This window comes from uncultured Microbacterium sp. (assembly GCF_945952435.1).
Taxonomy (GTDB): Bacteria; Actinomycetota; Actinomycetes; order Actinomycetales; family Microbacteriaceae; genus Microbacterium.
This window is the reverse complement of the sequence record NZ_CAMFHZ010000018.1, coordinates 1-56723: the sequence shown is the minus strand read 5'-3', so window position 1 is coordinate 56723 and position 56723 is coordinate 1. Positions and strand designations below refer to the sequence as shown.

The 56723-nt window shown below is 71.0% G+C and carries 51 protein-coding genes, 1 pseudogene and 1 riboswitch (1 of these 53 running past the window's edge); of the genes and pseudogenes, 14 read left to right on the top strand and 38 right to left on the bottom strand.

Annotated features, from left to right (window positions below; all coding sequences use genetic code 11):
• On the bottom strand, window positions 1–1872 hold the 5' portion of the coding sequence (locus Q0P88_RS10710; RefSeq protein WP_295013942.1) for a polyribonucleotide nucleotidyltransferase. 396 nt of this gene lie to the left of the window's left edge; 1872 of the gene's 2268 nt are visible here — the first part of the coding sequence; it begins with the start codon at window positions 1870–1872; its stop codon lies beyond the left edge, outside the window.
• Between the two features lie 119 nt (window positions 1873–1991).
• Window positions 1992–3932 (bottom strand): glycosyltransferase, encoded by a 1941-nt coding sequence (locus tag Q0P88_RS10705; RefSeq protein ID WP_295013940.1) that lies wholly within the window; start codon window positions 3930–3932, stop codon window positions 1992–1994.
• 152 nt (window positions 3933–4084) lie between these two features.
• Here Q0P88_RS10705 and Q0P88_RS10700 point away from each other — a divergent pair, with 152 nt between their 5' ends.
• Window positions 4085–4255, top strand: a complete 171-nt coding sequence (locus tag Q0P88_RS10700) for a DUF5302 domain-containing protein (RefSeq protein ID WP_295013938.1) — start codon at window positions 4085–4087, stop codon at window positions 4253–4255.
• Between the two features lie 141 nt (window positions 4256–4396).
• Entirely contained in the window at window positions 4397–5575 is a 1179-nt protein-coding gene (locus tag Q0P88_RS10695; protein ID WP_295013936.1) for a hypothetical protein, read from the top strand.
• A 16-nt stretch (window positions 5576–5591) separates the two neighbouring features.
• On the opposite strand, the gene Q0P88_RS10690 is transcribed toward Q0P88_RS10695, so the two are convergent.
• Complete coding sequence (locus Q0P88_RS10690) at window positions 5592–7031, bottom strand: cation:dicarboxylate symporter family transporter (protein WP_295013934.1); 1440 nt, start codon at window positions 7029–7031, stop codon at window positions 5592–5594.
• Between the two features lie 167 nt (window positions 7032–7198).
• On the opposite strand from Q0P88_RS10690, the gene Q0P88_RS10685 reads away from it, so the two are divergent.
• From Q0P88_RS10685 to Q0P88_RS10675, 3 genes are all read left to right on the top strand, one after another.
• Window positions 7199–8500 (top strand): ATP-binding protein, encoded by a 1302-nt coding sequence (locus Q0P88_RS10685; protein WP_295013932.1) that lies wholly within the window; start codon window positions 7199–7201, stop codon window positions 8498–8500.
• Window positions 8497–9186, top strand: a complete 690-nt coding sequence (locus Q0P88_RS10680; RefSeq protein WP_295013930.1) for a response regulator — start codon at window positions 8497–8499, stop codon at window positions 9184–9186. Before Q0P88_RS10685 ends, Q0P88_RS10680 begins: the two co-directional genes overlap by 4 nt.
• Before the next feature lie 8 nt (window positions 9187–9194).
• Window positions 9195–9339: riboswitch (FMN riboswitch) on the top strand.
• Between the two features lie 13 nt (window positions 9340–9352).
• Complete coding sequence (locus Q0P88_RS10675) at window positions 9353–9787, top strand: 6,7-dimethyl-8-ribityllumazine synthase (protein ID WP_295013928.1); 435 nt, start codon at window positions 9353–9355, stop codon at window positions 9785–9787.
• Window positions 9788–9863: 76 nt separating this feature from the next.
• Here Q0P88_RS10675 and Q0P88_RS10670 read toward each other — a convergent pair whose 3' ends face one another.
• The 5 genes from Q0P88_RS10670 to efeU form a co-directional block, all read right to left on the bottom strand.
• Window positions 9864–10508, bottom strand: coding sequence for an FMN reductase (locus Q0P88_RS10670; RefSeq protein WP_295013926.1), 645 nt, complete (start codon window positions 10506–10508; stop codon window positions 9864–9866).
• Between the two features lies 1 nt (window position 10509).
• Complete coding sequence (locus Q0P88_RS10665; RefSeq protein WP_295013982.1) at window positions 10510–11724, bottom strand: LLM class flavin-dependent oxidoreductase; 1215 nt, start codon at window positions 11722–11724, stop codon at window positions 10510–10512.
• A 99-nt stretch (window positions 11725–11823) separates the two neighbouring features.
• Window positions 11824–13125: an iron uptake transporter deferrochelatase/peroxidase subunit gene (efeB, locus tag Q0P88_RS10660; RefSeq protein ID WP_295013924.1), complete on the bottom strand. Its 1302-nt coding sequence runs from the start codon at window positions 13123–13125 to the stop codon at window positions 11824–11826.
• A 2-nt stretch (window positions 13126–13127) separates the two neighbouring features.
• Window positions 13128–14360 carry an iron uptake system protein EfeO gene (efeO, locus tag Q0P88_RS10655; protein ID WP_295013922.1) on the bottom strand — a complete coding sequence of 411 codons (1233 nt, stop codon included), beginning with the start codon at window positions 14358–14360 and terminating at the stop codon, window positions 13128–13130.
• Complete coding sequence (efeU, locus tag Q0P88_RS10650) at window positions 14357–15298, bottom strand: iron uptake transporter permease EfeU (protein WP_295013920.1); 942 nt, start codon at window positions 15296–15298, stop codon at window positions 14357–14359. Before efeU ends, efeO begins: the two co-directional genes overlap by 4 nt.
• 159 nt (window positions 15299–15457) lie before the next feature.
• On the opposite strand from efeU, the gene Q0P88_RS10645 reads away from it, so the two are divergent.
• On the top strand, window positions 15458–16462 hold the full coding sequence (locus Q0P88_RS10645; RefSeq protein WP_295013918.1) for an isopenicillin N synthase family oxygenase: 1005 nt from the start codon (window positions 15458–15460) through the stop codon (window positions 16460–16462).
• Between the two features lie 17 nt (window positions 16463–16479).
• Here Q0P88_RS10645 and Q0P88_RS10640 read toward each other — a convergent pair whose 3' ends face one another.
• The 3 genes from Q0P88_RS10640 to rpsO all read right to left on the bottom strand — a co-directional run bounded on the left by Q0P88_RS10640 (window position 16480) and on the right by rpsO (window position 18113).
• Complete coding sequence (locus Q0P88_RS10640; RefSeq protein ID WP_295013916.1) at window positions 16480–16794, bottom strand: transcriptional regulator; 315 nt, start codon at window positions 16792–16794, stop codon at window positions 16480–16482.
• Window positions 16787–17659, bottom strand: coding sequence for a hypothetical protein (locus tag Q0P88_RS10635; RefSeq protein WP_295013914.1), 873 nt, complete (start codon window positions 17657–17659; stop codon window positions 16787–16789). The genes Q0P88_RS10640 and Q0P88_RS10635 overlap by 8 nt, the downstream gene beginning before the upstream one ends.
• A gap of 184 nt (window positions 17660–17843) precedes the next feature.
• On the bottom strand, window positions 17844–18113 hold the full coding sequence (rpsO, locus tag Q0P88_RS10630; protein WP_045251768.1) for a 30S ribosomal protein S15: 270 nt from the start codon (window positions 18111–18113) through the stop codon (window positions 17844–17846).
• A 183-nt stretch (window positions 18114–18296) separates the two neighbouring features.
• Between rpsO and Q0P88_RS10625 the strand changes: the two genes are divergently transcribed.
• Both Q0P88_RS10625 and Q0P88_RS10620 read left to right on the top strand, forming a co-directional pair.
• A complete protein-coding gene (locus Q0P88_RS10625; protein WP_295013981.1) occupies window positions 18297–19565 on the top strand; it encodes an MFS transporter in 1269 nt (422 codons plus the stop codon).
• A gap of 50 nt (window positions 19566–19615) precedes the next feature.
• Window positions 19616–20506 carry a DNA-3-methyladenine glycosylase gene (locus Q0P88_RS10620; RefSeq protein ID WP_295013912.1) on the top strand — a complete coding sequence of 297 codons (891 nt, stop codon included), beginning with the start codon at window positions 19616–19618 and terminating at the stop codon, window positions 20504–20506.
• Between the two features lie 73 nt (window positions 20507–20579).
• Here the strand turns inward: Q0P88_RS10620 and Q0P88_RS10615 are convergent, their stop codons facing one another.
• The 7 genes from Q0P88_RS10615 to Q0P88_RS10585 form a co-directional block, all read right to left on the bottom strand.
• Window positions 20580–21137, bottom strand: coding sequence for a YceI family protein (locus Q0P88_RS10615; RefSeq protein ID WP_295013910.1), 558 nt, complete (start codon window positions 21135–21137; stop codon window positions 20580–20582).
• Window positions 21138–21376: 239 nt separating this feature from the next.
• Window positions 21377–21745 (bottom strand): FKBP-type peptidyl-prolyl cis-trans isomerase, encoded by a 369-nt coding sequence (locus Q0P88_RS10610; RefSeq protein WP_295013908.1) that lies wholly within the window; start codon window positions 21743–21745, stop codon window positions 21377–21379.
• Window positions 21746–21945: 200 nt separating this feature from the next.
• Window positions 21946–23214, bottom strand: a complete 1269-nt coding sequence (locus Q0P88_RS10605) for a PrsW family intramembrane metalloprotease (protein WP_295013906.1) — start codon at window positions 23212–23214, stop codon at window positions 21946–21948.
• Window positions 23215–23298: 84 nt separating this feature from the next.
• Window positions 23299–24762 carry an aspartate ammonia-lyase gene (locus Q0P88_RS10600; protein WP_295013904.1) on the bottom strand — a complete coding sequence of 488 codons (1464 nt, stop codon included), beginning with the start codon at window positions 24760–24762 and terminating at the stop codon, window positions 23299–23301.
• Window positions 24763–24826: 64 nt separating this feature from the next.
• Window positions 24827–25747 carry a metallophosphoesterase gene (locus tag Q0P88_RS10595; RefSeq protein ID WP_295013902.1) on the bottom strand — a complete coding sequence of 307 codons (921 nt, stop codon included), beginning with the start codon at window positions 25745–25747 and terminating at the stop codon, window positions 24827–24829.
• Window positions 25748–25819: 72 nt separating this feature from the next.
• Window positions 25820–26152 (bottom strand): peptidase, encoded by a 333-nt coding sequence (locus Q0P88_RS10590; protein WP_295013900.1) that lies wholly within the window; start codon window positions 26150–26152, stop codon window positions 25820–25822.
• On the bottom strand, window positions 26149–27465 hold the full coding sequence (locus tag Q0P88_RS10585) for an inorganic phosphate transporter (RefSeq protein ID WP_295013898.1): 1317 nt from the start codon (window positions 27463–27465) through the stop codon (window positions 26149–26151). Before Q0P88_RS10585 ends, Q0P88_RS10590 begins: the two co-directional genes overlap by 4 nt.
• A gap of 132 nt (window positions 27466–27597) precedes the next feature.
• Here Q0P88_RS10585 and Q0P88_RS10580 point away from each other — a divergent pair, with 132 nt between their 5' ends.
• Window positions 27598–29739: a S9 family peptidase gene (locus tag Q0P88_RS10580; RefSeq protein WP_295013896.1), complete on the top strand. Its 2142-nt coding sequence runs from the start codon at window positions 27598–27600 to the stop codon at window positions 29737–29739.
• A 53-nt stretch (window positions 29740–29792) separates the two neighbouring features.
• On the opposite strand, the gene Q0P88_RS10575 is transcribed toward Q0P88_RS10580, so the two are convergent.
• From Q0P88_RS10575 to Q0P88_RS10545, 7 genes are all read right to left on the bottom strand, one after another.
• A complete protein-coding gene (locus tag Q0P88_RS10575; RefSeq protein ID WP_295013895.1) occupies window positions 29793–30821 on the bottom strand; it encodes a 6-phosphofructokinase in 1029 nt (342 codons plus the stop codon).
• 214 nt (window positions 30822–31035) lie between these two features.
• Entirely contained in the window at window positions 31036–33180 is a 2145-nt protein-coding gene (locus Q0P88_RS10570; protein WP_295013892.1) for a DEAD/DEAH box helicase, read from the bottom strand.
• A 191-nt stretch (window positions 33181–33371) separates the two neighbouring features.
• Complete coding sequence (locus tag Q0P88_RS10565) at window positions 33372–34349, bottom strand: bifunctional riboflavin kinase/FAD synthetase (protein WP_295013890.1); 978 nt, start codon at window positions 34347–34349, stop codon at window positions 33372–33374.
• On the bottom strand, window positions 34346–34753 hold the full coding sequence (locus tag Q0P88_RS10560; protein ID WP_295013979.1) for a hypothetical protein: 408 nt from the start codon (window positions 34751–34753) through the stop codon (window positions 34346–34348). The genes Q0P88_RS10565 and Q0P88_RS10560 overlap by 4 nt, the downstream gene beginning before the upstream one ends.
• A 124-nt stretch (window positions 34754–34877) precedes the next feature.
• The gene (locus Q0P88_RS10555) at window positions 34878–35249 is read right to left on the bottom strand and encodes a hypothetical protein (protein ID WP_295013888.1); all 372 of its coding nucleotides are present in this window, start codon (window positions 35247–35249) and stop codon (window positions 34878–34880) included.
• Window positions 35246–36139 carry a tRNA pseudouridine(55) synthase TruB gene (gene truB / locus Q0P88_RS10550; RefSeq protein WP_295013886.1) on the bottom strand — a complete coding sequence of 298 codons (894 nt, stop codon included), beginning with the start codon at window positions 36137–36139 and terminating at the stop codon, window positions 35246–35248. Before truB ends, Q0P88_RS10555 begins: the two co-directional genes overlap by 4 nt.
• A 38-nt stretch (window positions 36140–36177) precedes the next feature.
• Window positions 36178–36477: a hypothetical protein gene (locus Q0P88_RS10545; RefSeq protein WP_295013884.1), complete on the bottom strand. Its 300-nt coding sequence runs from the start codon at window positions 36475–36477 to the stop codon at window positions 36178–36180.
• A gap of 409 nt (window positions 36478–36886) precedes the next feature.
• On the opposite strand from Q0P88_RS10545, the gene Q0P88_RS10540 reads away from it, so the two are divergent.
• On the top strand, window positions 36887–37777 hold the full coding sequence (locus Q0P88_RS10540; protein ID WP_295013882.1) for an A/G-specific adenine glycosylase: 891 nt from the start codon (window positions 36887–36889) through the stop codon (window positions 37775–37777).
• Between the two features lie 66 nt (window positions 37778–37843).
• Here Q0P88_RS10540 and Q0P88_RS10535 read toward each other — a convergent pair whose 3' ends face one another.
• The 8 genes from Q0P88_RS10535 to Q0P88_RS10500 all read right to left on the bottom strand — a co-directional run bounded on the left by Q0P88_RS10535 (window position 37844) and on the right by Q0P88_RS10500 (window position 47424).
• Entirely contained in the window at window positions 37844–39601 is a 1758-nt protein-coding gene (locus Q0P88_RS10535) for a LuxR family transcriptional regulator (protein ID WP_295013880.1), read from the bottom strand.
• 179 nt (window positions 39602–39780) lie between these two features.
• Window positions 39781–40212 carry a 30S ribosome-binding factor RbfA gene (gene rbfA, locus Q0P88_RS10530; protein ID WP_295013878.1) on the bottom strand — a complete coding sequence of 144 codons (432 nt, stop codon included), beginning with the start codon at window positions 40210–40212 and terminating at the stop codon, window positions 39781–39783.
• Between the two features lie 146 nt (window positions 40213–40358).
• Window positions 40359–43115 (bottom strand): translation initiation factor IF-2, encoded by a 2757-nt coding sequence (gene infB, locus Q0P88_RS10525; protein ID WP_295013876.1) that lies wholly within the window; start codon window positions 43113–43115, stop codon window positions 40359–40361.
• Window positions 43116–43176: 61 nt separating this feature from the next.
• Complete coding sequence (locus Q0P88_RS10520; protein WP_295013874.1) at window positions 43177–43467, bottom strand: YlxR family protein; 291 nt, start codon at window positions 43465–43467, stop codon at window positions 43177–43179.
• A 60-nt stretch (window positions 43468–43527) separates the two neighbouring features.
• Window positions 43528–44514, bottom strand: coding sequence for a transcription termination factor NusA (gene nusA / locus Q0P88_RS10515; RefSeq protein ID WP_295013872.1), 987 nt, complete (start codon window positions 44512–44514; stop codon window positions 43528–43530).
• 143 nt (window positions 44515–44657) lie between these two features.
• On the bottom strand, window positions 44658–45698 hold the full coding sequence (locus Q0P88_RS10510) for a TIGR00730 family Rossman fold protein (RefSeq protein ID WP_295013870.1): 1041 nt from the start codon (window positions 45696–45698) through the stop codon (window positions 44658–44660).
• A gap of 53 nt (window positions 45699–45751) precedes the next feature.
• Entirely contained in the window at window positions 45752–46183 is a 432-nt protein-coding gene (locus Q0P88_RS10505) for a cupin domain-containing protein (protein WP_295013868.1), read from the bottom strand.
• A gap of 77 nt (window positions 46184–46260) precedes the next feature.
• Window positions 46261–47424: a P1 family peptidase gene (locus Q0P88_RS10500; protein ID WP_295013866.1), complete on the bottom strand. Its 1164-nt coding sequence runs from the start codon at window positions 47422–47424 to the stop codon at window positions 46261–46263.
• A gap of 144 nt (window positions 47425–47568) precedes the next feature.
• Between Q0P88_RS10500 and Q0P88_RS10495 the strand changes: the two genes are divergently transcribed.
• Together Q0P88_RS10495 and Q0P88_RS10490 are read left to right on the top strand one after the other, a co-directional pair.
• The gene (locus tag Q0P88_RS10495; RefSeq protein ID WP_295013864.1) at window positions 47569–49053 is read left to right on the top strand and encodes an APC family permease; all 1485 of its coding nucleotides are present in this window, start codon (window positions 47569–47571) and stop codon (window positions 49051–49053) included.
• Window positions 49054–49093: 40 nt separating this feature from the next.
• Window positions 49094–49714 (top strand): TetR family transcriptional regulator, encoded by a 621-nt coding sequence (locus Q0P88_RS10490; protein WP_295013862.1) that lies wholly within the window; start codon window positions 49094–49096, stop codon window positions 49712–49714.
• Between the two features lie 48 nt (window positions 49715–49762).
• On the opposite strand, the gene Q0P88_RS10485 is transcribed toward Q0P88_RS10490, so the two are convergent.
• Window positions 49763–51520 carry a proline--tRNA ligase gene (locus tag Q0P88_RS10485; protein WP_295013860.1) on the bottom strand — a complete coding sequence of 586 codons (1758 nt, stop codon included), beginning with the start codon at window positions 51518–51520 and terminating at the stop codon, window positions 49763–49765.
• A gap of 64 nt (window positions 51521–51584) precedes the next feature.
• Window positions 51585–52355: an isocitrate lyase/phosphoenolpyruvate mutase family protein gene (locus tag Q0P88_RS10480; protein ID WP_295013859.1), complete on the bottom strand. Its 771-nt coding sequence runs from the start codon at window positions 52353–52355 to the stop codon at window positions 51585–51587.
• Between the two features lie 52 nt (window positions 52356–52407).
• Between Q0P88_RS10480 and Q0P88_RS10475 the strand changes: the two genes are divergently transcribed.
• Together Q0P88_RS10475 and Q0P88_RS10470 are read left to right on the top strand one after the other, a co-directional pair.
• Window positions 52408–53826 (top strand): RNB domain-containing ribonuclease, encoded by a 1419-nt coding sequence (locus Q0P88_RS10475; protein WP_295013857.1) that lies wholly within the window; start codon window positions 52408–52410, stop codon window positions 53824–53826.
• Window positions 53813–55165: an erythromycin esterase family protein gene (locus tag Q0P88_RS10470; RefSeq protein ID WP_295013855.1), complete on the top strand. Its 1353-nt coding sequence runs from the start codon at window positions 53813–53815 to the stop codon at window positions 55163–55165. Before Q0P88_RS10475 ends, Q0P88_RS10470 begins: the two co-directional genes overlap by 14 nt.
• A gap of 16 nt (window positions 55166–55181) precedes the next feature.
• Here Q0P88_RS10470 and Q0P88_RS10465 read toward each other — a convergent pair whose 3' ends face one another.
• The 3 genes and pseudogenes from Q0P88_RS10465 to Q0P88_RS10455 form a co-directional block, all read right to left on the bottom strand.
• On the bottom strand, window positions 55182–55658 hold the full coding sequence (locus tag Q0P88_RS10465) for a GNAT family N-acetyltransferase (protein ID WP_295013853.1): 477 nt from the start codon (window positions 55656–55658) through the stop codon (window positions 55182–55184).
• A gap of 22 nt (window positions 55659–55680) precedes the next feature.
• A complete protein-coding gene (locus Q0P88_RS10460) occupies window positions 55681–56550 on the bottom strand; it encodes a hypothetical protein (protein ID WP_295013850.1) in 870 nt (289 codons plus the stop codon).
• A pseudogene (locus tag Q0P88_RS10455) lies at window positions 56547–56723 on the bottom strand (4-hydroxy-3-methylbut-2-en-1-yl diphosphate synthase); the annotation flags it as partial. The pseudogene Q0P88_RS10455 and the gene Q0P88_RS10460, both read right to left, overlap by 4 nt.

Here is a 56723-nt window from a genome sequence, read left to right as displayed (position 1 = left end):
CTGGATCGCGTTGATCGTCTTGCCCTTGGGGCCGATCAGCTCGCCGATCTTGTCGACGGGGATCTGCACGCTGATCACGCGCGGAGCCGTCGGCGCCATCTCGTCCGGGCTGTCGATCGCGGCGTTCAGCACGTTCAGGATCGTCAGACGGGCGTCCTTCGCCTGGGTCAGCGCGCCCGCGAGCACCTCGGAGGGGATGCCGTCGAGCTTGGTGTCGAGCTGGATCGCCGTGACGAACTCGCTCGTACCGGCGACCTTGAAGTCCATGTCGCCGAGCGCGTCCTCCGCACCGAGGATGTCGGTGAGCGCCGCGTAGCGGGTCTCCCCGTCGACCTGGTCGGAGACGAGGCCCATCGCGATACCGGCGACCGGTGCGCGCAACGGCACACCTGCGTTCAGCAGGGACAGGGTCGACGCGCAGACGGACCCCATCGACGTGGAGCCGTTCGAGCTGAGCGCCTCGGAGACCTGGCGGATCGCGTACGGGAACTCCTCGCGCGACGGCAGCACCGGCACGAGGGCGCGCTCGGCCAGGAAGCCGTGCCCGATCTCGCGACGCTTCGGCGATCCCACCCGGCCGGTCTCACCGGTCGAGTAGGGCGGGAAGTTGTAGTGGTGCATGTAGCGCTTGCTCGTGGTGGGCGAGAGCGAGTCGATCTGCTGCTCCATCTTGAGCATGTTCAGCGTGGTGACACCCAGGATCTGGGTCTCGCCGCGCTGGAAGATCGCGGAGCCGTGCACGCGCGGGATGACCTGCACCTCCGCGTCCAGCGGACGGATGTCCGCAAGGCCGCGACCGTCGATGCGGACGCCGTCGGTGAGGATCCGGCCGCGCACGATCTTCTTCGTGACGGCCTTGTAGGCGGCCGAGAACTCGCCGAGCGCCGACTCCGGCATCTCGTCCGCCTCGATCGCCGCGACGAGCTCGCCGCGCACGCGGTCCTTGACCGCGTCGTCGGCGTTCTGCCGCTCCTGCTTGTCGGCGATCTGGTAGACGTCGCTGAGCTCGGCGAACGCACGGGAGGAGACGAAGTCGAGCGTCTCCTCGCTGTAGGGCAGGAACACCGGGTAGACGCCCGGCTCCTTCGACGCCTGCGCGGCGAGCTCGGCCTGAGCCTTGACGAGCTGGGAGATGAACGGCTTCGCGGCCTCGAGGCCCTGCGCGACGATGTCCTCGCTGGGCTTGGTGGCGCCGGCCTTGATGAGGTTCCAGCTGCCCTCGGTCGCCTCGGCCTCGACCATCATGATGGCGACGTCCTCGGTGCCGTCACCCTTGGTGACGACGCGCCCCGCGACGACGAGGTCGAAGACGGCCTGCTCGACCTGCTCCGCGTTCGGGAACGCGACCCACTGGTCGGCGTGCTCGCCGTGACCGGGGATGAACGCGAGGCGCACACCGGCGATCGGGCCGGAGAACGGCAGACCCGAGATCTGGGTCGAGGCCGACGCGGCGTTGATCGCGAGTGCGTCGTAGTACTCGCCCGGAGCGATGCTCAGGACGGTGATGACGATCTGCACCTCGTTGCGCAGGCCGTCGGCGAACGACGGGCGCAGCGGACGGTCGATCAGACGGCAGACGAGGATCGCCTCGGTGGAGGGGCGGCCCTCGCGGCGGAAGAACGAGCCGGGGATCTTGCCGGCGGCGTAGGAGCGCTCCTCGACGTCGACGGTCAGCGGGAAGAAGTCGAAGCCCTCGCGCGGCGACTTGCTGGCGCTCGTCGCCGAGAGCAGCATCGTCTCCTCGTCGAGGTAGGCGGCGACCGCGCCCTGCGCCTGCTGCGCGAGACGACCCGTCTCGAAGCGGACGGTGCGGGTGCCGAAGCGGCCGTTGTCGAGAACGGCCTCGGTGGCGGTGATTTCAGGACCTTCCAAGAGGTCTCTCCTTCTTTGTTTAGGCTCGCTCTCCCGTGTGGAGCGCGAGCATGGACGGATGCGCACAGAGGCATCCTGTTCCACCCTATCAGCGCGGGCCGCCGGCACGCGCTGAGGGATCAGGCGTCGCTGCGCGCAGCCACGTCCCGCTCGCGACCGACCCTCACGTAGTCGCGGTGCTTCGCACTGCGCCCGTCGCCGGCCGTGCGCCCTTGCAGCCGGCGCCACATCCACGGCAGCGCGTGACGGCGCCACCACGCCCCGGCCCCCGTGCGAGGGGTCGTGTGCAACGCATCGTCGAGCACTCCGAGCTCATCCGCCAGCGGCACCCCGAGGACGGCGCCGGCGCGGTAGGCGAGGAAGCGATGACCCTGGCTCGACAGGTGGACGAGGTCCTCGCCCCAGTTGTCGCGTCCGGCGAGCTGCGGGAAGAGGTCGGTGTCGAGCAGCAGCGCGCCCTGCCGGTGCGCGATCGACGCGAGGATCGAGGCCCACGCGGAGAAGCGCCGCGCATACAACCCCGCCGCCGCGTTCCCCGGCAGGAACGGCGTGACCAGCAGCACGTCCGCACCGGTGGCCCTGATGCGCGCGATCGCCTGCTCGATCTCCGCCGCCATCGCGTCCCACGCCACCCGCCGCTTCACGAGGTCGTTCGCGCCGATGAGGATCGAGACGAGGTCGGGGCGCAGCTCCAGCGCACGGGAGAGCTGCGGACCGCAGACGTCGACGACCCTTTTGGAGCGGATCGCGAGGTTGGCGTAGTCGATCGGCTCTCGCGCGGCCAGCAACAGGGCCAGCCGATCGGCCCAGCCCCGCAGCGCGCCGTCCCGATCGGGGTCGCACAGGCCCTCCGTGAGCGAGTCCCCCACCGCGACGTAACGTCGCCACCCCCGTCTCTGCGCCGGTACCGGCAGCTCGGGGCGCCGTGTGCGAGGAGAGCGTAATCCCGCGTCGATGCGATGGAGCTCCCGCGCCTCGGCGAAGTGGCCGATCAGCTGGTCGCAGACGGCGGCCCAGCTGCGTCGTTCGACGGCCGCGCGCCCCGCCTCGCCGAAGGCGCGGCGCCGGGACGGATCGGCGACGAGCGTGCGCACGCGGTCCCGCAGATCGTCCAGCTCCCCCGGCCGGTACAGCCATCCGTCCACGCCCGTCCGGACGAGGTCGCACGGACCGCCCCGGCCTGTCGCGACGACGGGGACCCCGCTCGCGTGCGCCTCCTGCAACGTCTGACCGAACGTCTCGCTCTCCCCCGGATGCACGAAGACGTCGAAGGACGCCATGACCTGCGCGAGCTCCTCCCCGCTGCGATGTCCGAGGAACGTCGCCCTCGGCAGCAGGGTCTCGAGCCGGGGCCGCGACGGACCCTCGCCGACGATCACGAGCCGCACTCCCGGCAGATCCTGCAGGACGGCTAGATCCTCCACCTGCTTCTCCGGCGCGAGCCGCCCGACGTATCCGACGACGACCTCTCCTGCGCCGCGCAGGTCCCAGGCCGGGAGGCGGCGGTCCGGGTGGAAGCGCTCCGCGTCCACCCCGCGCCCCCATCGCCGCACCCGGTCGACGCCGAGCCGCGCGAGCTGCTCCTCGGAGGGCGAGGACGGGGCGAGCGTGAGCGTGGCCCGACGGTGCAGCCGCGCGATGTGCGCCTCGGCGAGCGCGGTGGTCAGCGCGACGCCGTAGCGGGAGGCGTAGGCGGCGACGTCGGTCTGGTAGGCGGCGACGGACGGGACCCCCTGACGCGCCGCCGCGAGCGCGCCGCGCCATCCCAGCGCGAACGGCGAGGCGAGGTGGACGACGTCCGGCTCGAACCGCGCCATCGCCGCGGACAGGCGGTGGGCGCTCGAGGTGCCCACGCGGACCGTCCGGTATCCCGGGAGCGGAAGGGACGGGATGGGCTCGATCCTGGCGTGCCCGACCTGTCGCGGCATCCCGGCGGCCGCCGGGGCGTAGACGCGCGCCTCGTGCCCCTGGAGCTCCAGATGGCGAAGGATCTGCAGGACGGACCCGGTCACGCCGTTCATGTGCGGGAGGAAGGACTCGGTGACGATCGCTGCTCTCACGGCATCAGGATCCCGCACCGCCTCGCCGCCGAACGGCCGGAACCGCCCTGCACGGCGACTGTTCACCCGATGCACCGCGAACGGTCATCGCGCGGCCGCCTCCCCGACGCTCACTCCCCCGACCCGGTCGTGCGCGGGCTAGGCTGACGCGCATGAGTACCGACGACAGTGCAGCCTCGGATCTGAAGCGCAAGTTCAAGGAGGCGCTCGACAAGAAGAACTCCCAGCAGAACCGCGGGGAGGCGCACCTGGACGGCGATTCCGCCGTGCATGCGACCCACGGGGCGCAGACCCGACGGGAGTTCCGTCGCAAGAGCGGCTGACCTCGCACGGCCTGCCGCGCATCGCCCAGGGCGTCGACGGTCGTCTTTCGGCGCCCTCTCTGCGGTGCCCCGCGGATCGCACCTCGGCGCCCGTCCGCGCCGGGTCGCACAATCACAGCCACCCGGGTTAGCGTCGAAGACGTGATCGTCTCGAACGCCCGACGTCGGCCTGCCTCGGGGCACGGCCGCCCGCGGCGCGCCCTGCTCTCCGTCGGCGCGGTCGGCATCCTTCTCTGCGCGGCGCTGGCGCTGCCCGCTCCGTCCGCCCGCGCGGACGACTACCCGTCCTGGCAGGACGTGCAGAACGCGCAGGGCGACGAACAGGCGACCCAGACCGAGATCGGCCGGATCGATGCCGCCCTCGCGGACGCACAGAAAAGGGCCGCCGATGCCTCCGCCGCCGCGATGACGTCGGCCCAGGCCGCACGCGCCGTCCGCGCTCAGGCCGACGCGGCCGCGCGCCGGGCGGACGAGCTCGGCGCACAGGCCGCCGCCGCGCAGGACAGGGTCCAGAGCACGCACGACCGGATCGGTGCGGTCGTCGCGGGTCGGGCGCGCACCGAGCAGGCCGCCCCGCTCTCCGTCCGCCTGTTCACCGGGGCCGACCCCGACCAGCTGCTCGCCCGCCTCGGCGTCATGCAGCAGCTCGACGAGACCTGGTCGGCCCTGGGCTCGCAGGCGATCGCCGCACGCGATGTCGCCGCGTCGCTGCAGAGCCAGGCGACGTCCGCGGAGAAGGCGAGGGACGACCTCGCGGCGACGGCCGAGCAGTCGGCCCGCGCAGCGCAGGACGCGGCGGATGCCGAGGCTGCCGCGGTGCAGGACCTCCAGGGCCACGTCACGACGCTCTACGCGCAGCTCGCGGTGCTGAAGAACACCACCGCGGACGTCGAGCGGCGCTACCGGATCGGCCAGGAGGTCGCCGAGCAGGAGCGCGAGGAGAAGGCGCGCGAGGACGCCGCGGCCGCCGCCGCCGCCGGCTCGAGCGGGACCGATGGCGGCGGCGCGAACGTCGACCCCGCGGGCGCACAGGCCTACGCCCGCGGTCAGCTCGGAAGCTACGGCTGGGCCGACGACCAGTTCGGCTGCCTGTACCGCCTGTGGATGCAGGAGTCGAGCTGGCGGGCGGATGCCCTGAACCCGGACAGCGGCGCGTACGGCATCCCCCAGGCCCTCCCCGCCACCAAGCTCGCCAGCGCCGGTCCCGACTGGCGCACGAACGGGAACACCCAGATCGACTGGGGTCTCAGTTACATCCAGGATCGCTACGGGTCTCCGTGCGGGGCCTGGTCGCACGAGGTCGCGCACAACTGGTACTGACCAGGCCCCGGGGAGCTCAGCCCTGCTCGGCGCGCCGGCGGGCCCGATCTCGCTTCGCCGCCATCTCGGCGACAGCCGCCTCCCCCAGGTCCGACGTCCCGACGCCCGTCTCCGTCGGGACGGGGTCGTGCCCGACCCCGTCCAGGCTCGCCTCGTCGAACGGGAGCGCACCGGAGAGCACCCTCCCGACGCGTGCGCCGTCGATCTGGCGGGTCCACGTCCCGATGAGGATCGTGGCCACGGCGTTTCCGGTGAAGTTGGTGAGCGCACGCCCTTCCGACATGAAGCGGTCGATGCCGACGATCACCCCGACGCCGTTGACGAGATCCGGCCGGTACGCCTGCAGACCGCCGGCGAGCGTCGCGAGACCCGCACCGGTCACTCCTGCCGCGCCCTTGCTCGCGATGATCATGAACACGAGCAGGCCGATCTGCTCCCCGATCGCCATCGGCTGGCCCATTCCCGTCGCGATGAACAGCGAGGCCATGGTCAGGTAGATCGCGGTGCCGTCCAGGTTGAAGGAGTAGCCCGTGGGCACGGTGATCCCGACGACCGGCTTCGCGACGCCGAGATGCTCCATCTTCGCGATGAGCCGGGGCAGCGCCGACTCCGAGGACGACGTGCCGACGATGAGGAGGTACTCGCGGGCGAGGTACTTCATGAGCAGGAAGATGTTCACCCGGGCGACGAGGAACAGCACCGTTCCGAGCACCACGACGATGAACAGGAAGCAGGTGATGTAGAAGGCGACCATGAGCAGCCCCAGGCTCCAGATCGCCGCGATGCCGGTCTTGCCGACGACGGCCGCGATCGCGCCGAATGCTCCGAGCGGCGCGAGCCAGAGGATCATGCCGAGGATGCGGAAGACGAGCGTCTGCAGGTTCTTGACGAACGCCATGATCGGCGCTCCGCGCTCGCCGAGTCCCTGCACGACGAAGCCCGTGAGCAGCGCGATGAGCAGCACCTGCAGCACGTTCTCCCCGGTGAACGCGGAGAAGAACGTGGCGGGGATGATCCCGAGCACGAAGTCCTGCGTGCTCGTCGCCTCCTTCGGGCCCGTTGCCGTGTACGTGGCGTGAGCCATGTTCAGCCCCTCGCCGGGGTGGATGACGTTGCCCACCACGAGTCCGATGGCGAGGGCGAAGGTCGACATGACCAGGAAGTACACGAGGGCGAGGCCGCCGATCCGGCCGACCGTCGCCGCCTTCGCGATCGAGCCGACGCCCACCACGATCGTGCAGAAGATGATCGGCGCGATCATCATCTTGATGAGCGCCACGAACGCCTTGCCCAGCGGCTCCAGGCTCTGCCCGACCTCGGGCAGGACGAGCCCGAGGACCGCGCCGAGCACGACCGCGAGCAGAACCGCGATGTAGAGCCAGGTGTGCCTGTCCCAGGATCGCTTGCCGCGGCGCCAGTCGTGCCGCGGGAGTCTGAAACCTTCGGTGAGAGCCATCGTCGCCTCCGCTGTGGTGATCCGAGCCGCGTCCGCCGTGGACGGGCCGCATTCATCGTGTGCGGACTCCGGTCGCCCGGCCCCGTTCTGTTCGTATTGAAGACGGGCCCCTCCGGCACCGCACGCGTCCGCCGCGCCATACTGGGCGGGGAAGGGCGGTTCCGGCGATGACGGCGAGACGGCGCAGCGGCGCGCGCAGCGCGGCCTCCGGCGTGTTCGCCCTCCTCCTGGGGGCGGCGCTCGCGCTCGCGCTCGCCGTGGCCGGCTATCTCGTCTGGGACGCGCAGGCCGGGGCGCGCGGGGACGCCGAGCGTCTCACCGCGACCGTGGCCCGATCCCTCGCCGCGACGACCGAGATTCGCGACGCCGTGGTGTCCCCCGACCGGACGAGCGCCGACGCGGCCATCCGGGACGAGGTGGACACCGTCCGCCACGGTGCGGGGCTCGACTTCATCACCGTCATGGACGCGGACGGCATCCGTCTCACGCACCCCGATCCGGCACAGATCGGCGGCCACTACGTCGGCACGATCCCCGACGCCGATCGCTCGTTGACCCAGGAGTACACCGGCACGCTCGGCCCGTCGATCCGCACGATCGCGCCCGTCCACGATGCCGGAGGTGCGGTTGTCGGTTGGGTCTCGGCGGGAGTCACGCTCGAGTCCCTGACGACCACGGTCCTGCGCCGGCTGCCCGTCGTGCTGCTCATCGCGCTCGCCCTCGTGGCGGTCGGCGCGCTCGGGGCGGTCTTCGCGCGGCGCGCGACGCGACGGATCGCCGGGGATCTGCGTGCGCGCGACGTGCGCGACGCGGTCGCCGGCTACGAATCGATGCGCACACTCGGCGAAGCGCTGCGCGCCCAGACCCACGAGCACGGGAACCGACTGCACACGGCGCTCTCGCTGCTGGAACTGGACAGGAAGGACGAGGCCATCGCTCTGCTGGCGGAGACCTCGGCGCAGAACCAGTCGGTGATCGACCAGATGACCGTGCGCGACGGGGATCCGACGCTCGGCGCCTTGCTGCTCGGCAAGGCGTCGCAGGCGAAGGAACGCGGCGTGCGCTGGCAGGTCAGGGTGGATCCCCGCGCACCCCGTGCCGCCCTCTCCCCCGTGGATCTGGTGGCCGTGCTCGGGAATCTGATCGACAACGCCTTCGACGCGGCGACCGACGCACACATCGCGCACGGCCGCGAGAGCAGTGTGACGGTCGAGGTGACGCCCGCGCCCGACGGCGCGGTCGCCCTGACCGTGACCGACAGCGGGGACGGGGTGGCGGAGCACGTGCGCGACCGGGTGTTCGAGCACGGCTTCTCGACCAAACCGGCCGATCGAGCGGGCCGCGGGGTGGGCCTCGCGCTGGTCCGCGACGTCGTCGGGGCCGCGGGCGGCGCGGTCACGGTGGGCGCCGACCCCACCACGTTCCGCGTGACGGTCCCCGCCGCCCCCGCACGGGAGGCGTCGACGTGATCCGCGTGCTGGTCGTCGACGACGACGCGCTCACCCTCGAACTGCACGCGGCGTACGTCGCGCGGATCGAGGGCTTCACCGTCGTGGGCGAATGCGCGGGAGCACGCGCGGCGCTCGCCGCGATCGCCGCGAACGGCGACGGGATCGATCTCGTGCTGCTCGACGTCAACCTGCCGGACGGGTCTGGCATCGACGTGCTGCGCCGACTCAGAGCGCACGGAGACGACATCGACGTGATCGCGGTGACGAGCGTGCGCGAGGTGGAGACGGTCCGCCGCATGTCGACCCTCGGCGTCGTCCAGTACCTGCTCAAGCCCTTCCCCTTCGCGGTGTTCCGCGAGCGGCTGGAGGGCTACCGTGCGCGGCACGAGCAGCGCACCGCGCTCGCCGGCGCGGCGAGCCAGGCCGAGATCGACGCCCTCGTCGGAGGGACCGCGAGCGGATCCGTCGCACTGCCCAAGGGGCTCGCGTCGGAGACGCTGCAGGCGGTGACGGCGGCCCTCAGAGCGCACGCCGAGCTCTCCGCGAGCGAGGCGGCACCGCTCGTCGGCGTCTCGCGCGTCACGGCCCGCCGCTATCTGGAGCACCTCGTCGAGGCCCGGATCGCGACCCGCTCGCCGAGGTACGGCACGCCGGGACGCCCGGAGACGGCGTACCGGCTCATCGGATCCGCTCCGCCGCGGTGATAGCGTCGGTCTGTCCTCAGGGCGGGGTGTGATTCCCCACCGGCGGTGTGCCGCGGTCCGACCGCGCGAGCCCGCGACCGGCCTCAGAGCGGGGCCGCTGATCCGGTGGGACTCCGGAGCCGACGGTGACAGTCCGGACGGAAGAGGACAGAAGGAGCGTTTCGCCATGCCCAGAATCGCCATCGTCGCCGCCCAGTGGCACGCCGACATCGTCGAGCAGGCGGTGTCCGCGTTCACCGCGCGGATGTCCGAGCTCGGCCACGACCCGGTCGACGTGTACCGCGTCCCCGGCGCGTTCGAGATCCCGTTGCACGTCCAGCGGCTGGCCGCGACCGGACGCTACGCCGCGATCGCCACCAGCGCACTCGTCGTGGACGGCGGCATCTACCGTCACGACTTCGTCGCATCCACGGTCGTCGACGCGCTGATGCGGGTGCAGCTGACCACCGGAGTCCCCGTCTTCTCCGCGGTGCTCACCCCGCACCATTTCCACGAGCACGCCGAGCACCGCGCCTTCTTCGAGCATCACTTCGGCGTCAAGGGGCGCGAGCTCGCCGACGCCGTGGACGCGACCGTGCGGAGCCTCGCCGCGATCTCCTGATCCGTGCGGGTCCCGGCGGTCGGCTGCCATGCGGAGGGGGACCGCGACACCGCCGCGGTCCCCCTCCGGAGATGCGTCACTCCCCCGCGAGCCCTCCGAGCAGATGCCCGAACGAACGTCCCTCTCCGAGGTAGTTGCCCGGGTCGAAGGGGTCCTTGTCCGCCACGGGCTCGCGCCGGATCATCGCCTCGGCGAGCTCCTTCGCCCCGCGCTCGACGCGGGTGCTGAGCGGAGCGACGTCGTCCGCCTTCGCACCCCAGTCGCTCGACGCGGCGAACACGCCCGTGGAGACCGGCTCCGCGTGCAGGTAGGTGAACAGCGGACGGATCGCGTAGTCGATCGCGAGCGAATGACGCGCCGTCCCGGCGTTCGCGCCGAGGAGCACGGGCTTGCCGGTGAGCGCGTCCGGATCCAGCACGTCGATGAACGACTTGAACAGGCCGGAGTAGCTCGTGGAGAAGATCGGCGTGACCGCGATGACGCCGTCCGCCGACACGACGGTGTTGATCGCCGAGTCGAGGGCGGGCGGCGCGAAGCCGGTGAGCAGGTTGTTCGTGATGTCGTGCGCGAGATCGCGCAGCTCGATCACGTCGACGCTGACCTCGGAGCCGAGCGCGGTGAGCCTCTGCGCCGTCTCGGCCGCCAGCCGATCGGCGAGCATCCGTGTCGAGGAGGGGTTGCTGAGACCCGCGGAGATCACCGCGATACGACGCGCGCCCATCTCAGTTCGCCTCCTTCACGGCCGCGGATCCGAACGAGGCCCCCGCGACGGCGGGCACCGCCCCGCCGTCCTGGTACGGCGAGCCGGCGGTGAGGTTGTCGCCACGATTCGCTCCCGGACGCGCTTCGCGCGCCGGACCGTCGCCGTAGACCGCGCGGACGCGAGCGGCGTGCGTGGGCGCATCGGGGACGGCTGCGGGGCGGTTCTGGGCGAGCTCCTTGCGGAGCACGGGCACGACTTCGCCGCCGAGCAGATCGATCTGCTCCAGCACCGTCTTGAGCGGAAGACCGGCGTGGTCCATGAGGAACAGCTGACGCTGATAGTCGCCGAAGTGGTCGCGCATCGCGGCGTAGCGGTCGATGACCTGCTGCGGCGATCCCACGGTGAGCGGCGTCATCTCGGTGAAGTCCTCCATCGACGGGCCGTGACCGTAGACGGGGGCGTTGTCGAAGTACGGCCGGAACTCGTCGATCGCGTCCTGCGACTTGGGCCGGATGAAGGCCTGGCCGCCGAGTCCGACGATCGCCGTCTCGGGCGCGCCGTGACCGTAGTGCGCCCAGCGCTGCCGATACAGCTCGATGAGGCGCTGGTAGTGCTCCTTGGGCCAGAAGATGTTGTTCGCGAAGAAGCCGTCGCCGTAGTAGGCCGCCTGCTCGGCGATCTCCGGGGTGCGGATCGACCCGTGCCAGACGAAGGGCGCCACGCCGTCGAGCGGTCGAGGCGTCGAGGTGAAGCCCTGCAGCGGGGTGCGGAACTTCCCCTCCCAGTCGACGACGTCCTTGGTCCAGAGCTCGTGCAGGAGCGCGTAATTCTCGATCGCGAGCGGCAGTCCCTGACGGATGTCCTTGCCGAACCAGGGGTACACCGGTCCGGTGTTCCCGCGGCCCATCATGAGGTCCATGCGGCCGCCGGAGACGTGCTGCAGCATCGCGTAGTCCTCGGCGAGCTTCACCGGATCGTTCGTGGTGATGAGCGTCGTGGAGGTCGAGACGATGAGGCGCTCGGTCTGCGCGGCGAGCGCGGCGAGGAAGGTCGTGGGGCTCGACGACCAGAACGGCGGGTTGTGGTGCTCGCCGATCGCGAAGACGTCGAGGCCGACCTCCTCCGCGTGCTTGGCGATCGTGAGGGTGTTCTGGATCCGCTCACGCTCGCTCGGGGTCTCCCCCGTGACCGGGTTGCGGGTGATGTCGCTGACCGACATGAGGCCGAACTGCATGCCCGGCCAGGTGTTCGACTCGCTCACTGCTCTCTCCTTCAGATTTCTATTCACTTGAATATATCTGGTGCAACGCGGAGAGGGCGGATCTATTCCCGCTCAGGAGAAGAGACCGGCGCCGACGTACGAGCCCTTCGACGCCCCCGGCGGGACGGCCCAGATCCCGGACCCGATGTGGCGAATGTACTCGCTCATCAGATCGGTCGCCAGACGCTTCTGGATCCCGATGAACTGGGCGGGATCTCTCTGGTACGACAGGAAGAAGAGGCCGGCGTCGAGGGTTCCCAGGTCGTCGTTGCCGTCGACGTAGTTGTATCCGCGACGAAGGATGCGCACCCCGTCGTTCACCGTCGGGTGCGCGAGGCGGACGTGCGAGCGCTCGTCGATCTTGCCGCCGCGGAAGGACGGCTCGGTGAACTCGTCTCCGCCCGAGAGCGGCGCTCCGCTGCCCTTCTCCCGACCGATCGTACGGTCCTGCTCCGACAGGCGGAGGCGATCCCAGGTCTCGATGAGCATCGCGATCTTGCGCGCCACGAGGTACGAGCCGCCTGCCATCCAGGAGGGCCCGTCGTCCGCCGTCGTCCAGACGTGCGCCCGCAGCGCCTCCTCGTCATCGGCGAGGATGTTGGCGGTGCCGTCCTTGAAACCGAAGAGGTTGCGCGGCGTCTGCTGGTCGGCGGCCGTTCGGGACGTCCGCCCGAACCCCAGCTGTGACCACCGTAGACGCGCGCGCCCGAAGGCGATCCGGCTGAGGTTGCGGATCGCGTGCACGGCGACCTGAGGATCGTCCGCGCACGCCTGGATGCACAGGTCTCCGCCCGAGCGCGCGGCGTCGAGCGCGTCGCCGAGGAACGCCGGCAGGTCGGCGAGGGCCCGGGGACGACGATCCGCGATCCCGAACCTGTCGCCGTCCGCGTCGAAGAGCCCCGGACCGAGGCCGAACGTGAGGGTGAGCCCCGCGGCGCCCAGGCCCTGCGCCTCTCCCGTGTCGTCCGGCGGAGCCTCGGGCGAGCCGCCCACGGCTCCCGAGGCGCTGACGTCGAGCCCCTTCACCATCCGCGCGGCCGCGTAGCTCCAGTCCTGCAGGAGCGAGATCAGGTCGTCCCGGCTCGCACGGGGCATCATGTCGAAGCTCGCGAAGTGCAGGTGCTCCTGCACGGGCGTCGTGATCCCCGCCTGGTGCGCGCCCTCGAAGGCGAAGGCCACGTCGCCCGGCGTGCTCGCGCTCGCGGCCGTGACCGCGGCGACCGCTCCGCCGCCGACGGCGAGTCCCGCCACCCCGCTGCCGAGGGCCCACCCCAGCAGTCCGCGACGGCTCACACCGTGCGACGTCGCCGGCTCCTCGCCGCCGACGGCCCGATCGCCTCCGGCGACGTGATCGTTCGACGAAGCATCCGACATGATCAGCTGAGGATGGTGCTGGTGAGCTTGCTGAGCGGCTCGGCGAGCGCGTTCATGAGGTCGGTGAGATCACGCTTCTGCTGCTCGGTGACGGTCGAGTAGGCCGCGAAGCCGGATGCGGAGGATCCGTGCACCGCGAGCTCGGCCTCGAGCGCGGAGAAGCCGCGGTCGATCTGCGAGACGAGCTTCTTGCCCTCGGCGCCCTTGCTGTCGGCGAAGTCGCGCACGAGCTGGAAGGACATCTTCGCGCCTTCGACGTTCGCCGCGAAGTCGGACAGGTCCGTCCCGGACCACCAGTCCTCCTCGCCCGTGATCTTGCTCTTCGCGACCTCGTCCAGCAGAGAGATCGAACCGTTCGAGATCCCCGCGATCCCCTGCGCGTCCAGATCCTTCAGGAACGCGTCGGAGTGCACGTGGTCGTACAGCTCCTGCAAGTCCGCGAGGAGCTTGTCCGCGTAGGTCGCGCGCTGCGCGGGGGTCGAGGGCGCCCAGTCCTTGTCCGCCGGCGTCACGCCGTCGGAGTTCATCGCGCCCGGCGCCGGAACCCAGAGATCCTTCTCGATGCGGTGGAAGCCCGTCCAGTCCAGGCCCTCGGCCTTCGCGTCGAGCTCGCGATAGTCGAGGCGGGGGTCGAGCGTGCCGAGCTGCTCGGCGACCGGCTCGATGCGCTCGTAGAAGGAGCGGACGGCGGGGAACTGCTGCCTGGCCGACGCGTCGTCGCCGGAGCGATACGCCTCGGCGAACGTCTTCGCCGCCGGCAGGAGCTGACCCACCTGGTCCTTGACGAAGGCGGCGTACAACTGCACGGCCTTGGTCTTCTGCTCGGCGTCGTCGCCCTGGACGGCGACCTTCTTGCCGCTCACGGTGAACGACGCCCGGCCCACGCCGTCGCCGACCATCCCCGGCTTGCAGACGGTGACGTACTTGCCCGGCTGCGCGACCACGGTCAGGGTGCGAGCCGCGCCAGGAGCGACGTTCTCGACCTCGCCCACGATCCGCACCCCGTCCTCGGCGAGGAGGTAGAACTCCGTCGTCTCCGTGCCCTTGTTGGTCACATCGAAGGAGAGCGTCCCGCTCGTGGCGGTTCCGGCCGATACGGTGCAGGCGTCGGCCGTCGAGGAGACGGTGAGCCGGCCGGCGGCGGCGACATCGGACTTGGCCACGCACCCCGTGAGGGCGAGGCCGAGGGCCGCGGCCGCACCGACGGCGGCGAGTGAGCGACGTGCGAGGGTCATGAGGCTCCTTCAGGAGTCGGGGAGACGGCGGCGGAGGGTGCCGACGCCGTGGTGGAGGGGCGGGGGGAACGCGTACCGCGCAGACCGCGCACGAAGAGGGTGCCGACGATCACGAGGTAGAGGATCCAGGCGATCACCTGGAACCAGCTCATGCGCGGCATGAAGCCGACGGTGGCCTGCAGCAGGACCGCGAGGGCGCTGTCGGGCCGGATCGCCGCGGAGACGTCGAACGCCCAGCCGAACGGGAAGCCGGCGAGTCCGGTGAGCACGGCGCCGTGCACGTCCAGCGGAGCAGCCGCGGTGTACGGCCCGGGCAGCACGCCCGACTCCTGCAAGTCGCTGAACGCATAGGCGAGCACGCCGGCGGCGACGATGACGAGGAAGCCGCCGGTCCAGGTGAAGAAGCGACCGAGGTCCAAGCGCACCGCGCCGCGGGCGAGCAACCAGCCGGCGAGGACGGCGACCGCGAGCCCGAGGACGGCGCCGAGGATCGCCGCGGGCGCGTCTCCGAACGACTGCACCATCGACCAGAGCAGCAGCGTCGTCTCGATCCCCTCGCGGGCGACGGACACGAATCCGACGATGACCAGCGCCCAGACGGTGCCCGACGCGAGCGCTCGGTCGACGCCGCCCTGGAGCGTCGCCTTCATCGTGCGACCAGCCTTGCGCATCCAGAAGATCATCCACGTCACCATCGCGACGGTGACCAAGGACAGGGTGCCGCCGATGATCTCCTGACCCTGGAAGGTCAGTGCGTAGGAGCCGAAGGTGAGCACGGCGCCGATGACGAGGGCGAGGACGATCGCAGCCCCCACGCCGATCCAGAGCCGCGGCAGGGCGTCCCTCCGGTCGAGACGCTTGAGATAGGCCACGAGGATGCCGACGACCAACGCGGCTTCGAGGCCCTCGCGAAGGCCGATGAGGAAGGTGGCGAGCACAACGATTCCTTGAACGGGAGACAGAGAAGGTTAGGCAACCCTCACTGATGCTACACCGCCCCGCGCCGGCGCCCGAATCCCCGAGCCTCGCGATCCTGACGAGGTAATCCGCGGCAACAATTCGCCGGCCGCCCGGACGGGCGACCTAGCCTCGCTTCCATGCCCGCACTGAACCTCCCCATCCTCGACCTCTCGCAGCTCGACGCCGGAGAGGAGGCGGCGGCCCGCTTCCTCTCGGATCTGCGCGCCGCAACCCATGACGTCGGCTTCTTCTACCTGACGGGCACCGGGGTCTCCCCCGAACTGGAGTCCCGCCTCCACGGCGCAGCGCGAGACTTCTTCGCCCTGCCCGAGGAGGACAAGCTCGCGATCGAGAACGTCAAGAGCCCGCACTTCCGCGGCTACACCCGCATCGGCGGCGAGCGGACGAAGGGCGAGGTCGACTGGCGCGAGCAGATCGACATCGGTCCGGAGCGCGAGGCGGTCAGCGGGGGTCCGGGGTACAACCGGCTCATCGGCCCGAACCTGTGGCCGGCCGCCCAACCCGAGCTCCGGGAGGTCGTGTCCGAGTGGCACGAGCGGCTCTCCGCCGTGTCCCGCAAGCTCTTGCACGCGTGGGCACTCTCCCTCGGCGCGGACGAGGGCTACTTCGAGGAGAACTTCGGAGACCCGTCCACGCTCATCAAGATCGTCCGGTATCCGGGGACGCACGAACCGGAGCCGCAGCAGGGCGTCGGCGCGCACAAGGACTCTGGAGTGCTGACCCTGCTGTGGGTCGAGCCGGGCAAGGGCGGGCTCCAGGTCGAGCGCGACGGCGTCTGGGTCGACGCTCCCCCGGTCGACGGCGCCTTCGTGGTGAACATCGGCGAGCTGCTCGAATACGCGACCGACGGCTACCTCAAGGCCACGAACCACCGGGTCGTCTCGCCGAAGGCCCCGGACGAGCGGATCTCGATCCCCTTCTTCTTCAATCCCGCGCTCGATGCGCGTCTGCCGCTGATCGAGCTGCCCGCCGAACTGGCCGCTCGGGCCGGAGGCGTGACGAAGGACCCGAGCAACCCGATCCACGCGCTCTACGGCGAGAACGCCCTGAAGTCCCGGCTCCGTGCGCACCCCGACGTGGCGGCGATCCATCACCCCGATCTGGTGGGCGCCACCGCCTGACGTCCGCCGCGCGGCCGTCAGAGGTCGGATCCGTCGCCCGCGACGATGTCGCGCAGGGCCTGCACGTGCGCCTCGAACGCCGCAGCCCCGCGCGCGGAGGCACGCACCCAGGTACGCGGGCGCGCACCGACCTGACCCTTGCGCACGACGACGTAGCCGGCGGCACCGAGCGCCGCGATCGCCTTGCTCACCGCGGAATCGTTCGCCTGAAGCACCTGCGCGAGCGTGCCGAAGTCCATCTCGACCCCCTCGCGCAGAGCCGCCATCATCGAGAACCGGATGGCGCCGGCGAAGTTGTCGTCGAGGCGGGTGCGCGGGTGCGGCTCAGCCATCGCCGCGCCCGTGCCAGCATGCCGCGACGGCGAAGACCACGAGCACCGCGATCGCGGACACGACGCCCGTCACCGCGCCGAGCGCGGGGCGGAAGCCAGCCAGGATCAGCCCCCCGCAGATGATCGCCCCGGAGATCCCGAACGCGGTCCACTGCGGCGCGCTCCAGACCGCGCCGAGTTCGGCCACGGCCCGGCTGAACCGCCCGACGACGGCGATCGCCAGGGAGATCACCGTGGCGACGACGGCCAGGGCGGCGTACACGCCCCCCGCGAGCAGCCAGGGCGCGGCCGCAGCGATCAGGCCGAGTCCGAGGCCGAACAGCCCCGTCGCGACGCGACCGACGACCGTCATCTCCAGGTGCTGGGCGGCCGGGACGACGGCCCGCCCGCGCGCGGGACCTCGAAGGACCGCCCATCCCCACGTTCCCCCTGCGAGCGTCAGCAGCACGCCGAGGGCGATGAGCGGCACCGGGACCTCGTGCCGCGCCACCACGAGGAAGGACGAGACCAGAAAGGCGAGGACGCCCGTCACTGTCAGGCCGAGGTGCACCGCACGGGCGGAGCCGCGCAGTCCGATGCGCGCGCGGGTGCGTTCGCGCAGTCCGCGCGTGAGCTGATCCCATTGGAGCGCCAGCACCACGATCGGCAGCGCGGTAAGCGAAGGGCCCGGGGCACGGCCGGCGACCGCGCGCTGTGCGACGAGCCAGCAGCCGAAGACCGCGACGACGACGAAAGCCTCGATCAGGAACAGTCGCCCCAGACGGCGCCGATCCAGCACCGCGTCCCTGCGCGCATCGACCTCGGAAAGCGCGTCGAGAGCGGCGCGCGCGCCGACCCCCCGGTCTTCTCCTGGTCGTCGTTCCACGGCTCCCCCGTCCCGTTCTTCCGTCGGCCTGCGAGTTCGACTTTCCCGGAGGAAAGCTCATCTCCTTTCCTAGAGGAAACTCTCCGTGAGCGCAAGGACGCCGGGACAAAGGTCGAGGCCCGCCCCACACCGTGGGACGGGCCTCGCAAGAATGTTTTGCGCGATTGAACGCGGGCTGCGCTGCTTAGCGGCGGAGTCCGAGACGCTCGATCAGCGAGCGGTACCGCTCGATGTCGACGTCCTGGAGGTAGCCGAGCAGACGACGGCGCTGACCGACGAGCAGGAACAGGCCACGACGCGAGTGGTGGTCGTGCTTGTGCTCCTTGAGGTGCTCGGTGAGGTCCTTGATGCGCTGCGTCAGCATCGCGACCTGCACCTCGGGGGATCCGGTGTCACCGGGGTGCGTCGCGTACTCTTCGATGATCGCCTTCTTGACGTCTGCATCCAGTGCCATAGGTGATCCCCTTCCTCTTTGCTGCGCGGTGCCCGACGCCGGATGCGTGGGCTCTCTTTCTCCGCGGCCGATCGAACGGCAACCGCACAAGTCTATCAGCCTCCGCGCGTCCCCGCGTGCCGCGCCCGATCCCGCGATCCCGGACAGGGGGCGGGCGCTACGCTCGATGAAGTGAGTCACCTGATGGACCTGCGTCCGCTGCGGCAGAGTCCCGCGTTCGCCCGGATGTGGATCGGGTCCACCCTCAGCGGCATCGGTGGCCAGCTCACGGCCGTGACCGTCATGCTGCACGTCTTCTTCCTCACGCACAGCACGTTCGCGGTGTCGATGATCGCGGTCGCGGGACTGCTGCCGATGATCCTCGCCGGACTCTACGGCGGCATGCTCGCCGACGCTTTCGACCGGCGGCGCGTCGCGCTGATCGCCGCGGTCGTCGCCTTCGCCTCGACCGCGCTGCTCGTGACCCTCACCTGGACCCACGAGGTCACGATCTGGTGGCTGTACGCGCTCAGCATGACGGTCGCCGCCGCGAACTCCGTCGGCATGGCCACGCGCACCGCGATCGTGCCGCGCCTGCTCCCCCGCGATCTGCTCGCATCGGCCTCCGCGCTGAACGGCGTCGCGTTCGGGATGACCGTCATGGTCGGACCGGCACTCGCCGGGCTGCTCGTGGCGCTCACCGGCTACGGGTGGACGTACACGATCGATCTCGTGCTCATGCTCTCGATGTTCCTCGGCCTGTGGACGCTGCCCGCCCTGCGTCCCGAGGGCCAGATCGTGCGTCCGGGACTCGCCTCGCTCGTCGACGGGGCGCGCTTCCTGCGCCGCGCGGGCAACATCCGCATGCAGTACATCCTCGACATCTGCGCGATGACGTTCGGCCAGCCGCTCGTGCTGTTCCCCGCGCTCGGCACCGTCATCCTCGGGGGCGGGGCCGTCACGACAGGACTGCTGACGGCGGCCGTCGCCGCCGGGACCTTCCTGTCGAGTCTCTTCTCCGGGCGGATCGTGCACTACCGCTGGCACGGCCGCGGAATCGCCCGTGCCGTGCAGGCCTATGGCGGGTCGATCGCGCTGTTCGGCGCCGTGCTCCTCATCGGCGCGGTGGCGGGCTCGGGCACCGAGGAGGCCCCGAACGTGGCGCTGATCGTACTCGCCGCCCTCACCCTCGCCCTCTCCGGCGCGAGCGACAACGTCAGCTCGATCTATCGCAACACCATGATGCAGGCCGCGGTGCCCGACACCATGCGTGGCCGCCTGCAGGGCGTCTTCGTCATCGTCGTGGCCGGCGGGCCCCGCGTCGGGGCGCTCTACGCCGGCGCGCTCGCCTCGCTCACGGCGTTGTGGTTCCCTCCCCTGCTCGGTGGGCTGCTGGTGGTCGCCCTCGCCGGTGTGCTCCTGCGCCTGAGCCCGCGCTTCCGGTCGTACGACGCGCTCGATCCGGTGCCCTGAGCCGGAATCGCGCGGGGGCGGATGTCGGAGGCCCGAAGGAGAGTGTCCTCATGAGCATCGGCATCCGAACCGTCACCGTGCCCCTCGCCGGCCCGTACGACCTCCGCGAGGTCGCGCTGATGGGCTTCGGCCATCGCGACGAGGCCGACTTCGACGGCGTCATGCGCCTCGCTTTCTGCACGGACGCGCTCGACACCCAGGTCGGCGTCGAGGTGCGCCAGGAGCACGATCACCTTGCGCTGACCGTGCACGGCGAGGGCGATCTGGCCGCGATCGCCGCCCAGGTCGCGCGGGTGGTGTCGGCCGATCAGGACGGCGATGCCTGGGCGGCGGTCTGCGCCGCGGATCCGGTGCTCGCGCGGGTGCACGCCGCGGCTCCGGGATTCCGTCCGTCGAACTTCTACAGCCCCTATGAGGCGGCCGTCTGGGCGACGCTTTCGGCGCGCCGATCCCGGAGCCAGGGAATGGCCCTGCGCCGGCGCCTCTCCGAGCTCCACGGCGCGGTGTTCGAGCTGGCCGGGCGCCGCGAGGCCGCCGTCCCCCTGCCCGATCGCCTTCTCTCCCTCGACGCGGTGCCGGGGCTGCCGTCCGATCGGATCCCCCGGCTGCACGCGATCGCGAGGGCCGCGCTCGACGGGCGGCTCGACGCGTCCAGGCTCGCGGCGATGGACCCGCAGGAGGCCCTGATAGAAATCCAGCGCCTGCCGGGCATCGGCCCGTTCTACAGTGCGCTGATCGTGATCCGTGCGTGCGGGGCGACCGACGTCCTTTCCACGCAGGAGGATCACACCCGTGCGGCCGTGCAGACGCTCTACGGCCTCGACCACGCCCCGGACGACACCGAGCTCACGGCGATCGCCGAGGCCTGGCGCCCCTTCCGCACCTGGGCCGCCGTGTCCTTGCGCGCCGTGGGATCACGACTCGTCCCCCGGAGCGCCTGAACGGGCGCCCGAGACAACGAAGCGCGGGCGCCGCACGGTCGCGGCGCCCGCGCTCCGCGGGATCGAAGGACGCTCAGACCGCGAGCGAGCCCTGCAGGTCGAGCGTGATCGTGACGTCCTTGCCGACCAGCACGCCACCGGTCTCGAGGGCGGCGTTCCAGGTCAGCCCGAAGTCCTCGCGGTCGATGACGGTCGTCGCCGAGGCGCCCGCCTTGTAGTTGCCGTAGGGGTCGGATCCGAACCCGCCGAAGTCGACGGTGAACGTCACGGACTTGGTGACGCCGTGGATCGTGAGGTCCCCGTCGACCAGGAAATCGTCGCCCTCGAGCCGCACGCCCGTCGAGGCGAATGTGATGGTGGGGTACTTCTCGGCGTCGAAGAAGTCGGCGGACATCAGGTGGGCGTTGCGGTTGGCGTCGCCGGTGTCGAGCGATGCGACCTCGACGGTCGCGTCCACGCGCGCGTCGAGCGGGTTCTCGGGCGCGACGATCGTGGCGCTCTTGACGCCGAAGGTGCCGCGCACCTTCGAGATCATCATGTGGCGCACGCTGAAGGTGACCTCGCTGTGGGCGGGGTCCAGGGTCCAGGTGCCTGCGCGGTAGCCGGCGATCTCGATGTTCTCGGTGGTCATGACTGCTCCTCGTTCGGTGTCCGTCAGGGGTTCGACGTCTGTCGGTGATGCGCCGCCTCGCACGAGCGCGACATGGGTCCCAACCTACATTCAGATGAATGCATTCCCCTGCGAAGGAAGTTTTTCGCGCGGGACGCTTTTCGCACGGGACCTCGACACGCCGCACACGCAGAAGGCCCCGTCGTGGTGACGGGGCCTTCTGCGTGCCGTCGGCCCGCGGCGCGGACCGGCGCGTCCGATCAGCCGACCGAGACCAGATCGATGATGAAGATCAGGGTCTTGCCGCCCAGGAAGTGACCCGAGCCCGCCGGCCCGTAAGCGAGCTGCGGCGGAATGACCAACTCCCGGCGCCCGCCGACCTTCATGCCGGGGATCCCCTCCTGCCAGCCCTGGATCAGGCCGCGCAGCGGGAACTGGATGGTCTCTCCGCGACCCCAGGAGGAGTCGAACTCCTCGCCGGACTCGTACTCGACACCCGCGTAGTGCACGGTCACGGTGTCGCCGGGCTTGGCCTCGTCGCCGGTTCCCTCGATGAGGTCGCGGATCACGAGCTCCGTGGGGGCGGGGCCGGTGGGGGCGTCGAACTCGGGCTTGGTGCGCTCAGTCATGCTCTTATCCAACCCGACCCTCGTCGTCGCGGTCAACGTGATCGCTGTGCCGACGGCGAACACCCGATCCGATCGGAGCCTTGACATCATCCCGCGGCGGGTGCACTCTGAGGACAGATCAACTCAGCGCCCGGAGGACTTGCAGGCATCGCCGCAGCACCGGGCGCTGAGTCTTGTCCGGGGCGGGTGTCCGGCCCCGTTCAGACGGCGAGGAGCGCATCCCGGGCCGCGTGCGTGCGCATCAGGAGCGCCTGCTCGTCCTGAACGGCGCGGGGATCACGTCCGGTGATGATCCGCTGCCGGACCGCGGCGAGCGTGGTCGCATCCTTGATGAACCCGCGCATGATCGGGCGGCGATCGCCGCGCAACGTCGCGGCCCACCGAAGTCCGGCACGACGTCCGGAGGGTGTCGCGAGCATGCCCACCTCCTGCGGCGTGAACCAGCCCGCCGCGGCGTAGTCGCCCAGGCGGGCATAGGTGAGCCGCACCTCCTCGTTGCGCAGCAGGATGATCGCGACGATGAAGCCGATGAAGAGCGGAACCTGGAGCACCAGGTAGAGCACGAAGAAGTCGCCGAACTCGCTCGACCCGTTCCACAGCGCATGCAGGGCGATGGCGCCGACCAGCCCGATCGCCCCGGCTCCCGCCGCCCGCGCGGCGGACGCACCGCGTCGCGCGGCGAGGCCGATCGCGAAGCCCGTCACCGAGGTGAACATCGCATGCGCGAACGGCGACATGAGTCCGCGCAGCACGAACGTGACCGTCAGGTTCTCCGCTCCGCCTTCGATGAGGCTGATCGCGAAGTACTGGATGTTCTCGGTGAAGGCGAAGCCCGCACCGATCAGCGCCCCGTAGACGACCCCGTCGACCGGTCCGTCGAACGCGCGACGCGCCATGAGGAAGACGAGAAGGACGCCCAGGCCCTTCGCCCCTTCCTCGACGATCGGCGCCTGGATCACGGCGACCAGCGCCTCCGGCCGACGACCCGCCAGGAAGGTCAGGAGCAGGTCCACGAGGAGAGCGATCCCGACCGAGGCGATGGCCCCCCAGGCGATGGCGAACGCCACGAGGGACCGCGGCTCGGGCTCCCATCGGTCGATGAAGAAGACGCCGAGGAAGACGATCGCGAGCGGCACGAGGGCGAGGACCATGCCGATCGCCGACGCCGCCGGCCCGAGCGCCTCGACGAAGTACGCGACGAGGCCGATGAGCGCGAATCCGAGCACCCCGAAGACCCAGACGATCGCGTGCCGTCCCTTCGCGGAGGGCACGGGGAGGGGCGGGACGACGGCCGCCGGGGCCGGCGGGGAGTATCGTCCCGAGGCGTCCGTCTCGTGCTGCGACGGACGCTGCGCGAGCATCGAGCCGTACACAGGGGCCGGAAACCCGCTCACCGCAGGCGGAACGGCGGGCGACGGCTGCGCGCCCGGGCGCTGTGCCGCCGGATCGGCGGGTCCTCCGAAGCTCATGGCCTCGAGCCTAAGGCCCGCGAGGTCCGGAGAGGGTATGCCGAAGGCCCGCCGTCCGCAGGACGACGGGCCTTCGAAGCCGAGTCAGGCCCCGGCGTCGGGATCCTTCGTCGGGATCACCGGGATCGCCGCGGTCACCGTCTCCAGGCCGGACAGGCGGGCGGGCGACAGCTGCTTCACGACCTCCTCGCGGGACATGAGCCCTGCTTCGACGACGAGGTCGGCGACGCTGCGGTTGGTCAGGAGGGCCGTCTTGGCGAGCGCGGCCGATGCGGCGTAGCCGATGAACGGCGTCAGGGCCGTGATCACGCCGACCGAGGAGCCGACCATCGCACCCAGACGGTCCCGGTTGGCAGTGATGCCGTCGACGCAGTTCACGCGCAGGGTCCACATGGCCTGACGCATCCACGTGATCGACTGGAAGATCGAGTGCGCGATGACGGGCTCGAAGGCGTTCAGCTGCAGCTGCCCCGCCTCCGCCGCCATCGTGACGGTCATGTCGGCGCCCGCGACCGCGAACGCGACCTGGTTGACGACCTCGGGGATCACCGGGTTGACCTTGCCCGGCATGATGCTGGAGCCGGCCTGCATCGCGGGCAGGTTGATCTCGCCGAGCCCTGCCTGCGGACCCGACGAGAGCAGGCGGAGGTCGTTGCAGATCTTCGAGAGCTTCATCGCGTTGCGCTTGAGCGACGAGGAGAACGACATGAAGGATCCGGTGTCGCTCGTCGCCTCGACGAGGTCGCTCGCCGTGGCGAGGTCGAGGCCGGAGATCTCACGGAGGTGGCGCAGCACGGCCGGTGCGTAACCGGGGTGCGTCGTGATGCCCGTGCCGATGGCCGTCGCCCCCATGTTGATCTCGTACATGAGCCAGGCGTTCTCGGTGAGCCGCGTGTGGTCGTAGCCGAGCGTCGAGGCGAAGCCGTGGAACTCCTGGCCGAGCGTCATCGGCACGGCGTCCTGCAGCTGCGTGCGGCCGACCTTGAGCACGTCGTGGAACTCGCGGGCCTTGGCGAGGAAGGCGAGGCGCAGCAGATCCAGCTCGTCGAGCAGGGAGCGCAGGTTGAGCGACAGGCCGATCTTGATCGCCGTCGGGTACACGTCGTTGGTGGACTGGCTGCGGTTGGTGTGGTCGATCGGCGAGAGGAACGCGTAGTCGCCCTTCTCCCGGCCCGCCATCTCGAGCGCGATGTTGGTGATGACCTCGTTCGCGTTCATGTTCGTCGAGGTGCCGGCACCGCCCTGGATCACGCCGACGATGAACTCATCGTGGAATTCTCCGTCGATGACGCGCTGCGCCGCGGCGTCGATGAGATCGGCCTTCTCCGGGTCGAGGACCCCGATCTCCTTGTTCGCGCGGGCGCTCGCCTGCTTCACCATCGCGAGCGCCTCGATGAGCTCGGGATAGACCGAGATCGGGCGCTTGGTGATGGGGAAGTTCTCGGCGGCGCGGAGCGTATGGATCCCCCAGTACGCGTCGGCCGGGATCTCCTTGCTTCCCAGGGAGTCGGTTTCGGTTCGGGTCGTGGCAGTCGCGACAGCGGCCATGGACACATCCTCGTGGGTGATGGCGAACAGGGAAGGGGGATGCTCCCATCCTACCCGGCGTCGATCACACCGCCGTCTTGCGGGAGAACGCCTCCAGACGTTCCTCGGGGCTCAGGGCCGCCATCCGCGCCACCCACTCGGGGCTGAAGGTCTGCACCGGGTCCGCATCCACGACGGGAACCACGGTGTGCGTGATCCCCTCCGGTCGCACGTGCACGAGCTGGAACGACTGGGCGGCGTCCATCCCGTTCACGCGGTCGCCGGGGACCGCGACGTCCATCGTGTAACAGGTGGCCGAGGCGACGCTCACCGGAATCCCGGCGAACGTCCCGTGCAGCGAATAGTGCAGGTGCCCGGCGAGGATGCCGCGGACGTCGGATCCGCGCAGCACGGCCGCGAGCTCGTCCTGGTGCCGCAGCTCGAGGATGTCGAAGAACGGGATGTGGCTCGGCACGGGAGGGTGGTGCAGGGCCAGCAGCGTGCCGTGCGGGGCCGGATCGCGCAGCTCCTCCGCGAGCCATGCCAGCTGGGCGGCGTCGAGGTCGCCGTGATGCCAGCCCGGCACGGTCGAATCGAGCGCGATGAGCCTCAGCCCGTTCAGATCCCAGACCCCGGTCACCGGCTCCTCGCTCGGCGCCGCGCCGAGGAGGTGCTCGCGCAGCGCGGGGCGCTCGTCGTGATTGCCGGCGACCCAGATGACCGGGGCGCCCATGCGCGCCGCGACGGGCTCGACGGCGTCACGCAGGCGACGGTATGCGTCCGGCTCGCCCAGGTCGGCCAGGTCGCCCGTCACGACGATCGCGTCCGGACGGGCCGCCGCGCTCTCGATCGCCGCGAGCGTCTGCGCGAGCGTCCGATCCACGTCGAAGCGACCGCCGAGCGCGGCACCGCCCGCGAGCAGATGCGGGTCGCTGAGGTGCACGAGAGTGTGCGTCGGCGAGGCGTACCGGCCGAAGCGCGGCACGTCGGGCTGCGGAGCTGTCATGCCGTCAGGCTACCTGCGGGCGCCGACCTCCCCGCCGCCGCGAGCGCCACGACGACGCGCCCGCCGAGACCGCTACTTGACGACGATGAGGAGGATGCCACCGAGGACCGCGAGAGCGCACAGGGCGAAGCAGCCGAACGCGGCGAGCAGGGCCAGCGTCTTCTGCGCCTCGCTGAGCGGGCTCTTCCGCGCGGCCTTGGCCGCCGCCTTCGCCGCCCGCTTCGCCTCCTTCTCGCTGATCACGGTGATCGCATCGGTGAACTCGGCCGGGGTCACGACGGGCACCCTGCCCGCGCGCACGAGCATGCGCAGGCCCAGGGCGTAGAAGCCGACGACGACGACGGTGCCGATCAGCGCCGCGCCGAGCACCTGGAAGAACGCGAGCCAGTTGATCACGACGTTCATCGCCCGCCCTCCGACGACGTCTCGGACTCGACCACGGTCGAGGGCTTCGTGGGGGTGCCGGACTTCTTCGACTGCTTCTCGCTCTTCGCCTTCTCCTTGGCCTTGGCCCGTTCACGGGCCCGAAGGGCGCGTTCCTGCCGGGGCGTGAGCGGCGGGGCATCCGGCACGTCGATCGCGCGCCCGGAGTCGGCGACCTCGCTGAAGGCGTTGTTCGCGGTGACCGCGTTGCGCCGCGACCGCAGGAAGAGGCCGACGATGATCGCGATCGCGAGGACCGCGTCGACGAGCACTCCCCAGCCGGACCCGATGCGCACGATGAGCGCGGCGAGCGCGCCCACGATCGCCGCCGCGGGGAGAGTGAGGACCCAGCCGATCGCGATGCGCCCTGCCGTGCGCCAGCGGACCGTGGATCCGCGTCGACCGAGACCGGAGCCGATGACCGAGCCGGAGGCGACCTGCGTGGTCGACAGGGCGAAGCCCAGCGCGCTGGAGGCGAGGATCGTGGCCGCCGTGGAGGTCTCCGCGGCGAAGCCCTGAGCCGGCTTGACGTCGGTGAGTCCCCGCCCGAGCGTCCGGATGATGCGCCAGCCGCCGAGGTAGGTGCCGAGCGCGATCGTGCAGGCGCAGGCGACGATCACCCAGATGTGCGGCTCGTGGTCGCCCTTGGCCTGCCAGCCTACGGAGATGAGCGCGAGCGTGATGACGCCCATGGTCTTCTGCGCATCGTTCGTGCCGTGCGCGAGCGCGACGAGCGAGGACGTGAAGATCTGTCCCCAGCGGAACCCGCTGCGCCCGTCGGGCTTCGCGTCGTAGCGGCGCGTGATGAGATAGGCGAGCTTGGTCGCCAGGAAGGCGATGAGCCCGGCGGTGACCGGCGCGATGAGCGCGGGCAGGACGACCTTGGAGAGCACGATGCCGAAGTTGATCCCACCGACCCCCACCCCCACGAGCGTGGCGCCGATGAGGCCGCCGAAGAGCGCGTGCGAGGACGAGGAGGGCAGTCCCAGCAGCCAGGTCAGCATGTTCCAGGTGATCGCCCCGATGAGGCCCGCGAAGATCAGCGCCGGGAACAGGTGGGCGGTGGCCTCGTCCTCCTGGACGATGCCGCCGGACACGGTCGCGGCGACCTCGGTCGACAGGAACGCTCCGACGAGGTTGAGGCCTGCTGCGAGCAGCACGGCCACCTTCGGCTTGAGAGCGCCGGTCGCGATCGGGGTCGCCATGGCGTTCGCCGTGTCGTGGAACCCGTTGGTGAAGTCGAAGAAGAGTGCCAGCAGGATGACCAGCACGACGATGAGGGCTGCGGTTTCCACCGTTCGCTTTCGGGAAGTCAGGAGACGTGGCGAACGAAGAGTTCACCGGGAAGACAGCATCCGTTAACGGGCCGTGAGAATCCTCCCACCCCCTCCGGTGCCGGTCAACTCGACCTCGGATAGCGTGGAGGGGTGACCACCGTCTCCACCTCGGCCTCGTCGCCCGTCGTTCCCGCACCGCCCCGCGCCGCTCGGCGCTCGCTGATCCGCCGCCATCACGGCGACGTGTTCGACGACCCGTACGACTGGCTCCGCGCCAAGGACGATCCCGAGGTGATCGCTCATCTGGAGGCCGAGAACGCCTACACCGACGCGCGCGTGGCGCATCTCGAGCCCTTGCGGGAGTCCCTGTTCGGCGAGATCAAGGCGCGCGTGCAGGAGTCGGACCTCTCGGTGCCGACCCGCCGCGGCGACTGGTGGTATTACGGGCGCACGGTCGAGGGGCAGCAGTACGGACTGCAGTGCCGCGCCGCGGTCTCGGCTGCGGACGACTGGACACCGCCGGTCCTGGACCCCGCCGTCCCCGTTCCCGGGGAGCAGATCCTGCTCGACGGCAACATCGAGGCCGCCGGGCACGAGTTCTTCGCGATGGGCGCGTTCGACGTCTCCGACGACGCGACGCGCCTGCTGTGGTCGACGGACTTCGAGGGCGACGAGCGCTACACGGTGCGCCTGCGCGATCTCGTCTCCGGCGAGACGCTCCCCGACGAGATCCCCGGCACGTCCGGCGCGTTCTTCACCCCGGACGGCTCCGCGGTCCTCTACACGACGGTCGACGAGTCGTGGCGCCCCGACACCCTCTGGCTGCATCGGATCGGCACGCCCGTCGCCGACGACGTGCAGCTGTTCCACGAGCCCGACGAGCGCTTCTGGCTCGGGGCCGGGATCACGCGCAGCCGCCGCTTTCTCGTGATCGGCGTCGGCTCCTCGATCACGAGCGAGGAGCTGCTCGTCGACGTCGACGACCTGACCGCGCCACCGCGCGTGGTGTGGCCGCGCCGAGAGGGCGTGGAGTACTCGGTCGAGCACGCGGTGATCGACGGGCGCGACGAGCTGCTGATCCTGCACAACGAGGACGCGTTGGACTTCGAGCTCGTCTCCGTCCCCGTCGACGACCCCTCCGGCCCGCGCCGCGTCGTGCTGCCGCACACCCCCGGCCGGCGTCTGCTCGACGTCGACGCGTTCCGGGACGTGACCGTCGTCGCCTACCGCTTCGAGGGGCTCGAGCGGATCGGGCTGCTCGACGCCGCGACGGGCGCCGTCTCGGAGCTCGGCTTCGACGAACCGCTGTACTCCGCGGGGTTCGGCGGCAACCCGGAGTGGGCCGCCCCGTTCCTCCGCCTCGGCTACGGATCCTTCGTGACCCCGTCCACCGTGTACGACCTCGAGCTCGCGACCGGTGCCCTCCACCTGCGCAAGCGTCAGCCGGTGCTCGGCGGTTACGACCCCGCCGACTACGGGCAGCGCAGGGACTGGGCCGTGGCCGAGGACGGGACCCGCGTGCCGATCTCCCTCGTGTGGAAGCGCTCCTTCGGCGACCCCACTCCGGGAGAGGACGGAGGACCGCGCCCGCTGCACCTCTACGGCTACGGCTCCTACGAGCACTCGATCGATCCCGGCTTCTCCGCGATGCGGCTGAGCGAGCTGGACCGCGGCGCCGTCTTCGCGGTGGCGCACGTGCGCGGCGGCGGGGAGATGGGCCGCCAGTGGTACGAGGACGGCAAGCTCACCCGCAAGACCAACACGTTCACCGACTTCGTCGCCGTGGCACGCCACCTCGTCGACTCCGGCATCACCGCCACCGACCGGATGGTCGCGGAGGGCGGGAGCGCCGGCGGCCTGCTCATGGGCGCCGTCGCCAATCTCGCTCCGGACCTGTTCAGCGGCATCCTCGCGTCGGTCCCGTTCGTCGACGCGCTCACGACCATCCTGGATCCGTCCCTGCCGCTCACCGTGATCGAGTGGGACGAGTGGGGGGATCCTCTGCACGACGCCGAGGTCTACGCGTACATGAAGTCGTACTCGCCCTACGAGAACGTGCGCGACGGGGTGGCCTATCCCCCGGTCCTCGCCGTCACCTCGCTCAACGACACCCGCGTGCTGTACGTCGAACCCGCGAAATGGGTGGCGCGCCTGCGGGACGCCGGCTCCGAGGACGTCCTGCTGAAGTGCGAGATGGTCGCCGGGCACGGCGGCGTGAGCGGCCGTTACAACTCGTGGCGCGAGCGCGCCTTCGAGCTCGCCTGGATCCTGGACCGGCTCGGCCTGGCCTGAGACCGCACGCGGCCGCCCGTGCAGGACGGGCGCCCGCGTCGATCCCCGGGGCGTCAGCCGAAGAGGGCTGCGGCCTCCTCGTAGCGGGACAACGGCACCGTGTTCAGCTCTCCGAGCGCCTCGGCGAAGGGAACGCGGACGATGTCGGTGCCGCGCATCGCGACCATCTGACCCCAGGCGCCGTCGACGAGTGCGTCGGCGGTGTGCAGGCCGAGGCGCGTCGCGAGCACGCGGTCGAACGCCGACGGCGACCCGCCGCGCTGGATGTGACCGAGCACCGTGGACCGGGTCTCGATGCCGGTGCGCTTCTCGATCTCGGGAGCGAGGATCTCGCTGATGCCGCCGAGGCGCGGCCGGTTGAACGCGTCCAGGCCCTTGTCGCTGTACGCCTGGTCCATGCCCTTGAGCTTGAACCCCTCGGAGACGACCACGAGCGGCGCCCTGCCGCGATCGGCCGCACTGGTCACGAGGGCGCAGATCTCCTCGATCGACATCGGCACCTCCGGGATGCAGACGACGTGCGCCCCGGCCGCCATCCCGGCATGCAGCGCGATCCAGCCGACGTGACGCCCCATGACCTCGGCGATCATGCAGCGCTGATGCGAGTCGCCTGTCGTGCGCAGGCGGTCCATGCAGTCCGTCGCGATGCCGACCGCGGTGTCGAACCCGAACGAGTAGTCCGTGGCGCGCAGGTCGTTGTCGATGGTCTTGGGCACGCCGACGACGTTGATCCCGTCGTTCGCGAGGCGGTTCGCCGCGGCGAGCGTCCCTTCGCCGCCGATCGCGACGATGCCGTCGATGCCGTGCGCGGCGAGCGTCCTCGCGATGTTCTCCGCGCCTCCGCGCGGTCCCTCGTAGGGGTTCGTGCGGCTGGTGCCGAGGATCGTGCCGCCCTGGCGCGAGAGCCCCTTGACCTCGTGACGGGTGAGCGGCATGAAGTCGCCGTCGACCACTCCGCGCCAGCCGTCGCGGATCCCCACGAACTCGAGGTCGTACGCCGTGGTGCCCTTGAGCACGATGCCGCGGATGACCGCGTTCAGGCCGGGGCAGTCGCCGCCGCTGGTCAGGATGCCGATCTTCATGGGACGTCCTCGGGAAGGGAAGGGAAAAGTGGCGCGGCGCCGTTGCCTCGTTCGACCCTAGTGCGGATGGGCCGCCCGACGCCATTCCCGGGCGATGAAATCCGCGGTTCTTGCCCGCGTATCGAGCGTGACGAGACCGAAGAGACGAAGAACGGCACTCCTTCGGCAAGAACCGCTCGAAGAAGTGCCGTTCTTTCTCAACGGCGGGCGAGGGTCACTCCCCTCCCAGCGCCTCCCTCAGCAGGTGCATGAGCGCGGCGAGCTGGACCGACTCGACGGCGCCGTCCTCGACGGTCTCCCCGTCGAGCGCCCGCGCCGCGAGCGACTGCTTCTGGTCGATCAGCTCGGCGATCTTCGTATCCAGCGTGTGCGCCGCGATGATGCGCCATGCGGTGACCGGCTCGTCCTGGCCGATGCGATGCACGCGGTCGATCGCCTGGGTCTGCTCGGCGGCCGTCCAGCTCAACTCCGCGAGCACGACGTTCGACGCCGCCTGCAGGTTCACCCCGACACCGGCCGCGGTGAGCGAGCAGACGACGATCCCGACCTCCGGGTCCGTGTTGAAGTCGTCGATCGCCTGCTGCCGCGCCGGAGTCGACTGGTCCCCGCGGATCGACACGGAACGGATCCCGGCGGCGGCGAAGTGCGCCTCGGCCTGATCCATCACGTCGACGTGCTTGGCGAAGAACACGACCTTGCCCACCGACCGCTGCAGCTGGGCCGCGTAGTCCGCGGCCAGCTGTGCCTTGGCGTGGCCGATCCTGCGCACCATCGTGAAGACGTTGTCGCCGCCGGCGCCCGCGGCCTTGGACTCCTCGAGCTCGCCGTGGGCGACGAGCCGCACGATGTCCTCGTCGATCTCGCCCCGGCCCAGATCGCGATCCCCGCGTGCCTCGATGATGCGCCGGTACTTCGCGGCCATCCGCTCGCCCAACTCGCGCTCGGCGGCCCGGATGCCGCGCCCGAACTCGTCGTCGAGCTGCACCGGCAGATCGGCGACGAGCTTGTCGGGCAGGTCGGCCGCGACGTCCTTCTTCTTGCGCCGCACGATCCCCATCGAGATGACCGCGTCGCGCGCTTCGCCGTAGAACGACTTGTCGGCGGGCGTCAGCCCCGTCGCGTCGAGCTTCTCCGACAACGCCGGGTTGGGGCGCTCGCCGTTCGTCCAGCCGAGGAAGCGCCAGATCGCGTCGAAGTCCTCGACGTCGTTGATGAGGGGCGTTCCCGTGAGAGCCATCATGAGCGGCTCCCCCGGAGTCTGCTCCCGCACGCGGGACGCGAGCGCGAGCACGTTCTGCGAGCGCTGCGAGGAGAGGTTCTTGATGAAGTGCGCCTCGTCGACGACCATGCCGCGCAGGCCGATCTTGCCCAGCCAGGACAGGTGCCGATCGAGGATTTCGTAGTTGACGATGAAGACGTCCGCGAACGCGTCCACGTCCTGCCCGTCGCCCTGGATCACCGCGGCGCGGCGCTGCGGCGTCCAGCGCTCGACCTCGCGCGCCCAGTTCATCTTCACGACGTTGGGCACGACGACCAGCAGCGGGTAGGCGTCGGCGACCGACGCGGCCAGCACCGACTGCGCGGTCTTGCCGAGTCCCGGCTCGTCGGCGAGGAGGAAGGAGCGGTGTCCGGCGCGCACCGACTCGAGGAAGCGCGACTGGTGCACCATCACCTCCAGGCCCTTGGGCGAGAGGTGGTCGTACTCGGGAAGGGGAGGCAGCTCCATCGACGCCGTCGAACCGCCGGCCCCGGTCTCGAAAGCCTTGTACAGGGGTCCCATCAGCTCCCAGCCGTCCAGACGCCGGCGCGGGATCGACGCGGGGCGCGGCGTGAGGTCCGGTGCGAGGAAGGGGCTGGCGAGCAGTCGCGATTCGACCGAGGGGGGCGTGACCTGACGCTCGGCCAGCGCGGCAGGGACGACCTGTGCCTGCGGCACGCGTGCAACGTCCGCGATCACGAGCTCCTCCGGGGCGAGCTCGGCTCCCGACTCCAGCAGCCAGTCGCGACGCATCCGCTTCGCGACGGGGCTCGTGGCCTGGTCCGCCTCGAGCAGCTGGATGAGCGACGTGTCGCGCGCCGCGGTCTTGGCGAGGATCGTCGCGACGCCGTCCAGGCGTTTGAGCAGTTCGGCGCGCGCGCCGTCCGCCAGCTCCGGATCGCTCTTGACCCTGGCCCGCTCCTCCCGGACGAGGAAGGCGATCACCTGGAACTTGACGCGGTTCGTGGGGCCGAGCTTACCGTGCTGGGCCTTGGCCTCGACCTCGCGCACCTTGCGGGCGAGGATCGGGATCAGCGGCGCATCCTCGAGTCGGCGCGACGTCTTCTTCCGCCGGGCGGCGGTGGGTGCCGTGGTCGGCATGCTCCTCCTGAGCGTGATGCCGGCTCGCACCGAGCGAGCGGCGGGTGTGGCGTGCACCGTGGCCGGGGCGACAGCCGAGCGGCTGCGTGCGACCGGCACCGATGCGGACGATGACCCCTGCCGTCGTGCATCGCGCACGTCGATCGCAGCGGGTACGCGCTCAGTTTACGCCACGCCGGAGCAGATCCGCGTCACGACGCGGAAGTGACGTGCGCGCCCGGTCCCTCGGCCGCCAGCAGCGTCCGCGCCTGTGCGACGTCCGCGGCCATCGCGGCCATCAGGGCGTCGAGATCGTCGAACGCGACCATGCCGCGAAGACGGTGCAGGAACTCGACGGTGACGTCGTGTCCGTAGAGGTCGAGGTCCGGCGCGTCGATGACGTGCGCCTCGACCTGCCTCTCCGGGACGTCGTCGAACGTGGGATTGGTTCCGACCGAGACCGCCGCCGGGTAGGTGATCCCCGTCGTGTGGTCGATGAGGCGTCCGGCGTAGACACCGTCTGCGGGCACCATCTCGTCGAGGACGTGCGGCAGGTTGGCGGTCGGGAAGCCGAGCTCGCGCCCGCGCTGCAGTCCGCGCACGACCTCGCCGCGGACCGAGACGGGACGTCCGAGCACGGTGCTCGCGAGGGAGATGTCGCCGGCCGCGAGCAGTTCGCGCACCCACGACGAGGAGACCCGGCGATCCGTGCCCTCCAGGAACACGTCCTCGATGACGTCGACGGTGAAGTCCCACCGCGCGCCGAGCTCGGCCAGCAGCGCGGGGGTTCCCGCCCCTCCCCGCCCGAACCGGAAGTCGCTCCCGACGAGCACCGCCGAGACGCGCAGGGCCTCGACGAGGATCGAGCGCGCGAAGTCCTCCGCGGAGCGCTGGGCCAGCTCCTCGTCGAACGTCAGCACGAGCACGGCGTCCAGGCCGCAGTCGGAGAGCAGCTCGATCTTGCGCTCGATCGAGACGAGGTCGTCCGGACAACGATCGGGGCGCAGCACCCGGAGCGGATTACGGTCGAAGGTGACCGCCACCGTCTTGGCGTCGAGCGCTGCGGCATCGGCGAGCGCCGTGCGGAAGACGGCGCGATGACCGGCGTGCACGCCGTCGAACTTCCCGATCGCGGCGACGGTCCGGCCGAAGTCCACGGGGATCTCGGCCGGGTCGCGGAAGACGATCATGCGGGCGTCCCCTCGGCGGCCGCGGCGCGAGGGCGATGCTTCACGAGCCACCACAGCCCGGCCACGGGCAGGAACAGGGGGATGAGCACGTAGCCGAGGCCGTACTGAGACCACACCGTGGGGTGCTGGAAGAGATCGGGGTGGGTGAGGCTCAGGGTGCCGACGACGAGCACCCCGACGAGCTCGAACACGATCGCGATCCCGGCGACGCGGTACCAGCCGGGACGACCGGCGAGGATCAGGGCAAGGGTCGCGACGATGTAGACGACGGCCGAGAGGGCCGACAGCGAGTAGGCCAACGGGGCGTCGCCGAAGGCGCGCACGATCTGCACGAACGAGCGTCCCGTGGCGCCGAGCGCCATGACCGCGTAGACGATGACGAGCACCCGACCCACTCCGCGCATCCGCGGACGCGTCGCCGCGGAATCCGGCTCTGCAGGATCGGAGGCGGAGTCGGAGGGAAGAGGAGGACGCACGGTGCTCATGGCCCCTCCATTCTACGGACCGCGCGGACCCTCGCGACGCAGGTCAGCCGCCGATCGGGGTCGTCCAGATCACCTGCATGCGCCAGATCATCACGGCGAGGGCGAGCGCGACCGCGCCGAGGATCACGGTGCTCCACCGGGAGCGCTCCAGCAGAGCCCAGATCACGCCGCCGATCGGCAGCAGCACCGCGGACACGAGATAGACGCCGTACTCCAGGGGGTCCCCCTGGGCGGGGTTGCCGGCGAACGCCGAGACGATCGCGACCACGACCTGTACGACGAGCAGCAGCTCGACGAGTGCGAGGGATCCCACGCTCACGTCGCTCGGACGCTTGCCGGCGAGCCCGAGCGTGACGCAGAGGAGACCCGCCACGACGGCGACGACGAGCTGGACGACTGTGAACCACAGGATCACGAGGCGCCCTCCGGCATGTTCATCGCGCTCTTCAGATCGTCGCCGCGCCGTTCGACGACCCCGACGAGGGAGCCGTCCGGAGCGATCGCCGCCGCCCGTTCCGCGTGCAGCCGATGCCGCTGCCCGGGAAGTCGCTTGCCGTGGCGCAGATCGACGGCCTCGGACGCCGTGACGTCGAGCACCGGGAGGATCCGGGACGCCGCGGCGGCCGTCGTGAGCGGCTGTGCGGAGCTCAGGTCCTCGAGGGAGACCGCCTCGTCGAGCCCGAAGTCACCGACGCGGGTGCGCCGGAGCGCGGTGAGGTGCCCCCCGACGCCGAGCGCGTCGCCGAGATCGCGGGCGAGCGCGCGAATGTACGTGCCCGAGGAGCAGTCGACGACGACGTCGAGATCCCAGAGACCGTCGCCCGGGCGCTCGTCCGTCACCTCGAACCGGGAGACGACGACCTGACGCGCAGCGAGCTCGACCTCCTCCCCCGCGCGGACACGGTCGTAGGCGCGCCGTCCGTCGACCTTGATCGCGGACACCGCACTGGGAACCTGCGAGATCCTGCCGGTGAGCGCGGCGATGCCCTCCGCGACGCGCTCCGAGGTCAGCGCGGCGACGGCCTCCTCCGGAGCCGTCCGGACGACGTCGCCCTCGGCATCGTCCGTCGTGGTGCTCAGGCCGAGCCGGATCGTCGCGGCATAGGTCTTGTCGGCCCCGACGACGAAGGTGAGCAGCCGGGTCGCGGCCTCGATGCCGACGACGAGCAGCCCCGTCGCCATCGGATCCAGCGTGCCCGCGTGACCGACCTTGCGCGTGCCGAAGGCACGGCGGGTGCGCGCGACGACGTCGTGGCTCGTCATCCCGCCCGGTTTGTCGACGAGCAGGATCCCGCTGAGTGGCATCCCCCCAGCCTAAGGGCCGCAGGTACGACCCACCGACCTCAGCCGCAGTACTCGGACGAGGGCTTGTCGTGCTTCGTGACCGTGATCTGACTCACTGTGGTTGCGCCTTCGCGATACGAGAAGAAGATCGAGCCGGTTGCGGCATCTCCGGTACGAATCCACGGGCCGTAGCTGTCCCTGCCCTCCTCAGCTCCCGGGAAAGCCGCGCGCACCTCATCCACGGAGGATCCGGAACCGAGTCCGGCCTGCGTGTGCGGCCCGTCCCCGGCGGAGTCCCCGATCACGGCGATCTCCTCGACCGCCGGATCGCTCTGCGCGCTATTGCCTGCCGCCACCATCTGGAGAGGGTTTCCACCCCAGAAGGCCGCCCACCGGCACGAGTCTTGGATCGTCCATCCCGCGAGATCCTTGGCGCTCGAGACACCGGCCCCGATTCTCACCGGTCCGATCCGATCGGTCTCGATCATCCAGGTCGAGGGGTTCGAAGGATCTTCCCCCGAGGACGTCGCGGCCGGAGCCGACGAGGTCGGCGACGGCACAGCATCGACCACGGGGGCGGCGGATGTCGTCGCGCTCGGCCCGGACCCCGCCGGTGACGAACAGGCGGCGAGTGCGAACAGTCCTGCCCCGACCAAGGTGCACAACGCAAGATGAGATGACTTCATGTCCGGTCTTCCTCGTTCAGGTACTTCCTCGAAGCGGCCCCACCCGCGCCGGCATCGGTGCCGACGTACATACGCTAGTGATATGCGGAAAGCTTCTGACCTCGACGCGCCGGGACTCGCATCGTGGTATCGCGCGCACGCCAGGGACCTGCCGTGGCGGAGGCGGGAGTACCTTGCGGAGTACGGCGCCTGGGGTGTGTTGGTGAGCGAATTCATGCTCCAGCAGACGCCCGTGAACCGGGTGATCCCCCACCTCGAGGCCTGGCTCGCGCGCTGGCCGGATCCGGTCTCGCTCGCGGCGGCTTCCCCGGCCGAGGTGCTCCAGCAGTGGGCGAACCTCGGCTATCCCCGTCGCGCGCTCTGGCTGCACCGTGCGGGCATCGCGATCCGCGACGAGCACGCGGGCGTCACGCCCCGCGAGGTGACCGCGCTGCTCGCCCTGCCGGGGATCGGCGACTACACGGCCCGTGCGGTCGCGGTCTTCGCCTTCGGCGAGCGCCATCCGGTCGTCGACACGAACACGCGCCGGGTGATCGCCCGCGCGGTGCACGGGAAGGCCCAGCCTGATCCGCCCTCCCGGCGGGATCTCGACGACATGGCGGGGCTGCTTCCGACCGATCCCGAGGCAGCCGCGATCGTGAACGCCGCCGCCATGGAGCTCGGAGCGACCGTCTGCACGGCACGGGTGGCCGATTGCGCGCGGTGCCCGCTCGCGGACTCCTGCGCCTGGCGCGCGGCGGGCTTCCCCGACGGCGAGGACCGCCGCCGCCGACAGGCGAAGTACGAGGGATCGGACCGCCAGGCACGCGGCGGCGTGCTGCGCGCGCTGCGTCACGCGGCCGGACACCGGCTCCCCGCGGACGCGGTGCTCGCGGAGTGGCCGGATCGGCGGCAGCGGGACAGGGCGATCGACTCACTCATCGCGGACGGTCTTCTCGAAGCCGTCGATGCGGAGCTGCGTCTGCCGCGCTGAGGCGTCGCCGCGCCGGGGAGCGCACGATCACGCAGGTCACGGCGACGGGACCAGAGGTCGCCGAGCTCAGAGGTTCTGATCCACCCGGTGGGCCAGCACCGTGAGCTCCGTCCTCGTGCGCACGTCGAGCTTGGCGAAGATCCGACCGCCGTGCACCTCGACCGTGCGCACGGAGACGTGCAGCTCGCGGGCGATCTCCCGGTTCGTCCTGCCCTCCGCCATGCGCAGAGCCACGTCGAGCTCACGGGGCGTGAGACTCGGCTCCCACGCCGCCCGGCACACCTCCAGCGCGGCGGCGGGCTCGGGGGCGGATCCGTCGTGCCGCTCCGCGAAACGCGCCAGCCGTCGTGCGGTCATCGCCCGCCACGCGAGCGCCCCGGACTCCTCGAAGAGGCTGTGCGCGGCGCGGAGATGACGCTGGGCGGCACCCGCCTCCCCCCGGGTGGCATAGGAGGCACCGAGCAGCGCCTCGACCCGCGCGCGCTCGAACGGCGAGCGGATGACCGCGCATTCCGTGGACGCTTCGGCCAGCTCGGTCGTCCACGCGGCTGCCCGCGCCGCGCGGATCCGCGCCCGCAGTTCCCTGGCGGATCGCGCCTCCCGAGGTTCGGCTCCTCGACGGTCCACGAACGGCCCCGCCTCGTCCAGACCGGGCAGCGCGAACGCCCCCTCGGGTGCACCGAGGTCGGCCCACAGCCTCAGGTGCACCGCCGCCTCGTCCGTGCGCCCGCGCAGGTAGGCTCGGATGCCGCGATCGACGAAGCCATTCGCGGGGATCGGCCACGGCGCCACGCCCATGAGCGCGCCGGACAGCGCCCCGGTCCTGCCGTGCACGGCGAGCTCGAGGCGTCGCGCGAGCGGGAGGGCGAGGCCCGCGAAGACGAGCGCGACCGGTGCCTCCTCCGCCACGGCGGAGAGCACGGAGAGCGCGAGGCCGATCCGCCCCGCCCAGATGTGCAGCAGCGTCTCTGCGACGCCTTCGCGCGCACGCACCAGCGGCACGGCGCGACCCGCGCCGACGATCGGGTCCGGTGCGGCGTCCGGCCGGGCGAGCACCCGGAGACCTTCGTCGGCGTCCCCGGCAAGACCGATCATCAGAGCGCGCGGGACCCTGAAATTCTGCCGACCCATCTCGGACTCGGCCAGCACGGGGTGCTCGCCGGCCCCGACCGCATCGCACCAGGCGATCAGGGTCGCCCGCGACTCCCGGTCCATCCCGGTGCGCGAGGCCGCACCGAGCCAGGCGAGCGTACGAAACGGATCGCGGCGCTCGGCGCTGAGAGCCGCGCCGATCCCGACGGCGCGACGGTATCCGTCCCGCCGAGCCGCGTCGCCCTCGGGCAGAACACCCTCCACCGGAGGGACCATGCCCGTGGCGCAGGTGTGCGCGAGGACGACGACCGGTGCCGCTTCGGCGCGCAGCGGGTGGTGCTCCGCCGCGAAGGGCAGGACGGCCTCGCCCGCGTCGAGGACGCACCCTTCGGCGAGCGAGATCCGCGCGAACAGGAGACGTCCGAGGTCGTGGAGGGCGCTGCCTTCCTGCGTGCGCTCCCCGGCCGCGCAGACGAAACGCCGGGCCGCCGCCGTGTCCCCCTCGCGCAGTACGGTGTCCGCGAGCGCGAGCAGGAGCCGCGGCGGGGCGGACGCGGCGCGTCGCCGCTCTCCGACGGGTCGCCCGCGAGCCGCGTCAGGCGGAACGGGAAGCGCACGCAGTCCCCGTCGCCGGTCGGCGTCGAGACCCGCAAGGACCTTCTCGGCTGCGCCCCGATCCCCCTTGCAGCGGGCGAGGATCGCGGCACGCACGTGCGGCGCGACGATCAGCACCTGTCCCTCGCACCCCCCGTCGAGCGCACCCCCATGCATAGCACCCACCGACGTCACGCAGCCCCCCGCTGTCGTCATCGCGCCGTTCGTCGCGCGTGCGCCGCATCGTAGCAGCACGACGCCCCGGAGCGTCCGAAGGACGGCTTCCGGGGCGTCGCGGAGGTCGGAACGGGTGCGACTCAGCTCTGTTCGGGCTGCTCGTCCTCGCGATACGGATCGGCCTCGCCCGCGTACGAGCCGGAGGCGGCGAGCTTCGCCACCTCCTGGTCGCGCTCGCGCGCCTGACGCAGCAGATCGCTGATGTGGTCGGCGTTCTCCGGCAGTGCGTCGGGGATGAACTCGAGCGTCGGAACCAGTCGGATGCCGAGCTGACGGCCGACCTCCTTGCGCAGCAGCCCCGTGGCGGCCGTCAGCGCAGCTCCGGACGCGACGCGCTCCTCCTCCGTGCCGAGCACGGTGTAGAAGACGCTCGCGTGCTGCAGGTCGCCCGTCACGCGCACATCGGTGATCGTGACGAATCCGAGGCGCGGGTCGCGCAACCCCTTCTCGAGCCGCTCGGCCAGGATGACGCGGATCCGATCCGCGAGTCGTGCCTGTCGTTCTCCGGCCATGTCCACAACCTATCTCTTATCGACACCCGGGCAATCCCCGGAGTGCAGCGACCGTGAGGTCGAACGCGCCGGCTCTGGCCTGGTCTCATCGCCCAAGGGCGAGAAGACCGCGCGTTCGACCTCAAGGTCGCGGAACGGGATACGGATCAGCCCCGCGGCTTCTCCACCATCTCGGTGGTCTCGATCTCGTCGCCCACCTGGATGTCGTTGTACTTGCCCAGACCGATACCGGCCTCGAAGTCCGTGCGGACCTCGGTGACGTCGTCCTTGAAGCGGCGCAGCGACTCGATGGCCAGGCCATCGGCGATGACGACGCCGTCGCGGATGACGCGCGCCTTGGCGTTGCGCGTGATCGTCCCCGACCGCACGATGACACCGGCGATGTTGCCGAACTTCGAGGAGCGGAACACCTCGCGGATCTCGGCGACACCCGACTGGACCTCTTCGAACTCCGGCTTGAGCATGCCCTTGAGGGAGTTCTCGATCTCGTCGATCGCGTTGTAGATGACCGAGTAGAAGCGGACGTCCACGCCTTCGCGCGACGCGGCCTCGCGGGCCTTGGTGTCGGGACGCACGTTGAAGCCCACGATGATCGCGTTGTCGATCGTCGCCAGGTTCACGTCGCTCTCGGTGATCGCGCCCACACCGCGGTGGATGATGCGCAGCTGCACCGAGTCGTCGACCTCGATCTTGAGCAGCGACTCCTCCAGCGCCTCGACGGCACCGGAGACGTCGCCCTTGATGATGAGGTTGAGCGTCTCGACCTTGCCCTCTTCGAGAGCACGGGTGAAGTCCTCGAGCGAGATGCGCTTGCGGGCCTTGGCCAGCTGGGCGTTGCGCTCCACGGCTTCGCGCTTCTCCGCGATCTGCCGGGCCATGCGGTCTTCCTCGGTGACGATGAAGACATCGCCGGCGCGCGGGACCGAGTTGAGTCCCTGCACCTGCACCGGGCGGGACGGGGCCGCGGCCTCGACCGCGTCGCCGTTCTCGTCGATCATGGCGCGGACGCGGCCGTAGGCCGTGCCTGCGACGATCGCGTCACCGATGTGCAGCGTTCCGGACTGGATGAGCACGGTCGCGACCGAGCCGCGGCCCTTGTCCAGCTTCGCCTCGATGGCGATGCCTCGCGCGGCCTTGTTCGGGTTGGCCGTGAGGTCGAGCCCGGCGTCCGCCGTGAGCAGGACCGCGTCCAGGAGCTCCTGGATGCCGGTGTTCGCCCGCGCCGAGACGTCCACGAAGAGGACGTCCCCGCCGTACTCCTCGGCGACCAGACCGTACTCGGTGAGCTGCTGGCGCACCTTGGCGGGGTTCGCTTCGGGCTTGTCGACCTTGTTGACCGCGACCACGATCGGCACGTTCGCCGCCTGGGCGTGGTTGAGCGCCTCGACCGTCTGCGGCATGATGCCGTCGTCGGCCGCGACCACGAGGATCGCGATGTCGGTCACCTGCGCACCACGGGCACGCATGGCGGTGAACGCCTCGTGACCCGGGGTGTCGATGAAGGTGATCGCACGCTCGATGCCGTCGTGCTCGGTCCACACCTGGTAGGCACCGATGTGCTGCGTGATGCCGCCGGCCTCGCCCTCGATGACGTTGGTCTGGCGGATCGCGTCGAGCAGTCGGGTCTTACCGTGGTCGACGTGGCCCATGACGGTGACCACCGGAGGACGGATCTCGAGGTCGTCCTCGCTCTCCGCCTCCAGCTCGGCCTCGAGGTCGAGACCGAAGCCCTCGAGGAGCTCCTTGTCCTCGTCCTCGGGCGAGACCATCTGGATCTTGTAGCCGAGCTCGGCACCGAGCACCTCGAACGTGGCCTCGTCCAGCGACTCCGTCGCCGTGGCCATCTCGCCGAGGTTGAACAGGATCGTGACGAGCGTTCCGGGCTGGACCGTGTAACCGTTCAGCGCCTCGAGCTTGTCCGCGAAGTCGGCGATCGATGCGCCACGGCGCAGACGGATGATCTCGCCGTTGCCCTTCGAGACGTTGACGCCGCCGACGACCGGCGCCGACCGCATCTCGAACTCTTGCCGCTTCGCCCGCCGCGACTTGCGCTGCTTGCTCTTGCCGCCGCCCTTTCCGAAGGCGCCAGCGGTGCCACCGCCGGGGCCACGGCCGCGGCCGCCGCCTCCGCCGGGACGACCGGCGAAACCGCCGGCCGGAGCACCGCCGGGACGCTGGAAGCCGCCGCCCGCGCCGGCGCCGCCGGGACGTCCCGGGCCTCCGGTGCGCTGCTGGAACGGAGCGCCGGGACGGCCGCCGCCCTGGCCCGGACGACCGGGACGGCCGCCCTGTCCCGGACGCGGTGCGCCGATCCGCGGGGATCCCGGTCGGGGTGCCTGCGGACGGGGGATGTTGCCCGGGGTGGGACGCTGTCCCATGCCCTGCTGGGAGGCGAACGGGTTGTTGCCCGGACGCGGGCCGGCGGGACGCTGGCCCATCCCCTGCTGGGACGAGAACGGGTTGTTGCCCGGACGCGGTGCGCCAGGACGAGGGGCCGAGGATCCGCCGGGCTTGGGCGCGGAGGACGTCTCCGCCGCCGGGGCCGCGGGTGCGGCCGGTGCGGCGGGGGTCTCCGCTACGGGTGCCTCGGCCGGAGCGGCCGGCGCGGCGGGCCCCGGCTTGGGACCGGGGGTCGGCGCCTTGGGACCGGGCTTCGGACCCGGGGTCGCGGTGGTGCTGCGGGCGGCGCCGGACTTCGCGGCAGGAGCGTCCTGCTTCGCGGGCGCGGCGGACGCCGGCTTGTCGGCCTCGATGGCGGCGCGGAGCTTCCGCGCGACCGGGGGCTCGATCGTGGATGAGGGGGACTTCACGAACTCGCCGAGCTCCTTGAGCTTCGCGAGTGCGAACTTGCTGTCGACGCCGAGTTCGGCGGCGATCTCGTGCACGCGTGGTTTACCAGCCACAATTCTCCTGTCAGGGGGTCGATCCGCCCTGGCAGGGCAGACCACTAGTCGCGGACGGGTCTCATTTCGAGCCGTTCACTTTGTTTCCATAGCCGTTCAGCCGTTTCTCGAGGGTCTGCGTGTTCTCCGCTTCCGGGAAGCCCAGAGCAAAGGACACACGGAGCGCACGGGTGAAGGCGCGTCGCCGCAGAGCGGTGTCCACGCACTCCGGCGACGGATGCACCCACGCACCCCGTCCCGGCAGCGCGGCTCGCTCGTCGAAGACGAGTTCACCGTTCCGGATGACCACCCTGAGCAGGGAGGCACGAGATGCACGAGCGCGGCATCCGACACACGTTCGTACGGTTTCCATCCTACACCTCGGATCTGGAGAACCGGTGCGCGGCCCCCGCGGAGGCCGGCCCCGGCGCGCTCAGGACTCGAGCACCGAGTCCGGCTGGATGTCGATCTTGGCACCCGTCAGCTTGGCAGCGAGACGGGCGTTCTGCCCCTCCTTGCCGATCGCGAGGGAGAGCTGGTAGTCCGGCACGAGGGCGCGCACGGCCTTGGTACCCGCGTCGAGGACGAAGGAGCTGGTCACCTTCGCCGGAGAGAGCGCGTGCGCGACGAAGGTCGCCAGATCCGCGTTGTAGTCGACGATGTCGATCTTCTCCCCGGCCAGCTCCTCGGTGACGGCCCGGACGCGCCGGCCCATCTCGCCGATGCACGCACCCTTCGCGTTGATGGACGGGTCGTTGGCCTTGACCGCGATCTTGGTGCGGTGCCCCGCCTCCCGGGCGAGCGCGACGATCTCGACGAGGCCCGCCGCGATCTCGGGGACCTCCAGCGCGAAGAGCTTGCGGACGAGGCCGGGGTGCGTGCGGGACACGGTGATCGCCGGGCCCTTGGCGCCCTTGCCGACCGAGGTGACGTAGACGCGGATCCTCGATCCGTGGGCGTACTCCTCGCCGGGGACCTGCTCCTCCGGCGGGAGGATCGCCTCGACCGATCCGAGATCGACGTGGATCATCCGCGGGTTGGGCCCCTGCTGGATGACGCCGGCGATGATGTCGCCCTCCTTGCCGCGGAACTCGCCGAGCACCGCCTCGTCCGCGATGTCGCGCAGGCGCTGGCTGATGACCTGCTTGGCGGCGAACGCCGCGATCCGGCCGAAGTCGTCCGGCGTCGCGTCCTCCTCGCCGATGACCACGCCCTCGTCGTCGCGGACGGGGATCATCACGGCGACGTGGCCCGTCTTGCGGTCGAGGTCGACGCGGGCGCCCTCGGTGAGCGAGCCGTCGACGGAGTCGTGCTTCGCGTAGGCGGTGAGGACGGCCTGCTCGATGATCGCGACGAGTTCGTCGAAGGGGATCTCCTTCTCACGCTCGATCGTGCGCAGCAATCCGAGATCGATATCCATGGCGGCGGCCTCCCTGTTCAGCTCTCGTCGGCGCATGCAGCACGCACGACATCCGTACAACGATACCTTGGTCGGCGGCACGGGTGCCATCGCGGCCGTCCGCGCGTGCCGTCCGCACCGCGCGCCGTCCGTCCGGCGGAGAGTCAGTCCTTCGGCGCCGAGGCGAGGGCGTTGACCGCACCGATGAGGCGGAAAAGACCGCCCACCGAGCGCTGCTCCAGGTGCAGCACGAGACGCGGACGTTCGAGTTCGTCCTTGTCGGACACCTCGATCGCCAGCGGCTCCGTCCGCTCGATCCTCCCCCGGCTGAGCAAGTCCCCGAAGCGTTCGTTCAGGGCGGCGATCTCGGCGTCGGTGGGGGCAGAGCGCAGCCGCAGCACGAGCCGGTCGCCGACCCAGCGCAGGGAGGCGTAGTTGCGCCAGAAGCCGGTGATCGCGCTCACCGCCTCGTCCACGGAGTCCGTGATGAGCACCCGGTCGAAGTCACCCGGCGAGATGACCCCTGCGGGCGCGAGGTCCTGCTGCACGAAGCGCTCGAGTCCCCGCCAGAAGCGGCCCCCCGGCTGATCCAGCAGCACGATCGGCGTCGGCTCCGCCTTCCCTGTCTGCTGCAGGGTGAGCAGCTCGAACATCTCGTCCAGCGTGCCGAAGCCGCCGGGCAGGCAGATGAAGCCGCTGGACTCCTTGATCAGCATGAGCTTGCGGGTGAAGAAGTACTTCATCGCGACCACGTGCTCCTGCTCGTTGACCGTCGCGTTGGCCTTCTCCTCGAACGGCAGGCGGATCGAGACGCCGAGCGACAGCGCCGGTCCCGCCCCCTCCGCGGCGGCCTGCATGATGCCCGGCCCCGCGCCCGTGACCACCATCCACCCCTCTGCGGCCAGTGCGGCGGCGACGTCGCGCGCCTGGATGTAGAGCGGATCCTTCGGCGCCGTGCGCGCGGATCCGAAGACGGTGACCTTGGGCACGTCGCGATACGGCGCGAAGAGGCGGAAGGCGTCGCGCATCTCGCTGAGCGCGGCCGAGGCGATCTTCAGATCCAGCCGATCCGTGCCGTCCTCGCCGAGGAGCACCGCCGTCTGCAGCATCCGCATCACCAGACGCCGGTCCGCGTGCACCCCCGCATCGTCGAGGACGGTGTTGATCTCGGCTCGCAGCGCCGGGGAGAGGATCTCGTCGGTCATGGGTCCAGACTGTCACGCCCCCGCCGCGGTGGGTCGGCGTCGGGCACGGCGCGTCAGGACCACGGCATCGGGCGCTCGGGAAGGCGTGCGCTGTCGTCGGGCAGATGCGGGAGCTGCTCTCCGCCGGCGCGGATGCACAGCCAGCGCAGTTCGCCCGGGCTGTCGGGCAGCGCTCGCCAGGTGCGTGGAACGCCCTGGCCGATCCGCACGACCGTTCCTGGGCCGACCTCGACGACGTCGTCGCCGACGCCCATCTGGCCACGGCCCTCGAGGAACACGTAGAGCTCCTCGATCCGTGCGTGCGTGTGCCAGTAGCCGGCTTCCTCCCCCGGCACCAGCGCGTTCGCCGTCATCCCCAGGTACTGCATCGTGAGCTCATGGTCGACGACCCGTCGACCGTCGCGCGCACGGGCCGCGTCGAAGCCTCCGTGGAAGGCCCGCCACTGGTCGAGTGCGCCGATGCTCGCCACCTCGTAGTCGGTCATGCGTACCGCCCTCCGCCCCCGTCGACGGTCGCGACGGCCGGCGGATCCCATTCTGTCCGGACGGTCCCCGTGGCCGCTCAGCGCGCCGCGAGTCGCGCCGCGACCGCGCGGATCTCCTCGTGCGGCAGTGCGGGGCTCCTGTGTCCCGCCCGCCCCACCATGTCCTCGGCCGCCACGAGAGCGTTCCAGACGGCCTCGTCGACGGCCTGGACGGCGGCGGTGAGGAACGGATCCATCCGCCCCCAGGGCACGAACCGCAGGGTGTCGTAACCGGCCTCCTCGTCCGTCGGGAACACGGAGGCGAGCGCGCCGGGATTGGCGGTCGAGAAGGCGAGCACGATGTCGCCGGAGAAGTGACTGCCGGCGGTGCCGCTGCGACCCAGCCCGAGCGCGCCGCGGCGGGCGAGCGCCGCGCACTGTCCCGGCAGCAGCGGGGCGTTCGTGGCGATGACGACGATCGCGGATCCTGCCCCGCCCGGCGCGGTCGCGCCCGCTCGCTCCCGCGCGAACCAGTCCGACTCCTCCATCGGGTTCGGCGCCGCGCTCTCGGATCCGAGGGGGATGCCGCCCAGGTGCAGCTCGTGGCGCGCACCGAAGTTCGCCTGGACGAGCGCGGCGACCACGTACGCGTCCGCGCCGTGACGCACGATCCGGGACGCCGTGCCCGTGCCCCCCTTGAATCCGTAGCAGTTCATGCCGGTGCCTCCCCCCACGTTCCCCTCGGGGACGGGGCCCCCGGTCGCGGCGTCGATCGCCTGGATCGCGTGCTCGGGACGCACGTGCGCACCGTTGATGTCGTTGAGGTACCCGTCCCAGGTCTCCCCCACGACCGGCAGCAGCCACTGCGCCGAGAGCGACGGTGCGTGCCGCGCGATCCAGGAGTCCACGCCGGCGTGCACGGATCCGACCGCATGCGAGTTCGTGAGCGCGATCGGCAGCCCGAGCGATCCAGATTCGTCGATCCAGCTCCGTCCGGTCAGCTCGCCGTTCCCATTGAAGGAGTGCACCGCCGCGGCGCAGGCATCGCCGACGCCGTCGCGGCCGCGCGGCAGGATCGCGGTGACGCCGCTGCGCACGGCATGGGGGCCGTCGCCCTCGATCAGGGTCGTCATTCCGACCTCGACTCCCGGGACGTCGGTGAGGGCGTCGAGCGGACCCGGTTCACCCTCGAAGACCACGCCCAGATCGCGAGCCCGTACGCGGGCGTGGCGGAGGGAGGGGCGGGCAGGCTCTGTCGTCATGATGCTCCGATCAACTCTGAACGCTTGTTCAAGATATTGACACAGATTCCTTTGCATTGCTTGACACACGAACCTTAACGCTCTTGAATCAGCGTTCAGCACGGTTGCGATCCGACGCGGCCGTGAATCGAACAGGAGCCGCCGATGTCTCGCCCGTCCCCCTCCCCGGCCGCCGCGCCGACGACGCCCGACCCCGCGCACACCGGCGGTACCGCCCTCGCCCGTCGCCGCCTCGGCGTCTGGGGCATCGTGTTCTTCGTCATCTCCGCGGCCGCACCGCTCACGGTGGTCGCGAGCGCCGCGCCGACGGGCTTCCGCCTGGGCGGCATCGGCGGACCGGGCGCGATCCTCGCCGCGGGTGTCGTGCTGATGCTGTTCGCGTGCGGGTTCACCGCGATGTCGCGCTACGTGCGCAACGCCGGCGCGTTCTACGTCTACGGGGCGCGCGGCCTCGGCAAGCCGGTCGGGATCGGGATCGTGTTCGTCACGATCTTCTCCTACGCCGCGCTCTGCGTGTGCTTCTACGGATTCGTGGGTTTCTTCGGTCAGATGACGGTCAAGACGCTGTTCGGCATCGACCTCCCCTGGCCCGTCTACGCGCTCCTCGCGCTCGTGATCGTCGGGGCGCTCGGCTATCGCAAGATCGACGTGGGCGCCACGGTGCTCGCGGTCCTGCTCACGGCCGAAGTCGCGATCCTGCTGGTGCTCGCGATCGCGGTGCTGGTGCAGGGCGGCCCCGAGCCCCTCTCGCTCGCGTCCTTCGCCCCGCAGAACGTCTTCTTCGCCACGGGCCGCGGAGCGCTCTTCGTGCTCGGATTCGGCGCGTACCTCGGCTTCGAGTCGACGGCGATCTACACCGAGGAGGCCAAGAACCCCGCCCGCACGGTCCCGATGGCGACCTACATCGCCATCGCGTTCCTCGGCCTGTTCTACGGCTTCACGTTCTGGATCCTCACGGTGGCGTTCGGCGTCGACGGCGTCCTCCGGCTGGCCGCCGGGGACGGCTTCCAGGACATGGTGTTCGATGCCGGGCAGCGATACGTGGGCCTGTGGACCTCGGTGGCGATGCGCCTCCTCATCGTCACGAGCTTCTTCGCCTGCCTGCTGGCGTTCCACAACGCCTGCTCCCGCTACCTGTTCTCGATCGGTCGAGAGCGCCTGCTGCCCGCCTGGCTCGCGCGCACGCAGAGCCGCACGCAGGCGCCGCACCACGCCAGCCTGGTCATGAGCGTGGTCGCGCTCCTCGCGATCATCGCGGCGATCGCGTTCGGGGTGGACCCGTTCCTCGGCTTCGCCCTTCCGGTCTACTCGCTCGGCGTGGCCGGCCTGGTGTTCGCCCAGGCGGTGGCCGCGATCGCGGTCGTCGGGTTCTTCCTGCGCGATCGCCGCGGCCACAGCGTGTGGCGGGTCGTCGTCGCCCCGGCGCTCGGTGCACTCGGGCTCATCGCCGCCTTCGTGCTGATCGCCGTCCACTTCGATCTGGTCTCCGGGGTCACCGGCCCCGTCAACGCCGCCCTCATCGCCCCGACGCCGCTCCTGTTCGTCGCCGGGGTCGTGACCGGCCTCGTCCTGAGGGCGCGCGACCCCCGCCATTATGCTGAGCTGACGACGGTGGTCGTGGACGACTGACTCGTCCCCGCCGCTCGCCGATCGACGCGAAAGGATGGCCGTGGCCGCGCCGAACAAGCACAGCGCCCGACGCGCGGAACTGATCTCGGCCACCCGCCGCGTCGCGGGCAGGGAGGGCATCGCCGGCACCAACGTGAGGGCGGTCGCGGCGGAGGCGGCGGTGAGCGCGGGCAGCGTGCTGTACTACTTCCCCCGGTTCGACGACCTCCTCTACACGACGGCCGAAGGCGTGCTCGAGGAGATGTACGAGAGCCGGCGCCGCATCGCCGAGGCCGAACCGGATCCGGTGCGACGCCTGAGACTGCTCGTCGAGGCGGGCGTGCCCGACGAGATCAGCGACCACCTGCGCATGGCCTACGAGAGCATCCCGCTGCTGCGCGAACAGCCCCAGTACCGGCCGCTGCACCGCTCGATCGTGGAACGCCAGGTGGGCCTGTACCGCTCCACGATCGAGGTCGGCGCCGCCCTCGGCGCATTCCACCCCACCGCCGAGCTGACCGTGATCGCGCGCAACATCGTCGCCCTGGAGGACGCCTACGACCTGTACGCGCTGATCGGATTCGACCACGGCGCGACGACCTACCGCGCCAACATCCTCTCCTACGCCTCGGTCGCGCTCGGCTGCGACGTCGCGGACGGAGAGGATGCCGCGCCTCGGTGACGAACGCCCCGCGGATCCGAGCGGGTCCGCGGGGCGTTCGTCCGTGCGTCAGCGGGCGGTCAGCGCGGTGAGCGCCTCCGCGACGGAGACCGTGTCGCGGTCGCCCGAACGACGGTCCCAGAGCTCGACCTGGCCGTCCGCGGCGCCGCGGCCGACGACGAGCACCCGGGGCACGCCCACGAGTTCCGCGTCGCCGAACTTCACGCCCGGGGAGACCTTGGGGCGGTCGTCGTAGAGCACGTCCAGGCCCGCTGCCTCGAGCTGCGCGGCCACCTCGGCGGCCACGTCGAAGGCGACCTGGTCGCGGCCCGCGGCGACGACGTGCACGTCGAACGGCGCGACGGACGCCGGCCAGATGAGGCCCTTGTCGTCGTTGTTGAGCTCCGCGATGATCGCGAGGATGCGCGTCACGCCGATGCCGTACGACCCCATCGTGACCGTCACGAGCTTGCCGTTCTCGTCGAGCACCTTGAGCCCGAGCGCCTCGGCGTATTTGCGCCCGAGCTGGAAGACGTGGCCGATCTCCATGCCGCGCGCGAGCTGCACCGTACCGGATCCATCCGGCGCGGGGTCGCCCTCGCGCACGGTCGCGATCTCGACGACGCCGTCCGCGGCGAAGTCCCGTCCCGCGACGACGGAGTGGGCGTGCTTCTGGTCGATGTTCGCGCCGGTGATCCAGCTCGTACCCTCGGAGACGCGGGGGTCCACGAGGTACCGGATCCCGGTGGCCGACTCCTCGCCGAGCACGGCGCCGGTCGGCGACCACGGGCCGATGTATCCCTTGACCAGCAGCGGATTCTTCTCGAAGTCGTCGGCCGTCGCGGGCTCGACCTCGGCCGGGGCGAACGCCACCTCGGCGCGCTTCTCGTCGACGTCGCGGTCTCCGGGCAGCCCGACGACGACGAGCTCGCGCGAGCCGTCGAGGTGCGTCAGGGCGAGCACGACGTTCTTGAGCGTGTCCGCCGCGGTGAACTCTCCGTCGAGCTGCGCGTTCGCATGCGCGACGAGCGTCTCGATCGTGGGCGTGTCCGGGGAGTCGAAGATCACGGGCGACGCCTCGGCATCGAACGGGACCGGAGCCGGAACCGCCGTGCGGAAGGCCTCGACGTTCGCGGCGTAGCCGCCCTCGGACCGGACGAACGTGTCCTCGCCGACCGGGGTGGGATGCAGGAACTCCTCACTGCGGGATCCGCCCATCGCGCCCGCGTCGGCCTGCACGATCGCGTACTCCAGCCCGAGTCGCTGGAAGATCCGCTCGTACGCGTCGCGCTGCGCCTGGTAGCTGACGTCGAGGCCCGCGTCCGAGGAGTCGAAGGAGTAGGCGTCCTTCATCGTGAACTCGCGGCCGCGCAGCAGCCCCGCACGGGGACGCGCCTCGTCACGGTACTTGTCCTGGATCTGGTAGATCGTCAGCGGAAGGTCCTTGTACGAGGAGTACAGGTCTTTCACGAGCTGCGTGAACGCCTCCTCGTGCGTCGGCGCAAGGAGGTAGTCGCCGCCCTTGCGATCCTGCAGCCGGAAGAGCAGATCGCCGTACTCGTCCCAGCGCCCCGTCGCCTCGTACGCCTCGCGCGGCATGAGGGCCGGGAAGTGCACCTCCTGCGCTCCCGCGGCGGCCATCTCCTCCCGGATCACGGCCTCGATCTTCGCCTTGACCCGAAGCCCCAGTGGCAGCCAGGCGAAGATGCCGGCCGCCTGCGGTCGGATGTACCCGGCGCGGATCAGCAGCTTGTGGCTCGCGACCTCGGCGCCGGCCGGGTCTTCGCGGAGCGTGCGGAGGAAGAAGTTCGAGAGACGAGTCACCACGGGGCAAGTCTACTGACGGCGATCGCCCCGACCGCGCGGGGCGGCGGGGCGATCGGCGACGACGTCAGTTCAGCGCGCGCGTGCCCGCGGGGATCACGCCTCCGGCATACAGCTCCCGCGCGTTGTCCTGCAGGGCGGTCAGCGCGACGCGCTGCGGCAGCGGGCCGTAGGAGATCCGGGCGACGCCGAGCGCCTCGTACTCGGTCGAGGTAAGGGCCCCGGGCAGTCCGATCACGCTCACCTTCCCCGCGCCGATCCCCTCGACGAGACGGGTCGTGGTCTCGGCGTCCAGGATGCCGGGGACGAAGACGGCGGTGGCTCCGGCGTCGAGGAACGCCCTGCCCCGCTCGATCGCGTCGGCCAGCGACTCCTCGGCGGGGCGGCTTCCTGCGCGCACGAATGCGTCGGTCCGCGCGTTCAGGGCGAAGGGAACGCCTTCCGCCTGTCCGGCCCGCACGATGGCCTCGACGTTCGCGACGGCCTCGGAGAGCGGACGCAACCGGTCCTCGACGTTCGCGCCGACCACGCCGGCGCCGATCGCGCGGCGCACCGTCTCGCCCGCGTCGCCGTAGCCGTCGTCGAGGTCGGCGGTCACGGGAAGCTCGACGGCCGCGGCGATCCGGCCGACCATGTCGATCATGAGGTCGCGAGGGATCGCGCCGTCCTCGTATCCGAAGGATGCGGCGATCGAATGCCCCGCGGTCGCGATGGCCGTGGTCTCCTCGAGGTCGGCGATCGCCCGCGCGGACACGACGTCCCACACGTTCACGACGCGCAGGATCTGCGGGGCCTCGTACAGGGAACGGAGGGTTTGGGCCTTCTCAGCAGTGGTCATGGGTCCACGCTAGCGGCGCGGGTGCCGCATCGGGGCGGCCTAGCATGAACGCATGCCTCAGCGCCGATCGCACGTCGCCCCGTCCGCCGCGCAGTCGGAGCTCGCCACGGCGCTGGCGACGTTGCGCACCGAGCTCGACGCCCCGACCGGGTTCCCTCCGGAAGCCCTCGCCGAGGCCGCCGCGGCCTCCCCCGCGACGCCCGACCTCGACCTGCGCGACATCGCCTTCGCGACGCTGGATCCGGCCGGCTCCATGGATCTGGACCAGGCCTTCCAGCTGGAACGGAGCGGATCGGGCTACACCGTGCGATATGCCATCGCCGACGTGCCCTCGTTCGTCGCACCGGGAGGCGCACTCGACGCCGCGGCCCGCCTGCGCGGCGAGACACTCTACGCCGCGGACGGGACGATCCCGCTGCATCCGCCGATCCTGAGCGAGGATCACGCCTCGCTGCTGCCGGATCAGGATCGCCCCGCGCTCGTGTGGACGTTCGCGCTGGACGCGGAGGGGAGCGTGTCGGACACCCGGCTCGAGCGCGCACTGATCCGCTCGAGGGCCAAGCTCGACTACGTCTCGGTGCAGGCGGATCTCGACGCGGGGCGGGACTCTCCGGGGGCGCTGCTCCCCGAGATCGGGCGGCTGCGGCTCGCGCAGGAGGCGCAGCGCGGAGGGGCGAGCCTGAACCTGCCCGATGACGAGGTGGTGAGGCACGACGACGGGACCTATGCGATCGAGCGGCGCACCCCGCTCCCCGTGGAGGATTGGAACGCGCAGCTCTCGCTCATGACCGGGATGGCCGCCGCGCAGCTCATGCTGCAGGCGAGGATCGGGATCCTGCGCACGATGCCGCAGCCCGAGGACGCGGCGTTCGAGACGTTCCGGCACCAGACCGAGGCGCTCGGCGTGCCGTGGACGACCGGACGCTACGGCGACTATCTGCGGACGCTCGACAAAGAGGATCCGCGCACGCTGCCGATCCTGGAGGCGGCGTCCGCGCTGTTCCGCGGGGCCGGGTACGTCGCCTTCGACGGGACGGTCCCCGCCGAGACCACCCAGGCGGCCATCGCCGCCCCCTATGCCCACGCCACCGCGCCCCTCCGGCGGCTCGTCGACCGTTGGTCGCTCACGGTCGCGCTCGCGGTGAGCCGCGGGGAGGAGGTGCCCGCCTGGGTGCGCCAGAGCCTGCCGCTCCTCCCCGACCTGATGCGGGCCTCCGCACAGCGGGCGTCGGCGCTCAGTTCCCGCACGATCGATCTCGTCGAGGCGGCGCTGCTGGCGCCGCGCGTCGGCGAGACGTTCGACGCGGTGGTGATCCGGCGCAACGGCGAACGCGGCACGGTGCAGATCGAGGAGCCGCCTGTGACGGCGTCGGTGGCGCTGCCGCCCGAGGCCGCCGCCGGCGCTGCGGTGCGGGTCACGCTGACCGCCGCGGGCGTCACGAAGGGACAGATCTCCTTTGCCGTCGCCTGAGGACGAGCCCGACGCGCTCGGCACCTGGATCCGGGACAACGCGCACTTTCTGCGCACGCTCGATCCGGACGATGACGACGACTCCGACCTCGAACCGCTGGCCGACATCATCGGCGACGCCCGCGTGGTCGCGATCGGCGAATCGATGCACCGCGTGCACGAGTTCTTCGCCCTGCGCCACCGGCTGTTCCGGTTCCTGCACCGGCGCGCCGGATTCACCGCACTCGTGACCGAGAGCGGCATGCCGGAGGGCCGCAGGGTCGACACGTGGATCCGCACCGGGGCCGGAGGGCTCCGTGACACCCTCCGCGAGGGCGTCACCTACGGCTTCGGGGCCTGCCAGGAGATGCTCGACCAGCTGACGTGGATGCGGGCGCGCGCCGCGGCCGGCCACGGCGCGCCGCGCTGGTACGGGATGGACCTCCCCGATTCGTCCGCCAGCGCCCTCCCCGGCGTCCTCACGGCGCTCGACCTGCTCGACGACGTGGATCCGCACTACGCCGCGCACGCTCGAGAGAGCCTGCTCCCCCTGTTCGCGTATCTGCCCGGCGACCGCTCCGGGCTGGCCCAGGCGGCACCGACGATCCAGGCCTATCTCGCCCTGCCCGCCGACCGGCGTGCGGGCATCACGGTCGGCATCGCGGACCTCGCCGCACGGATCCGCGCCCGGCGCCGCGAGGAGATCGCCGCACTCGGCGGCGACGCGGAGAGCCGGGAGCGGGTCGACGCCGCGATCCGGGCCGCGGAGAGCGCCCGGGCGGCGGACGCGTTCCTGCAGGCGATGACCGCGGGCGCCGCCCGCACCTGGCCCGCCGCCAACATCCGCGACGCGTGGATGGCCGGCACCGTGGAGTGGATCCTGGAGCGCGAGCCGCGGATCGTGGTGGCGGCGGCGAACGGGCACGTGCAGCGCACCCCGTTCTCCGCTCCCCCGTTCGTGCCGGATCCGATGACGACGATGGGCGGGCACCTCGCCGACCGGCTGGGCACCGATCTCGTAGTCATCGGCACAGCCTACGGCGGCGGCGAGCAGTGGCTGCACCGCCCGACCGTGGACGACGCCCCGGGCCATTCCCGCCCCTTCATCGCACCGCTCGTCCCGCTCGATCCCTCGAGCCTGGACGCCGTGCTGGAGCGCTCCGGCATCGGCGACGCTCTGCTGGATCTACGCAGGCCGTCCGCGCGCGCAGCCGTGGAACTCGATGCCACCTCCGGATGGCACAACGGCGACGTCCTGCAGCCCGGCTCGGCCCGCGAGGCCTTCGACGCCGTGGCCTTCGTCCGCCGGGTCTCGCCCTGGCACACCTGGATCGACGAGCGCGGCCTCGACCGGCGCTGAGGCTTCCCCCGCGGGCTCAGAGCTCGCGGAGGTAGCAGAGCATCCGGTAGTCCTTGCCCGGCTCCACGTTGACGAAGCCGTGCCGTTCGTAGAAGCGCCGCGCGTCGACGTCGATCTCGTCGACGTTGATGTGCATCTCCCCGCCGCCGCGGGCGCGCACCTCCTGGATCGCGCGCTGCAGCAGCCGCGTGCCGATGCCCCCGCCGCGCAGGTCGGGGATCACGTAGAGCTCGTCCAGCACCGCGAGCGGTCCGTCGCAGTACACGGTGGGGCGCAGCGTGACCAAGGCGTAGGCGATCGGGTCGGCGGGGTCGCCGACGAACAGCACGAACGCGGCGGGATCGGCGATCAGGGCACGGAACCGCCGCTCGAGCACCTCGAACGGCGGCGACGGATCCCCGAACTCGTCGCCGAAGTCGATCTGCAGCCGGGCCGCGATCGCCGCCTGATCGACCGTGCCGATCCTGATGTCGATCGATTCGTCACCCGCCACAGCCGTCCCCCGGTTCAGGCGTTCACGCCGGCGAACCCACAGGAACCGCGGTCGTGGTCATCACCAGCAGCTGCTCCGAGAGCTGCAGCGACACCCGGATCGACGCGAACTCTGCGAGCGAGGAGGCGTGCGTGCCGCCGCACAGGATCGACGCGGTGCCCTCGGGCAGCTCGCAGACCCAGCGTCGGCGGTCGACGATGCTCTTGCCTTCGGCCTCGATGCGGCTCGGCGCGGCGGACGCGATCCACGCCGCGAGCCGCGCGTTCATGCGCTCTTCGCGCTCTGCCAGCGTCCCGGCGAGACCTTCGGTGTCGAACCCGGCCTTGCGCAGGCTCTTGCCGAGGCGGTACTCGTCGACGGCGCCGTCGGGGCCGATGACGCTCGTCTGATTCGCGCGCCCCTCGAAATCGGGGTTGCCGAGGGCGTCGGATCCGGGATCCTTCCGCCACAGATCGGCGACCGCGAAGTCGAGCGCCAGCGACGCGAGGTGGCAGGCGGTGTGTCCGCGGCTGAGGCCGGCGCGGTACGCGGCGTCGACCGCGGCCTCGACCTCCGCCCCCGCGGCGAGCGCTGCGGGGACCGTGTCGACCCGGTGGCCGACCGACCACGTCCAGCCCTCCGCGCCGCGCTTGACCGGGATCGCGGCGTCGATCGCGACCTCGCCCTCGTCGCTGACGGCGGTCATGACGGCCTCGGTCACCGCGACCTCGACGTCGGCGACGCGGAGCGTGCCCCGGTCCCCCGGCTGGTCCGGCCAGGTGTGGTCGACGGGGTGGAACGGCGTGCGATCGAGCACGACGACCGCACCGCTGTCGTCCGGGTGCACGCCGACCACGTGGGCGGTCTCGAGGAGGGATCCCGACGGGAAGGTGACGACGGTGGCGCTGGTCACGAGGTGACGACCTGGGCCGTGCCGAGCGGGGCGTCGGGGCCCATCTCCTCAGCGAGCCGGTTCGCCTCCTCGATGAGGGTTGCGACGATGTCCTCCTCGGGAACGGTCTTGACGACCTCGCCCTTGACGAAGATCTGGCCCTTGCCGTTGCCGCTCGCGACGCCGAGGTCGGC

Bases quoted from the DNA above. Each gene is read 5' to 3' on its own strand.
- Q0P88_RS10685 (WP_295013932.1), top strand. From the start codon at position 7,199: ATGACGGCGAGACGGCGCAGCGGCGCGCGCAGCGCGGCCTCCGGCGTG.
- Q0P88_RS10690 (WP_295013934.1), bottom strand. From the start codon at position 7,031: ATGGCTCTCACCGAAGGTTTCAGACTCCCGCGGCACGACTGGCGCCGC.
- Q0P88_RS10645 (WP_295013918.1), top strand. From the start codon at position 15,458: ATGCCCGCACTGAACCTCCCCATCCTCGACCTCTCGCAGCTCGACGCC.
- Q0P88_RS10605 (WP_295013906.1), bottom strand. From the start codon at position 23,214: ATGAGCTTCGGAGGACCCGCCGATCCGGCGGCACAGCGCCCGGGCGCG.
- Q0P88_RS10475 (WP_295013857.1), top strand. From the start codon at position 52,408: ATGCCTCAGCGCCGATCGCACGTCGCCCCGTCCGCCGCGCAGTCGGAG.
- Q0P88_RS10575 (WP_295013895.1), bottom strand. From the start codon at position 30,821: ATGAAGATCGGCATCCTGACCAGCGGCGGCGACTGCCCCGGCCTGAAC.
- Q0P88_RS10505 (WP_295013868.1), bottom strand. From the start codon at position 46,183: ATGACCGACTACGAGGTGGCGAGCATCGGCGCACTCGACCAGTGGCGG.
- Q0P88_RS10545 (WP_295013884.1), bottom strand. From the start codon at position 36,477: ATGGTGGCGGCAGGCAATAGCGCGCAGAGCGATCCGGCGGTCGAGGAG.
- Q0P88_RS10510 (WP_295013870.1), bottom strand. From the start codon at position 45,698: ATGACCGACGAGATCCTCTCCCCGGCGCTGCGAGCCGAGATCAACACC.
- Q0P88_RS10610 (WP_295013908.1), bottom strand. From the start codon at position 21,745: ATGACTGAGCGCACCAAGCCCGAGTTCGACGCCCCCACCGGCCCCGCC.
- rbfA (WP_295013878.1), bottom strand. From the start codon at position 40,212: ATGGCCGGAGAACGACAGGCACGACTCGCGGATCGGATCCGCGTCATC.
- Q0P88_RS10560 (WP_295013979.1), bottom strand. From the start codon at position 34,753: ATGCGCGGAGTGGGTCGGGTGCTCGTCATCGTCTACGCGGTCATGGCG.
- efeO (WP_295013922.1), bottom strand. From the start codon at position 14,360: ATGACCCTCGCACGTCGCTCACTCGCCGCCGTCGGTGCGGCCGCGGCC.
- Q0P88_RS10520 (WP_295013874.1), bottom strand. From the start codon at position 43,467: ATGGAAACCGTACGAACGTGTGTCGGATGCCGCGCTCGTGCATCTCGT.
- Q0P88_RS10625 (WP_295013981.1), top strand. From the start codon at position 18,297: ATGGACCTGCGTCCGCTGCGGCAGAGTCCCGCGTTCGCCCGGATGTGG.
- Q0P88_RS10700 (WP_295013938.1), top strand. From the start codon at position 4,085: ATGAGTACCGACGACAGTGCAGCCTCGGATCTGAAGCGCAAGTTCAAG.
- Q0P88_RS10590 (WP_295013900.1), bottom strand. From the start codon at position 26,152: ATGAACGTCGTGATCAACTGGCTCGCGTTCTTCCAGGTGCTCGGCGCG.
- Q0P88_RS10670 (WP_295013926.1), bottom strand. From the start codon at position 10,508: ATGGGCGCGCGTCGTATCGCGGTGATCTCCGCGGGTCTCAGCAACCCC.
- Q0P88_RS10500 (WP_295013866.1), bottom strand. From the start codon at position 47,424: ATGACGACAGAGCCTGCCCGCCCCTCCCTCCGCCACGCCCGCGTACGG.
- Q0P88_RS10600 (WP_295013904.1), bottom strand. From the start codon at position 24,762: ATGGCCGCTGTCGCGACTGCCACGACCCGAACCGAAACCGACTCCCTG.
- Q0P88_RS10595 (WP_295013902.1), bottom strand. From the start codon at position 25,747: ATGACAGCTCCGCAGCCCGACGTGCCGCGCTTCGGCCGGTACGCCTCG.
- Q0P88_RS10570 (WP_295013892.1), bottom strand. From the start codon at position 33,180: ATGCCGACCACGGCACCCACCGCCGCCCGGCGGAAGAAGACGTCGCGC.
- Q0P88_RS10640 (WP_295013916.1), bottom strand. From the start codon at position 16,794: ATGGCTGAGCCGCACCCGCGCACCCGCCTCGACGACAACTTCGCCGGC.
- rpsO (WP_045251768.1), bottom strand. From the start codon at position 18,113: ATGGCACTGGATGCAGACGTCAAGAAGGCGATCATCGAAGAGTACGCG.
- Q0P88_RS10615 (WP_295013910.1), bottom strand. From the start codon at position 21,137: ATGACCACCGAGAACATCGAGATCGCCGGCTACCGCGCAGGCACCTGG.
- nusA (WP_295013872.1), bottom strand. From the start codon at position 44,514: ATGGATATCGATCTCGGATTGCTGCGCACGATCGAGCGTGAGAAGGAG.
- Q0P88_RS10495 (WP_295013864.1), top strand. From the start codon at position 47,569: ATGTCTCGCCCGTCCCCCTCCCCGGCCGCCGCGCCGACGACGCCCGAC.
- truB (WP_295013886.1), bottom strand. From the start codon at position 36,139: ATGCCACTCAGCGGGATCCTGCTCGTCGACAAACCGGGCGGGATGACG.
- Q0P88_RS10675 (WP_295013928.1), top strand. From the start codon at position 9,353: ATGCCCAGAATCGCCATCGTCGCCGCCCAGTGGCACGCCGACATCGTC.
- Q0P88_RS10620 (WP_295013912.1), top strand. From the start codon at position 19,616: ATGAGCATCGGCATCCGAACCGTCACCGTGCCCCTCGCCGGCCCGTAC.
- Q0P88_RS10540 (WP_295013882.1), top strand. From the start codon at position 36,887: ATGCGGAAAGCTTCTGACCTCGACGCGCCGGGACTCGCATCGTGGTAT.
- Q0P88_RS10565 (WP_295013890.1), bottom strand. From the start codon at position 34,349: ATGATCGTCTTCCGCGACCCGGCCGAGATCCCCGTGGACTTCGGCCGG.
- Q0P88_RS10665 (WP_295013982.1), bottom strand. From the start codon at position 11,724: ATGCAGTTCGGCCTCATGTCGGTCAGCGACATCACCCGCAACCCGGTC.
- efeB (WP_295013924.1), bottom strand. From the start codon at position 13,125: ATGTCGGATGCTTCGTCGAACGATCACGTCGCCGGAGGCGATCGGGCC.
- Q0P88_RS10480 (WP_295013859.1), bottom strand. From the start codon at position 52,355: ATGACCACTGCTGAGAAGGCCCAAACCCTCCGTTCCCTGTACGAGGCC.